The following is a 54,512-nucleotide window of genomic DNA, read 5'->3' as shown; positions in this document are numbered from 1 at the left end:
GGCGGGCGCGGGCCACGACCAGGGCGATACCGGCGGCGGCCAGCAGTACGAGCACGGCGAGGGCGCCCACGATCCAGCGGGCGGCGTCCCAGCCGCGGCCGACGAAGTGGCCGGTGGAACCGCCGGTCAGCAGGATCACCGTGGCCGCGGCGGGGAGCAGGGCCACGGCCAGGGCCCGGCCGCGGATGCGCAGCACGGCGAGGGCCCGGGTACGCGCTGCCTGCGCTCCCGCCTCCGCACCGATACCGGTACTGGTCACGTCCGGACCTCACCCCCTCCCTGCTGTCCTCGGCCTGTCCTGGCTGTTGCTCACTCCCCCACTGTGGCACCCACCACTGACATCGCAATGCCGGTGGGCCAAGTGCCGGAACGCCTGCGCCGCACCCTAGTTGGGGCCTCGGCCCCCGTCAGCCGGATAAGGCATCGGTCACTCGATGGAATGGCTTTGGTCAGAGGTGATCGACAGACAGCAACGATCAGGCCCCGGATTTCGGGTCCGGGGCCTGATCAGGGACGGGTCTGCGGAGACGGAGAGGTCAGGCCTCCGCCGCCGCCTTCGCGGCGATGTCCGTACGGTGCTGGGAACCGTCGAGGCCGATCCGCGCCACCGCCGCGTACGCCCGCTCACGGGCCTGGGTCAGGTCCGCGCCGGTCGCCGTGACGGAGAGGACCCGGCCGCCGGCGCTGACGACGTCGTCGCCGGCCCGCTTCGTCCCCGCGTGCAGGACGTAGGCGTGCGGCGCGTCCTCGGCGGCGATGGCGTCGAGGCCGGTGATGGGGTCGCCGGTGCGCGGGGTGTCCGGGTAGTTGTGCGAGGCGACGACGACGGTGACGGCCGCGTCGTCGCGCCAGCGCAGCGGCGGGAGGTCGGCGAGGGTGCCGTTCGCGGCGGCGAGCAGGACACCGGCCAGCGGGGTCTTCAGGCGGGCGAGGACCACCTGGGTCTCCGGGTCGCCGAAGCGGGCGTTGAACTCGATGACCCGCACGCCGCGCGAGGTGATCGCGAGGCCGGCGTAGAGGAGACCGGAGAACGGGGTGCCGCGGCGCCGCATCTCGTCGACGGTCGGCTGGAGGACGGTCTCCAGGACCTCGTCGACGAGCTTGGGGTCGGCCCAGGGCAGCGGGGAGTAGGCCCCCATGCCGCCCGTGTTCGGCCCCTCGTCGCCGTCCAGGGCGCGCTTGAAGTCCTGCGCGGGCTGCAGCGGGAGGACCGTCTCGCCGTCGGTGATCGCGAAGAGGGAGACCTCGGGGCCGTCCAGGAACTCCTCGATGACGACGCGGTCGCAGGCGGCCGCGTGCGCCTTGGCGGCGTCCAGGTCGTCCGTGACGACGACGCCCTTGCCGGCGGCGAGGCCGTCGTCCTTCACGACGTACGGTGCGCCGAAGGCGTCCAGCGCCTCGGCGACCTCCTCGGCGTTTGTGCAAACGTATGAACGGGCGGTGGGGACTCCGGCCCCCGCCATCACGTCCTTGGCGAACGCCTTGGACCCCTCGATCTCCGCGGCCTCCCGGGAGGGGCCGAAGACCGGGATGCCGGCCTCGCGCACGGCGTCGGCGACCCCGGCGACCAGGGGGGCCTCCGGGCCGACGACCACGAGGTCGGCGCCGAGTTCCAGGGCGAGCGAGGCCACGGCCCCGCCGTCCAGGGCATCGACCTGGTGCAGCTCGGCCACCTCGGCGATGCCGGCGTTGCCGGGGGCGCAGTGCAGCGCGGTGACGTCGGAATCGAGGGACAGAGAGCGGCACAGGGCGTGTTCGCGGGCGCCGCTGCCGATGACGAGGACCTTCACGGGGGCCAGCGTAGCTGGGTGGGCCGACTGGAGGTTCGTCCAAGGGGGCTGGGCCGAGAGATGGCCGCCCTGCTGAGGTGGCCGCACCCTTGGGGGCTGCCGCCCCCAAACCCCCACTTCGGCCCGAACGGCCTTGTCCTCAAACGCCGGACGGGCTGGGGGTGGTTGCTGCCTCACACGCCGGACGGGCTGAGGGTGACTGCTGCCTGACAAGCCGGACGGGCTGAGGGAGTGATTGCTGCCTCACACGCCGGACGGGCTGAGGCAGTGGTTGCTGCCTGACAAGCCGGACGGGCTGAGGCAGTGGTTGCTGCCTGACAAGCCGCACGGGCTGAGGGAGTGGTTGCTGGCTCACACGCCTAACGGGCTAAGCGGCAGCGCCCCGTAAGGGGCGCGGGGAACTGCGCGACCAGCCACGACGGCGCCGCAGTCGACCACCGGCGCAGCACGGCGCTACCAGCGGAGCGCCCCGGAGTGGTGCTCTCCCGCGCCGGATGCGCTGAGAAACCCAGGGGCGCGGGGAACTGCGCGGGCAACCCCCGCCGAGCCGTCGGCGGCCGCCGCGCGTCACTCGTTCTGGATCTCCTCCACCACCGTCGCCCCCAGTTCCCTCACGATCAGTTCGTGGCCGGAGAGGGCCGACTCGTCGAGGTCGGGGTCGTCCTCCTCGGGGATGTCGTCCTCGGGGGACACCGGTGGCGGTTCCGGGGCGGTGGGCGCAGAGGCCGGTGCCGCTGCCCTCGGGGTGGGTGGCGGCGCGCTCTGGGCCGGGGTGGCCGCCGGGGCCTGCTGGGCGGGCGCAGGGCGGGCCGGGGCCGCGCTGCCGTAGCCGGACGCCGCAGGCGCGCCGTAGCCGCCGGGCGGCCCGCCGCCGTACCCGGTGCTGGGCGGAGCCGCGCCGCCGCCCGTCGGGTCCACGACCGCCTCGATCCGCCACTGCACACCGAACTGCTCGGTCAGCGCCTGCCGCAGCACGTCCTCACTGCCGCTGCTCGCGAAGTTGTCGCGGGCGCCGGCGTTGACGAAGCCGACCTGGAGGGTGGTGCCGTCGAAACCGGCGACCTGGGCGTTCTGGCTGAGCAGGATCCAGGTGAAGCGGCGGCGGTTCTTCACCGCTTCCAGGATGTTCGGCCAGAGCACACGGGGGTCGAGGCCACCGGCAGGGGCAGCGGCGGATGCCGGGGCGGGAGCGGCGGCCGGGGCCGGGGCCGGCGAGGCTGCCGGGGGCGCCGAGGGCGGCGGGCTCTGCTGGGCCGCCGGAGCGCCGCCCGTGGCCGTCGGCCAGCCGCCGGGGCGACGCGTACCACCGCCGCCTGCGGGGGCCGCCGTCGGCCAGGCGCCGGGCGCGGGAGCAGCCGCGGCGGCCGGAGGCGGGGTGGGGGCGGCGGCCGGAACCGGAGTCGGAGCCGGAGCTGGAGCTGGAGGCTCTGGAGTCTGCGCAGGTGCTGCCGGGGCCGGGGCGGGGGCGGGGGCCGCTCCGCCTCGTACGGCCGCCCGGGCCGCCGCCGGACCGCCCCCCTGCTGCACAGGAGCCGGAGGCTGCACATGTGCCTCGGGTCCGGGGACGTACCCCATGGCGGGCGCGCCGCCTCCGCCCGAGAAGTTGACGCCGCGCTCCAGGCGGTCGAGGCGGGCCATCACGGACCGCTCGTCGCCGTACGCGGCCGGCAGCAGCACGCGGGCGCAGATCAGCTCCAGCTGGAGGCGTGGCGAGGTGGCGCCGCGCATCTCCGTCAGGCCCTCGTTGACGAGGTCGGCGGCGCGGCTGAGCTCGGCGGCGCCGAAGGTGCCGGCCTGGGCCTGCATCCGTTCGAGAACGTCGGCGGGGGCGTCGAACAGCCCCTTCTCCACGGCGTCCGGCACGGCGGCGAGGATCACCAGGTCCCGCAGCCGCTCCAGCAGGTCGGCGACGAAGCGGCGCGGGTCGTTGCCCCCCTCGATGATCCGGTCGACGACCTCGAAGGCGGCGGCGCCGTCCCCGGTCGCGAAGGCCTCGACCACGGAGTCGAGCAGTGAGCCGTCCGTGTAGCCGAGCAGGGAGGTGGCCATGGCATACGTCACACCCTCCTCGGTGGCCCCGGCGAGCAGCTGGTCCATGACGGACATGGAGTCACGCACGGACCCGGCGCCGGCGCGGACGACGAGCGGGAGCACTCCGTCCTCGACGGGGATCTGCTCCTTGCCGCACACCTCGCCGAGGTAGTCCCGCAGCGTGCCCGGCGGCACCAGCCGGAACGGATAGTGGTGGGTCCGCGACCGGATGGTCCCGATGACCTTCTCGGGCTCGGTGGTGGCGAAGATGAACTTGAGATGCTCCGGCGGCTCCTCGACGACCTTGAGCAGCGCGTTGAAGCCGGCCGACGTGACCATGTGGGCCTCGTCGATGATGTAGATCTTGTAACGGCTGGAGGCGGGCCCGAAGAAGGCCTTCTCGCGCAGCTCACGGGCGTCGTCCACACCACCGTGAGAGGCCGCGTCGATCTCGATGACGTCGATGGAACCCGGCCCGTTGCGCGCCAGGTCCTGGCACGACTGGCACTTCCCGCAGGGGGTCGGCGTCGGCCCCTGCTCGCAGTTCAGGCACCGCGCCAGAATCCGCGCGCTGGTCGTCTTCCCGCACCCGCGCGGCCCGCTGAACAGGTACGCGTGATTGACCCGATTGTTCCGCAGCGCCTGCTGCAACGGGTCGGTGACATGCTCCTGCCCGATGACCTCGGCGAACGACTCCGGGCGATAGCGGCGGTACAGCGCGAGAGACGACACGCATACGAGGTTATAGGCGCCCACTGACAACCAGCTCCGCCCGCAAACGCAAGCGCCCCCCACGCACCCGCCAGAGCCAACCTACCCTTGCTGCCTTCCGGCCCTGGGGGAGTTCAGTCAGATAGCGCCGCGTGAGGGGCTCTGCACAGAGTACCCGACGTCAGCAGGTGGGAACGAGTTCGCGAGCACTCCTCTCGGTCATGTAATGTTTCCGGCGGAGGATTCGCCTAGAGGCCTAGGGCGCACGCTTGGAAAGCGTGTTGGGGGCAACCCCTCACGAGTTCGAATCTCGTATCCTCCGCCAGCCCAGAGGGCCGGACCACAATAAGTGGCCCGGCCCTCTGGCGTTCGTCCGTCTCAATCGGTTTTCCGTCCGGTGCCGGACAGCTCCCAGAGCGCTTCCCGACGTGCTGAGCGACCTTGCGGAGCATGGCCCTGGTCACATGCATGTAGCGAGCGCGCATGCGGGCCGCTCTTTCGGGCTCCCAACCCCTGATGGCGTCGATCACGACGTCCGGAACGCCGAGAATCAGGGCACGGTCGCGGCGGTGTGGCGAGCGTCATGGAGACGGCGGTCCCGGTGGAGACCGAGCCCCTCCCCCTGCCGGAGGCCGAGAGCCAGGGCGACGACCCAGCGAGCGCTGCTGCGAAGCTTGGCCGCCTCGACGAGCAGGCCCACGTCGGACGGCCTCGCCGAGGGCGACCCGGATCGTCCGGTCCGCGTGGTGGGCCGTGCCGGCAGCTTGTGGGGCCGAGCCCGGTCACGAGGTGGCGACGGTCGGGCCTTCCGTCGTCGCGGACACCGATCGTCCCTGGTCCGTGCCACTTGCTGTCCTTGCCCAGGAGATGAAGGAGGCCCCATTGGAGTGGCGGGTGCACTTCTTGTCTGCCACGTCAGCTTCCTCAGGCCGCCTCAGCGGGTCGATGAAGGAGCTTCGCCGCATAGGCGGGAACGGCATCGGAGGGGACCCGCCGCAGCCGCCTGGCCGTGACAGATCCGGGACATGAGTCGATCACCGTAGGGAAGCTGCCACGCCCAGAACCAGTCTCCGGCGAGGCGCACAGGCTCCGAGATGGCGGGGGCGCCGTTCGCGAAGGGCAAGGACGTACCGGGGGTGGACATGGCCCGGATTCGAACCGGGGTTTCCGCATCGGGGCGAACCCGAGTGCGACGTCTTGGGCCGCTAAACGACTCATGGCCGAGCGGATCCTACTGACTCTGAGATCGGCGAGCCCACCTCTTTTATGGGGTGAGGCCCAAGCCACTGGCGCACAGGGCCGAGCCCATCGTGCGCCAGGATGGCCACCCTCCACCAGCTGTGGTCGCTACGGTCGGACTTGTGAGTGAAGAAGCCCGACTCATGGCGAATCACCGAGTTCACGTCGTCCCCGTTGTCTTGGCTCTGGCCAATCCACCGTGGCAGAGGGAGGTGTGGCTTGACCCGTCGGCGTTCGAGGACCTGGACCATGTCTTCCACACACTCTTCGACGACTTCTGCGACGCCGACGAGCCGGAGCGGTACCTGGGCGTCAGCCTGCGAACTGACGAAGAGGTCGTCCTCATGAGAGAACTCGGTGTCGCGCTCAACGCCGCGGCGGTCGAGACGCTCGACGACACCGACGCGGAGTATCTCCAGACACCCGTCTGGCCGGAGGTCGTGGCCATCGCCGGGCGCCTCGCTCAGGTCATGGTCGCGAACGACCTGCGGGAGCTTGCCGTGCTGCTCGACGAAGAGGCCGTGCCGGATCCGTGCCAGGTCGTACGGGGAACCACGGGGAACTCGGGGGATCGAGGCGACGGACGCGCAAGCTCCGACACCGCTTCGTCGCAGTTCAGCCCGGCCGCCTTCCCCGAACACCGTTAGCATCCCAAGCTCAGTGTGCGGATGGTGCGGACGCAGGCGATGCCCTCCGATACGGTCCCGAACCATGGCGGATGGCAACCGTGTGCCGGAGAAGGTGGCGTGGATCCTGGTTCGGGACGACCGGGTATTGGTGACGCGTAGCCACGGCAGAGATCGCTTCTACTTCCCGGGCGGTCATCGTGAGCCGGGCGAGTCCGACGGCGAGACCCTGGTGCGGGAGATCGACGAGGAACTGCAGGCGGCGATCGACCCCGGTTCCATGGTGCACTTCGGCACCTTCGAGATCGGCGAGGGCCATCCGGATCACGACCCCTTCAGGATGATCTGTTACACCGCCGAGCACCGCGGTGAACTGACCCCGTCGAGGGAGATCGCCGAGAAGGCGTGGTTCCGCTACGCCGATCGGGACCGCGTCTCGGCCGTCGACGGGATGGCCTTCGACGCGCTTCACGAGGCCGGGCGGCTTCCTTGATTGGGTGAGCCGGATCCGGAGGTATCCCGCCGCCTACGGTGCACCGTCGAAGAAGCCGGACTTCAGGTCCCGGATGATGACGTCGAGTGGGTGCCCGCTGACGATGAACGGTCCGCTCCAGGGCGCGCTGAGTGCGAAGAGCAACGCCAGGCTCAGCCCGACCACGCTCGCCACCCCGACGATCAGCAGCGACGTTCGCAGACTGCTGCGGAAGACCAGTGCGCCGGAGTTCACGATCAAGGCCACTCCGCTGACCACGAGCGTGACGACGTAGAGCGCGGGAACCTCGCGCGAGGCGGCCGCGACGCGGGCGCGACGGCTACTGGTGACGCCGTCCAGGGAGACCACCAGCTCCGTACCCGTCGCCGTTCCCACATCGGACCGGCCCGCCTCGGCGCGCACACTCCGCTCCAGCCGTGCGATCGTACGAGCGGTGGCCGGGTCGTCGCCGGACGCCGCTGCTGTGCCCTCCCACTCCCTGGCACGCGTGGTCCGCAAGTAGTCCAGCAGTGCCGCGTGGATCGGCTCCGACCGGACTCCCGGGCTGGTCGCCGCCCATGCCAGGCGGGAGGCCGCGGCCGCCTCGTCGCTCACCAACCCCTCGGCCGCGCGCAGGTAGCCGGCCTCGCTGGCCAGTGAGAGTGCCGCAAAGATCGCGAAGGCAGCACCGAGTGTCGGCATCAGGGGCGTGGCGATCTGCGGCACCCGGTCCCGTTCCCCGACCGGTACGAGCGCCCGGACGCCGACCCGCGCCAGCGCCGCGACCAGCAGGGCGAGTAAGAGTCCGCCCACGACCAGCACCACCGCCGGCAGCGAGGTCAACCAGTCCACCACATCACCTCCAGCGCGTTCCCGTGAGCGCTCCACGGCGACGCGACATCGGGCCTCGCGACCTGGAGCTCCTGGCCGATCACTTTCCATCACTTTCACTGAGCGATCACATGATCACAGGTCGAGGACCCCAGAAGCTCGCGACGCCCGGCAGGGCATCTCTTTCGGCCCAAGGCACCCCTCACACCGTGGGAACCGGATACTGCTCCTGCGCCCGGATGCCGGAGCGGACGAGCGGAACGGATGAGGAGTACGACCAGTGACCAGCGACGACCGCACAGGACCGCCCAACTTCGGCAGTGAACGCGACATGCTGCGCGCTTTTCTCGACTACCACCGCGCCACCCTCGCCATGAAGTGCGAAGGGCTCACCGACGACCAGTTGCGGCGGCGGTCGATGCCGCCGTCCACGTTGTCGCTGCTCGGTCTGGTGCGGCACATGGCGGAAGTGGAACGCGCCTGGTTCCGCCGGGTGTTCGAGGACAAGGACGCACCCATGGTGTGGTCCGACGAGATCGACTTCCAGGCGGCGTACGACGCGAGCGGGTCGACCAGGGCGGAGGCGTTCGCGGCCTGGGAGGCCGAGGTGGAGACCTCGCGCCGTATCGAGCGCGCGGCCGGCTCCCTGGACCAGGCCGGATACCAGCCGAGGTGGGAGGAGGAGGTGTCGCTGCGGATGGTGATGCTGCACGTGCTGCTGGAGTACGGCCGCCACAACGGCCACGCCGACTTCCTGCGCGAGGGCGTCGACGGCACCGTGGGCGCCTGAGCAGCCGTACGGCCTGGGCCATGGTGGGAGTCGCCGGAGTTCCCGAGCCGCACACCGGCTGGACGTTCAGGTGCTCCGCCACCCGGCCGAGGCCGGAGCCGGCCTGACCGTGGCCTCCCTGCTGACGATGCTGCTCAGGGACGAGGCGGACCGGCAGGGCGGGCGCGGGCGGGCGCGGCTAGGCGGCGATCCGTACCTTCTTCGTCACCGTCACCTGGTCCAGGTCGGACACCCGTACCGTCACCGTCATCGTCCACTCGCCCGCGATGGGGAGGTTGACGGAGTCGGCGGCCCAATAGCCGCCGCGGTCGGTCACGTCGGCGGGGAGCGGGCCGATCTTCTGGGCGGCGAGGGTGAAGGACAGGCGGAGTTCGGGGACGGTGGAGATGCCGTCGTCGGGGCCGAAGACGACCGCCAGCACGGAGTTCGCGCCGACCCGGCCCGGGTCCAGGGTGATCTGCACCTTGCCGTGGCCGTTCGGGGTGCCGACGTCGAAGGGCACCATGGAGACGGAGGTCGCGGGGATGCCGACCGTGTCCGACGCCGTTTCCGACCCGGCCGCCTCGGCCGCGGCCCGGCCGGGCAGGGTGCCGGTGAGGATCGTGGTGATGCCCAGGACGGCGACGCCGATGGCCACTTCGGCGAGGACCGAACGGCGCAGGGCGGCCCGGTGGCTGCCGGTGGAGGTGCCGGGCGGTGCGGCGTCGAGGGTCCGCGGGTCCTCCGCGGCCGACGAGTTCTCCGCGGTCGACGACTCCTCAGCGGTCGGTGGGGCCGCCGCGGTCGATGGGGCCGCCGCACTCGTTCGATCCGCCGCGGTCGTCGGGTCCGCCGGGGCCGACAGGTCCGCCGGGGCGCCGACCGGCAGCGGGACGCGGTCGACGGCCGTCACGGCCGGGGCCGGCGCCAGTTTCGCCGTCCAGCGGCGGGACTGCGAGGCGGCCGCCAGCAGCAGGGTCACCGCGGCGAGTTTGACGAGGAGGAGCCTGCCGTACGACGTGTCGGTGAGGGCCTGCCAGGAGCCGAGGCCGCGCCAGGACTGGTAGACGCCGGTGACGACGAGGACCGTCACCGCGGCGAAGGCGACGCGGGAGAAGCGGGTGACGACGGCGGCGGGCAGGGGCGTGGCGGAGCGCTGGAGGGTGATGAGGAGGGCCGTGAGGCCGCCCAGCCAGAGCGCCATCGACAGGAGGTGCAGGACCGACGACGTCATCGCCAGCGGTACCTGGATGCCGGCCGAGGCGTGTTCCGCCGCCGCCCAGGTCAGGGCCAGGGCGGCGGAGAGAGCGGCGGCTGTGGCGAGCAGGGGGCTGGACGGGCGGTCGCGGTTCACCCGCTTGCGGAGGAGGAGGTAGAGGGCGGCGGTGAGCGCCAGCAGGGCCATCCTGGCGAGCAGGGCCAGGCCGGGGCGGGCGGTCGCGGACTTGGCGAGGGCGGAGAGGTCGAAGGCCGTCGCCGGGGAGGTGCCCTCCTCGTAGGGGGCGCGCAGGACGAAGAGGAAGAGGGTGGCGGCGAGGAGGGCCCACCACGCCGTGCGGATCGGTGTGCGGAGGGGGGCGGGGTCCGGCGGGCGGCAGACGGCCAGGAAGGCGACGGTGCCTATGAGCAGGGCCACGGCGAGGTACGCGACGTAGCGGCCGATGTTGTAGAGGCTGCCGGTGACCGGGTTCTCGACAGGGCCGGTGGAGACGGTCGCCGTGGTCGCCGACGGCTTGCCCACGGAGAAGGTGAGGGCGCCGGAGACGGGGTGGCTGTCCGCCGAGACGATCCGCCAGGCCACGGTGAACGTGCCGGTGCCCAGCTTCTTCGGGAAGGTGATCCGGGCGGTGTCCGAGCCGGCCGGGCCGTGTTCGGCCTCGCTGGTGCCCACCCGGTGGTTGGTGGGGTCGTACACCCGGAACGAGTCGTCGAGCAGGCCGACGGACTCGGTGAAGGTGAGGGTGACGGAGCGCGGTGACGACTTGAGCACGGCGCCGTCGGCGGGGTCGCTGCCGCGCAGGGCCGCGTGCGCGGAGGCGGGGCCGGCCGAGGCGAGGAGGAGGGCGGCGAGGAGGGTGCCCAGGAGCGCGAGGGCGCGCAGGGCCCTGTGGTTCCTCCGGTTCCTGTGGTTGCCGGCCGGCGCCTGCCGCTTGTCGTGTCCTTCGCTCACGTCACCCGCTCCGAGGTCGGAAACACGCGTTCTCGGGTCATACGGCTGGGAAGCCTGTAGCGCTCACTTTGTCTGCGGGTGAGTCGGGGGCTGATCGCGTCCGCGCGGGTGAGCCGCACACCGACACGGCTCCGCGCCCCTTACGGGGCGCTTGAGTTCGGCCGCTGAAGGAGTCACCACGTCGGGCGCGCCGACACCCCGCCGTCCACCACCAGGTCGTGGCCGGTGATCCAGGACGCGAGCGGCGAGGCCAGGAGGACCACCGCGTTCGCCACGTCCTCCGCGCTCCCCAACCGGCCCGTGGGCACCGCCTCCTGCCATCGCCGCACCCCCTCCGGCCAGTCCTCCGCCAGCCCCTCCCGGTCGATCAGGCCCGGGGAGACGGTGTTGACGCGGATGCCGAGGCGGCCGTACTCCAGGGCCGCCGCCCGCGCGTGCATGACCACCGCCGCCTTCGCCGAGCTGTAGTGGGCGTGGCCGGGGGCCGGCTGGGTCGCCTCGATGGACGCGATGTGGGTGATCGTGCCGCCGCCGGGCAGCGCGCGCATGATCTCGGCGGCGGCCTGGGTGCAGGCGAAGACGCTGGTGAGGTCGGTGTCGACGACCGCGCGCCAGTCGGCCGCGGTCATGCCGGGCAGGGGCTGTACGGGCTGTACGGCCGCGTTGTTGACCAGGGCCGTCAGCCGTCCGCCGCCCCACTCCGCGGCCTCCCGGACCACGCGGTGGCAGGTCTCCTCGTCGCTCAGGTCTCCCCGTACGACCGTCGCCCTGCCGCCGAGGGCCACGATGGCCGAGGCCGCCTCCTGCGCCGCCCGGACCGCCGTGAGGCAGTGCACGGCCACCGCCGCGCCCTCCTCCGCCAGGCGCCGGGCGATGACCCGGCCGATACCGCCGCTCGCGCCCGTGACCAGGGCGGTCTGTCCTTCCAGGAGATGGTTCGTCATGGACGGCAGAGTTCCGTGATACGGGCCGCCTCGGACGGGTAACGCGCCGTGAGGTGGGCCACGTCCCCGTGTTCGTACCCCTCGAAGGTGAATCCGGGGGCCATGGTGCAGCCGAAGAGGGTCCAGGCGCCCGGAGTAGCCACGCGGGCGCCCATCCAGGTGCCGGCCGGGACAGTCAGCTGGATGTGCTGGCCGCCCAGGAGATCGGGGCCGAGGACCGGGGCGCGGGTGGTGCCGTCCGGGGCGAGGAGCAGGAGCTCCAGCGGGTCGCCCAGGTAGAAGTGCCAGATCTCGTCGGTGGGGAGGCGGTGCAGGGCCGAGTAGTCGTCCGCGGTGAGGAGGACCACGATCGCGGTGCCCTCGGGGCGGCCGTCGGCGCGTGCGGGACCGGCCCAGGTCTCCCGGAACAGGCCGCCTTCGCGGGGGATCGGCTGCAGGCCGAAGTGGGCGATGAGGTCATCGGGGGTCGGCATCGGGCTCGGGGTCGAGGAGGACATTGGGGAAGGCTACCGGCCGGGTGAGAAAAGCCAGTTGAGCGCGCTTTTCGGGCAGGTGGACGTCGGGGAGGTCGACCTCGGGGAGGACGACGGCCGGGCCGAGCTCGAAACCCTGGCGCCGGAAGCGGGCGATCGCCTTCGCGTTGCGGACGTCCGGGTCCACGACGATGCGGTGGCGATCGGGAGCGCGCAGGATGTACGCCGTGAAGGCGGTCAGCAGGGCCTGCGTCCAACCGGGGCGGGGGCCTTCGGGCCCGGCCGGGGCGAGCAGGACGTGGACGCCGATGTCGCCGGGGCGGACGTCGTAGCACTCGCTCACCCGGTCGGCCGCCGGCTCGTACGTCTGGAGGAGCCCGACCGGGTCGCCGTCCTTCTCGGCGAGGTAGGCGTGGTGGGTGTCGAGGGTCGCCATATGGGCGTAGATCTCGGTGACCTGGGGGCGGGTGAGGCCGGTCATGCCCCAGAAGGCGGCGCGTTCCGCGCTGACCCAGGTGTGGACGACGGCCGCGTCGCGCTCGGCGTCGAGGGGACGGAGCCGGACGGTGCCGAAGCGGGGGACGGGGTGTTCGAAGACAGGGGCGTGCTCGTGGCGCTCAGGCATAGGTGTTCTCCGTGAGGTCTGTGGGATCTGTGGGATCTGTGGGATCTGTGGGATCTGTGAGATCTGCGAGGTCCACGCGTTCCAGACGGGCCCAGTCGGTGACGACCGGGGCCAGTTCTCCCTCGAGCCACAGGGTGAGTTGGTCGGTGTGGTGGGGTGCGCCGGGGACGCCGTCCGCGCCAAGCGGGACCACCCAGAGGCTGTCGTCGCGGCGGGCCAGGTCCCAGACGTAGCGGGCGGCCGGGCCGCGCGCGGAGCGGTCGGTGAGGCCGGGGACGGCGGAGGTGCACAGCACGCAGTCGTGGTCGCCGGACAGGCCCGGTCCGTCGTACGACGGCTCGGGCAGCGCCCGCCAGGGGGCGAGGCGGTGGGTGTCGCCCCAGGTCCCGGTGGGCGGATCGGCCGCGACCTCCTCCACGGCCGCGCGGACGACGGCGGGGCGGTCGACGCCGTACAACTCCTCCGCCCTCAGGAGGTGTTCGAGGGCGAAGCCGATACGGGGGGTGAGGGCCAGCCAGGGGAGCAGGACCTCGGGGAGGGCCGGGGGCTCGGCGAGCGCGGCGAAGGCGGGGTGGGCGGCGAGGCGCCGTACGACGGCGGAGCGTACGGCCGCGTAGGCGGCGGCGCCGGTGCTGTCGGCGTCCATCCGGCGGTCCCAGGCGAGGAGACGGTCGCGAAGCTCGCCGGCCTCGGGGGTGAGGTCGTCGAGGGCGGCCAGGTGGTCGAGGAGAGGGGCGGCGGAGGCGAGGTGGGTGTCGGTGTGGATCGCGGGCATACCGGCGACGGACCAGGTGCGGCGCTCGTCGAGGCGGGCGCGGATGCGGTCGGCGCGGTGGGGTGGGGCGAACTCGACGCCGAGGGGGGCGGCCGGGCCGCGCTGGTTCGCCATCACGGCCACGCCGTCGGTGAGGTCGGCGTACGGCATCTCGTGCCAGCCTTGCCAGTCGTGGCCGGGGAGCCAGGCGGGGGCGAGCCGGGTGCGGTTGGTGTGGGAACGGACGGGGACGCGGCCGGCGACGCGGTGGAGGAGGCCGCCGGCGGTGTCGGCGGCGTGCACGACGTTGACGGGCTCGGCCCAGGCGTCGAAGGCCCGGTCGACGTCGGCGACGTCGCGGGCGCGGAGGAGGGGGAGGAGCGCGCTGAAGCCGAGGTCTCCGGTGACGCGGGGCGGATACCGAAGCGCCAACGCCTCGGCTTCGCCATCGGCGTACGTCTTCCCACCCGCACCACCCGTGCAGCTTTCGTGGTCAGCCGCGGGTGGGCCCTGCGGGGGCGGGCCGCCGTCGGCGACCGACGGAGCGGGCGCGGGGGCGGGTCGCGCGGCGGGGGCGGGCGGAGACGTGCGGCCTTCGCGGTCGGCTGCAGGTGGCCCCTGCGGGCGCGGGCCGCCGTCGGCGGCCGACGGAGCGGGCGCGGGGGCGGGGCGGGCGGCGGGGGCGGGCGGAGACGTGCAGCCTTCGTGGTCGGCTGCGGGTGGGCCCTGCGGGGGCGGGCCGCCGTCGGTGGCTGGTGGAGCGGGCGCGGTGGTGGGTTGGGCGGCGGGGGCGGGCGGGGACGTGCAGCCTTCGCGGTCGGCTGCGGGTGGGCCCTGCGGGGGCGGGCCGCCGTCGGTGGCTGGTGGAGCGGGCGCGGTGGTGGGTTGGGCGGCGGGGGCGGGCGGAGACGTGCGGCTTTGCTTGGTGGGAGCCGGTGGGGGCTGTGGCAGGCGGATGTCGGCGGCGGCCGTCGGGGGGTGCGGCGTTGGCTCGGGCTTCGGGTACTCGGTGATGACCGGGCCCCGGGGTGTTTCGAGCAGGTCGATCTGTAGTGGGGGGTTGCCGGAGACCTCGATCGTCTCCGTGTGGTGGTCGGCCGGGGTCCAGGTGCCGTCCGGGGCGAGGGCCTCCACGCCGGTCTCCGTGCGCCGCAGGCGCTCCCGGTAGAGGTCCTGGTAGTCGGCCATCGCGTTGGTGATGGACCAGGCGACCGTGCCCGTGTGGGCGAAGTGGGCGATGCCGGGGACGCCCGGGACCGCCAGGCCGATGACGTCGAACTCCGGGCAGGAGAGGTGGATCTGCTGGTAGACCCCGGGCGCCTCGATGAAGCGGTGGGGGTCGCCGGCGAGGAGGGCGTGGCCGGTGGTGGTGCGGGACCCGGCGAGGAGCCAGCCGTTGCTGCCGGAGGTGCCCGGGCCGTCCGTGGCGAACAGGGGGACCGCCTCCTCGCCCAGGTGCCGTACCGCCTCCTCGCGCCACAGCTTGGCCGGGAAGCCGGCGAACAGGATGTGGGTGGCCAGCCAGACGCCCAGCGGATGCCAGGGCTCCCAGGTGCCGGAGGCCAGACCGGTGCGGGCGAACTCGGGCGTGCGGGCCGCGCCGGCCGGCAGGCCCTCGTTGACGCCGGCCACGTACGCCCGTACCCACCGCGCCGTCTCCGGGTCCCGTCTCTCCAGCGCCTCGAAACAGCGTCTCGCCGTGTCCGCCAGGCGGGCCCGGCGGGCGAAGACGTCCCAGGCGACGGCGGGGGCGCCGAGGAAGGACGCCGACGTGCCCTGCGCACGGTGCCGTTCCACCTCCAGCTGCCAGGCCCGGTCATGGGCGGTGACCCGGCCCTGCGCGCGGGCGAGTTCGAGGGCGTCGCCCGCCCGCAGATGCGGGATGCCCCAGGCGTCGCGGTACGTCTCGATGGTCACCCGGTGACCCCCTTTTTTTGTGAGGTTAGCCTTACCTAATAGGAATCGCGGGGGAATCGTACGCGAAAGGTGCGGGAGTCGACGGGACCGGGGGAGGGCGGGCGGTCGCGGGCGCGCGGTGCCGGTCCGGGCGCGGGATCATCGAGCCATGGACGCCAACGCCGACTCCCCCGCCCTGCATCTCGCCCAGGACCCCGAGGCCGACGAACTCCTCAGCCGCAGCAGGCTCGCCGCGCTCACCGGCATGCTGCTCGACCAGCAGGTGCCGATGGAATGGGCGTTCAAGGGCCCGGCGACCATCGCGCAGCGCATGGGCACGGACGACCTGGACGCCCATGAGATCGCCGCCCAGGACCCGGAGGCGTTCGCCGCGCTGCTCTCCGAGAAGCCGGCCGTGCACCGGTACCCCGGCTCCATGGCCAAGAGAATCCAGCAGCTGTGCCAGTACCTCGTCGCGCACTACGACGGTGACGCCGAGGGCATCTGGCGTGACGTCGACAGCGGGGCGGAGCTGCTCCGGCGGCTCCAGGAACTGCCCGGCTTCGGGAAGCAGAAGGCGCAGATCTTCCTGGCCCTGCTGGGCAAGCAGCTGGGGGTGACGCCGACGGGGTGGCGGGAGGCGGCCGGGGCGTACGGGGAGGCGGCGGCGTACCGGTCGGTGGCCGACATCACCGGGCCCGAGTCGTTGGCGAAGGTGCGGGCCCACAAGCAGGAGATGAAGGCGGCGGCGAAGGCCGCGAAGGGCGGGGCGAAGTAGTGCGGGGGTAGCCGTAGGGCGCGCGTGGCGGGCAGGGCGGCCGTGGTCCTCGGGGCGTCATCCGATCAGCCCCTCCCTGCTGGCACGGCCGCCTCCTCCGGTCTCAGCTGGAACCATGACCGAGCCCCCCAGCACCGGCCCCGCCGACGACGACCGGAAGGCGCACGCCACCGGCACCGCTCGGCATGAGCCCGAACCGCCCCTCGAGGGACCGCTGCACGCCCTCTCCCGGGCCGCCTGGCAGATCGTCCTGCTCACCGGGATCGCCTCCCTGATCCTCGGCATCCTGGTGCTCATCTGGCCCGGCGCCTCGCTGCTCGCCGCCGGCGTGCTCTTCGGCATCTACCTGCTGATCGCCGGCGTCTTCCAGCTGGTCGCCGCGTTCGGCACGCACCGGGCGACCTCGCTGCGCGTGCTGGCCTTCATCAGCGGCGCGCTCTCGATCGTGCTCGGCCTCTTCTGCTTCCGCGGCCCCATGGAGTCGATCCTGCTGCTCGCCCTGTGGATCGGCATCGGCTGGCTGATCCGTGGGATCACCCAGACCATGGCCGCCGTGTCCGACTCCCGGATGCCCGCGCGGGGCTGGCAGGTCTTCCTCGGGATCGTCACGTTCATCGCGGGCATCGTGCTGATCGTCTCGCCGTTCAAGTCGGTCGCGGTGCTCACCCTCGTCGCCGGTATCTGGCTGGTCGTCGTCGGCATCGTCGAGATCGTCACGGCGTTCGGCATCCGCGGCCGCGCCAAGCAGATCCCGCAGGCCCTGTGAACGCCGGCCTCGTGAGCGCGCGCCTCGTGAGCGCGGGCCTCGCGTGCGCGGGCCTCATGGGCGCGGGCCTCATGGGCGCGGGGTTCGTGAGCGCGGGCCTCATGGGCGCGGGGTTCGTGAGCGGCGCAGGGTTCACGAGCGGCGCGGGCCTCATGAGCCGCGCGGGCTTCACGAGCCGCACGGGCTTCACGAGCCGCGCGGGCTTCACGAGCCGCGCGGGCCTCACGAGCCGCACGGGCCTCACGAGCCGCACGGGCTTCACGAGCGCGGCCCCCGTCGGCGTCGCCCCGTCCACTTCGTCAACCTCGCGCCCCGCAGGTACGCCGAGCGAGCGGTTCTCGCGTCCCGCGCGATGAACACCGCCCACTCCGTGGGGAGATGACCGGCATGAGCAGCGGTCCCTCGACCGGACGTCGCCCGCGGTCAGGCCCCGCCTGGCCGCGGGCGCTCGTGCTGCTGCTCGTCCTGCTGCTGGCCGGCGTCCCGACGGTGGCCGAGGCGCTCGCCGTGGCCGCCCCGGCCGTCTCGGCGGAGACCGTCGAGCACGACGTCCTCGACATCCCGCTACGGCCACCCGCCCGCGCCGTCCACCGCGCCGACGTACCCCAGCGTCCCGCACCGCTCCCCGGCCCGGCGCCCGCCGGCCCGGCGGACCGCCACCGGCCCTGCCCGGCGGCACCGCGTCCGCCGTACGCGACCCCCCTCCTGCGCACCGTGGTCCTGCGCTGCTGACCGACCGGCCTGTCCCGCACTCCCCCCAGGTCAGTCAGCTCTACGCAAGGAACCCAGTCATGTCCTCAGACCCGTACGCGGTCCTGCGCGCCCTGCTGCGCGCGGAAGCCGTTCGCAGCACACCGAAGCCGGAGACGAAGACGGCGGAACCACCGCGGCCGCGGCCGCGGGAGCAGAAGCGCGGTTGATCCCGCGGAGCTGAGCCGGGTGGCCCGTGCGGGCGCCCGGCTCACCTGCGTCGGCGGGCCGTACCGAACAGCGACCGGGTGATCTCCCGGCCGAGCTGCGTACCCACCGACCGGGCGAGGGACTTGAACATCCCGCTGCTGACCACCTGTTCGACCAGCGACGGTTCTTCCCTGCGGGCTTCGGGGGCCCGCGGCTCGGCCGGCGCCCGCTGCAGCTTCTCGTACGCCGACTCCCGGTCCACAGCCTGTGCATAACGTCCGTGGAGCGCGGACCCGCGCACCGCCGCGTCCAGCTCCGCCGCGTCCACCGGCCCCATCAGGGACTCGGGAGCCCGCAGCCGGGTCGCCGCGACCGGTGTCGGGGCACCCTGCTCGCCGAGCACGGTCACCACGGCCTCGCCGGTGCCGAGCCCGGTGAGCAGTTCCTCGAGGTCGTACGACGACTTCGGGAAGGTCTGCACGGTGGCCCGCAGCGCCTTCTGGTCCTCCGGAGTGAAGGCCCTGAGCGCGTGCTGGACACGGTTGCCGAGCTGGCCGAGGACCTCGGACGGTACGTCCTTCGGGGTCTGCGTGACGAAGAAGACGCCGACCCCTTTCGAGCGAATCAGGCGCACGGTCTGCGTGATCGAGTCCAGGAACGCCTTCGAGGCGTCGTCGAACAGCAGGTGCGCCTCGTCGAAGAAGAAGACCAGCCTGGGCCGGTCGGCGTCGCCGATCTCGGGGAGGTCGTGGAAGAGGTCGGCGAGCAGCCACATCAGGAAGGTGGAGAAGAGGAGGGGCTTGTCCTGGACTGCGGGGAGTTCGAGGACCGAGACGATGCCGCGGCCGTCCGGGGCCGTACGCAGGAAGTCGGCCGTGTCGAACTCCGGCTCGCCGAAGAAGTCCGCCATGCCCTGGGCCTCGAACGCGGTGAGCGAGCGCAGGATCACCCCGGCCGTGGCCGTCGACAGCCCTCCGATGTCCTTCAGTTCCGCCCTGCCCTCGGCGGAGGTGAGGAAGGCGACCACCGCCCTGAGGTCCTTGAGGTCGACCAGCTCCAGGCCCTTGGTGTCGGCGTAGTGGAAGATCAGGCCGAGGGACTGTTCCTGGGTCCGGTTGAGCTGGAGCACCTTCGCGAGCAGCAGCGGGCCGAAGCTGGTGATCGTCGCGCGGACGGGGATGCCGTGGCCGAGGCCGCCGAGCGCGAGGAACTCGGTGGGGAAGCCCGTCGCCGTCCACTGCTGGCCGACCTCGCCCGCCCGGGCCCTGACCCGGTCGTTCGCCTGCCCGGGCCGCGCGACGCCGGACAGGTCGCCCTTGACGTCCGCCAGGAACACCGGGACACCGTGCGCCGAGAGCTGTTCGGCGATCAACTGGAGCGTCTTGGTCTTGCCGGTGCCGGTGGCGCCGGCGACCAGTCCGTGGCGGTTGAGCATGGGGAGGGGGATGCGGACCTGTGCGCCGGGAAAGCACCGGCCGTCCCGCAGAACGGCGCCGAGATCCAGCGCCTGACCGGCGAAGGCGTACCCGGCGGCGATCTCGTCGGCCACGGGATCGTCGGCGCCCGCGGGGTCCTGCTCGGCGGCCGTGGCGGCCGTGGCCGGGGTCGTGGCACCGGCTTCGTCGGCGTCACCGGCACTCATCATCGGACCCCCTGTTCCCCTTTAGCCCACTTGATGACCTTTACGGTGTCTTTTCCAGCGTCGCACTCGGTCGCCATGGCTGCGCCCGGAACGTCTGGACCGGTAGGCTTTCCGTGTGATCTTCAAGCGCATCGGAAACGGCCGGCCGTACCCCGACCACGGCCGGGAGAGCACCCGGCAGTGGGCGGACGTCGCACCGCGCCCGGTCCGCCTCGATCAGCTCGTGACGACCAAGGGGCAGCTCGACCTGGAAACCCTCCTGGCCGAGGACTCGACGTTCTACGGCGACCTCTTCGCGCACGTCGTGAAGTGGCAGGGCGACCTGTACCTGGAGGACGGGCTGCACCGCGCGGTCCGCGCCGCCCTCCAGCAGCGTCAGGTGCTGCACGCGCGCGTGCTCGAACTCGACTGATCACCCGCCAGCCACCGGGCATTTGCCGCCGGTTGGCCCTTTCGGGTTGGACCGCGCGACGTCGGATGATCATCTATTAGTCAACGAACCCGTGGCGCACTACGCTGCGCTCATGAGCATGCTGACTCCCCCCGGCATGGGCGGCCAGTACCGGATCACAGGGGACAAATACCCTCGCATGCGCCCGCGCCGGCGGCGTGCCCGGCTCGTCCTCTCCGTGGTCGCCTCCGTCACCGCGCTCGGCCTGGTCGGCTGGGGCACCCTGCAGCTCATCGACGTCTTCACGGGCGGCGGCGGGACGGCGTCTGCGGCCGGTTCGTCGGGCGACTGCGTCAAGCAGGCCGCCGCGAGCGCGAGCCCCGCGGCCGGTGCGTCGGCCCGTACCTCGGCCGCGGTGTTCCCGAAGCCGGCCCAGATCACGGTGAACGTCTACAACGCCACCACCCGCACGGGCCTGGCCAAGGACACCGCGGACGAACTGAAGAAGCGCGGCTTCAAGATCGGCGACGTCGGCAACGCGCCGGCGAAGTTCGACCAGAAGGTCAAGGGCACGGCGATACTGCTCGGCCCCGCCACCGCGCTGAAGACCTCGCTCCCCGTCCTGGCCACCCAGGTGACGGCAGCCGACCAGCGCACGGAGGCGGGCCGCAAGGGATCCGCCGTGGACCTGATCATCGGCAACGCCTTCAAGACCCTGACCCCCCAGGCAACAGCCGCCAAGGCCATCACAGCCCTGTCGAACCCCACCCCGACAGCGTCGACTTCGAAGAAAACCTGCTGACAGGAGCCCTGAAGGGGCGCTGGGGGTACCCCCGGCCGAGGCCGGGGGAGGAACTGCGCGACAAGCCACGACGCACCCGCGGCCGCCGACGCGCCCGCGCCCCTGCGGCGTCGAAGCGAGCGGTTCGCTACTCGGCCGCCCCGTACAGCCGGTCCCCCGCGTCACCCAGCCCCGGCACGATGTACCCGTGCTCGTTGAGGTGGTCGTCCACCGCCGCCGTCACGACCGTGACCGGCGTGCCCGCCAGCTCCCGCTCCATCAGCTCGACGCCCTCGGGCGCGGCCAGCAGGACGACCGCCGTCACGTCGTCCGCGCCGCGCCTGATGAGCTCGCGGATCGCCGCGACCAGCGTGCCGCCCGTGGCCAGCATCGGGTCCAGGACGTACACCTGGCGCCCGGAGAGGTCCTCCGGCATCCGCGAGGCGTACGTGGACGCCTGCAGCGTCTCCTCGTTGCGGATCATGCCCAGGAAGCCCACCTCGGCGGTCGGCAGCAGCCGGACCATGCCGTCCAGCATGCCGAGCCCGGCCCGCAGGATCGGCACCACCAGCGGGCGCGGGCGGGCGAGCTTGACGCCGGTCGTGGCGGCCACCGGGGTCTGGATGTCGACGGCCTCGGTCCGCACGTCCCGCGTCGCCTCGTAGGCGAGCAGGGTGACCAGTTCGTCGGCGAGCCGCCGGAACGTCGCGGAGTCGGTGCGCTGGTCGCGCAGCGTGGTGAGCTTGTGGGCGACCAGGGGGTGGTCGACGACGTGGAGACGCATGTCCACAACAGTAACCGCGCCCCCGCACACCTCGCGCAGGCCCGCGCGACCCCACCCTGGCATCAAACCCCCCATCCGGGGGAAAGTGGAGGTGTCGGACTGGGGGTGATGTGACCGTGCCCGAGCTTCCTGAGCCGCCTGAGCGGCCGGACCGTGCGTACGGCGCGCCCGAGGGCGAGACGGAGGCCGAGCGGCGGCGCCGCCGGGCCTGGTTCCTGCGCGAGCTCGCCGAGGCGCGGGCGCTGCGCGAGCGGGTCCAGCCCCGCCGCGCCAAGGTGGCCCGCCTGCGGCACGCGATGCGCATGCGGACGTTCCGCTGGTAGGAATCGGCAGGAGTCCGCAGGACTCGCCAAGAGTCGGCAAGAGTCGTAAAGCCGATCCTTCGGCAAAGATCCACTCCTTGTGGCGCGTTGCGGTCCGTCACGGGGAAGGCCGTGCGTGGGCCGCGGGAAAACCCGCGTACGATCCGCAGGTGGCGGCAACGAGTGCGCTGGTGACTGCGTTGACGGGCGCATGGATGGCTCTTTGCATACGTGCGATCAAAACTGCCAGACACAGGGAGCCGAAGACGTCCCCTGAACGCCTTGTTTCTGCCACGATTCCGAGTGGGCGGGGCTCGGAGCACAGCTCTCCCCGCCCAGAACCTCCGCCGGGGGGACCCCCAACCGGCACGCCTAAGACCAGTGGGAGAGTCACGGTGTACTTCGCCGCACTGCTCGCGCGCACCGAAGACGGGTGGGAAGCGAGCGACACAGAGCTCGACGATGTGGAGACCCTGTCGGACCTGGCCGACCTGGCCCGGGAATCGGCGCCGGACGCCGACGACACGGTGCTCGTCTTCATCGAGCAGGAAGACGCGTGGTTCGGCGTCGTGCGCGTCGACGGCGAGGAGGACCCCCGGGTCTTCGTCTCCAACGCAGCCGCCGCCGCCCGCAGCTCGTACGGCGAGCTCCTGCTCACGGACGAACTGCTCGGAAGGGAGCCCAAGGACGAAGACGACGACCTGGACGCCCTCGACCTCGACGGCACCGAGGACGGTGAGCCGGATGCCGAGGAGGACGACGACGCGGACGGTTCCGCCGTGCCGGCCGGCCCGGTCGGCGACGCCGCGATCCTGGACGACCTGGGCGTGAGCGCGAAGGAACTGCTCTCCCTGGACGAGGACGCGCTCGGCGAGATCGCCGAGGCCCTGGGCGCCTCCGACGTCCTGGAGACCGTCCGCTGACCCTCCACGAGGCCTGCGGGTCCCCCGACCCGGTACGCGACCGCTGGCGGGCTGCGATGCGGCTCGCTCTGGACGAGGCCGGCCGGGCCGTCCAGGGCGGGGACGTCCCCGTCGGCGCCGTCGTGCTGTCCCCGGACGGTACGACGGTCCTCGCGGCCGGGCACAACGAACGCGAGGCCACCGGCGACCCCACCGCGCACGCCGAGGTCCTCGCCCTGCGCCGGGCCGCCGCGGCGCTCGGGGAGTGGCGGCTCACCGGCTGCACCCTGGTCGTCACGCTGGAGCCCTGCACGATGTGCGCCGGCGCCCTGGTCCAGTCCCGGGTGGACCGGGTGGTCTACGGCGCCCGCGACGAGAAGGCCGGAGCCGCCGGGTCCCTCTGGGACGTCGTCCGCGACCGGCGCCTGAACCACCGCCCCGAGGTCGTCGAGGGCGTCCTGGCGGACGAATCCGCCCGCCTCCTCACGGACTTCTTCCGCACCCGCTGAGGCGCCTTCCCGGGCCTCCGAATACCGATTTCAGAGCAGGGCCCGGCGTGCTGTAAGGTCTCCCTCGGTAGCGTGTCCGAGCGGCCGAAGGAGCTCGCCTCGAAAGCGAGTGTGGCGCAAGTCACCGAGGGTTCAAATCCCTCCGCTACCGCTGTCGCCTGAGGGGTGGCTCCGACTCGGAGCCACCCCTCAGGCGTTACGCCGACGGCTCGGGGCGCTTGCCCGCGTAGTTCCAGACGAGGGCACCGAAGACCGGGGCGTGGAGCAGGAACAGCACCCAGAGCCACTTCGGGACGTACCTGACCCGCTCCGACGGCGTGCGGACGCAGTCGAGCAGTGCCGCCACGACCAGCACGATCAGCAGGGTGATGAGCCCGAAGGCCGTCGCCGTCATCAGCATGTGCACTCTCCCTCTCGACTCCGGGTGACCCGGGTTCGCTTCCGATGCCTCGGCCCTTCATCGGAGCGACCCCCGCGATCGGTTCACGCGCCCGGCTCATGCGATCGGTTCACGCGATCGGTTCACGCGATCGGTTCACGCTCCGAAGATTCGGAGATTCGGAGAAAAAAACCCGGCACCCATCGCGCCGTTGGTCATACAAAACGATCGGAGGGTTACACTCGCGCCCGGCAACCGGGGGAACCCGGGGGAAGTGACAGGGGAGAGGCCAGGTGGCGGTGAACGCCAAGAAGATCGCCGTCTACGTACTCGTGATCTTCGCGCTCTACGTGATCATCACTGACCCGCCCAAGGCGGCGGACTGGGTCCAGATAGTCTTTCAGGGCATATCGGACGCCGCGAAGGCCGTGGGTGACTTCTTCACCTGGCTGGCCGACGGGGCGAAGTAGCCGCACCGGGAGTACCCATGATCCGCCACCTGGTCCTCTTCAAGCTCAACGAGGGCGTCGAGCGCGACGATCCGCGGGCCGTCGCGGGCGCCGAGGCCTTCTCCGCCCTCCGCGGCCAGATCGAGGAGCTGCGCTTCTGGGAGTGCGGCTGGAACATCACCGACCGCCCCATCGCCTACGACTTCGCGATCAACTCGGCGGTCGAGGACCGGGACGCGCTCAAGCGGTACCTGGAGCACCCGGCCCACCAGGCCGCCGCGGCGCAGTGGCGGGAGTTCGGCACATGGGTGATCGCCGACTACGAGTTCTGAGCCATACGGCGGCATCCGGACCCTCAAGCCCCTCGCCTGCGACGGCGGGGGGCTTTACTGCGCCTTATGCCTCAACTTGCCAGTATTAATACCCAACACGACGTTACCAGGTGCTTGCACACAGTGCACATGTCTTGTGATGCTATGACCGCTTTTGACGGATGATTGACCGATGAAGAGGTGGCGTTGACCGTGTCGGCCAGTTCTGCGCCGCCCCAGGAAGAGGCGCCCGCCCCCACTCAGAATCCCGCCCAGCCCCCCGCCCAGACCGCAGCCCAGACCGCAGCCCAGGCCCTCACCGAGACCCCCGCCACCCCCGCCCAAGCCGCCGCCCCCGCCCCGGAGAAGCGACGGGGAGCCGACACCCGCGCGCTGACCCAGGTGCTCTTCGGACAGCTCAAGGAGCTCAAGCCGGGCACGCCGGAGCACAACCGCGTGCGCGCGGCGCTCATCGAGGCGAACCTCCCGCTCGTGCGCTACGCGGCCGCCCGCTTCCGCTCCCGCAACGAGCCGATGGAGGACGTCGTCCAGGTCGGCACCATCGGACTCATCAACGCCATCGACCGCTTCGACCCGGACCGGGGTGTGCAGTTCCCGACCTTCGCGATGCCGACCGTCGTCGGGGAGATCAAGCGCTACTTCCGGGACAACGTCCGCACCGTGCACGTACCGCGCCGGCTGCACGAGCTGTGGGTCCAGGTCAACAGCGCGACCGAGGACCTGACCACCGCCTTCGGCCGCTCCCCCTCGACCGCCGAGATCGCCGAACGGCTGCGGATCAGCGAGGAGGAGGTGCTCTCCTGCATCGAGGCCGGCCGGTCGTACCACGCGACCTCCCTGGAGGCCGCGCAGGAGGGCGACGGACTGCCGGGCCTCCTCGACCGCATCGGCTACGAGGACCCGGCCCTGGACGGCGTGGAACACCGCGACCTGGTCCGCCACCTGCTCGTCCAACTCCCCGAGCGGGAGCAGCGGATCCTCCTGCTGCGCTACTACAGCAACCTCACCCAGTCCCAGATCAGCGCGGAGCTCGGCGTCTCCCAGATGCACGTCTCCCGCCTCCTGGCCCGCAGCTTCCAGCGCCTGCGCTCGGCCAACCGCATCGAGGCCTAGGGGCTGCCCCGGGGGGCCCGTTACCGGTCCGAGACCCGCCCCGGGCGACTTGGTGAGACCGTAACCGCAAACAGGATCGAGCCATCACCGGCGCGAGCGAATCGCTCACCAGCGCACTTCCCGACAGTTGAGGGTCGAAAAAGCGTCAGACCCCCTTCTTCCAGGGCGGATTCGCCTCTCACATGTCGACATGTCACTACAGCGTGTTGCCGACATGTGACATTCTGCGGGAAGCGCGTTTGCCGGGGCCCCGGCTCCGGTATTCAGGTGAAGGCATCGTTCCTCGAAGGGAACGCCGCCGCGACCGTCCCGCGACCCAAAGGGGGTGGCATGTCCGCAGACCAGGGCAGCTCGAAGGTGCTCACGCCCACGAACAGCGAGGCAGCGCCCAAGGAGCTCGACGCCATCGACGTGCTCGACAGCATCGATGGCGCGATCGACGGCGCCCCAGCGCTGGAGGCCCCTCCGACCCCGGAAGTCCCGGTGGTCTCGGAGAACCTCGACACCCGCACCCTGTCCCGCTCCCTGTTCCTGCGGCTCGCCGCACTCGACGAGGACAGCCCCGAGCGTGCCTACGTCCGGGACACCCTGATCGAGCTCAACCTCCCCCTCGTGCGCTACGCGGCGGCCCGCTTCCGCAGCCGCAACGAGCCCATGGAGGACATCGTCCAGGTCGGCACCATCGGCCTGATCAAGGCGATCGACCGCTTCGACTGCGAACGGGGCGTGGAGTTCCCGACGTTCGCGATGCCGACCGTGGTCGGCGAGATCAAGCGGTTCTTCCGCGACACCTCCTGGTCGGTCCGCGTCCCGCGCCGCCTCCAGGAGCTGCGCCTGGCCCTCACCAAGGCCAGCGACGAGCTCTCCCAGAAGCTGGACCGCTCGCCGACGGTGACGGAGCTGGCGGCCGTCCTGGGCGTCTCCGAGGAGGACGTGGTCGACGGCCTCGCCGTGGGCAACGCGTACACCGCCTCCTCCCTCGACTCCCCGGCCCCCGAGGACGACGGCGGCGAGGGCTCCCTGGCCGACCGCCTCGGCTACGAGGACACGGCCCTGGAGGGCGTCGAGTACCGCGAGTCGCTCAAGCCGCTCCTCGCCAAGCTCCCGCCCCGCGAGCGCCGGATCATCATGCTGCGCTTCTTCGCGAACATGACCCAGTCCCAGATCGGCGAGGAGGTCGGCATCTCCCAGATGCACGTCTCCCGCCTGCTGACCCGCACCCTGGCCCAGCTCCGCGAGGGCCTGATCTCGGACTGAAGTCGCACCTACGGCTTCCTTACTGACGGAGCGTCAGCCACACTGGCGCGATGCCGCTCCGCAGGACGCAGATCCGTAGGACCCAGATCCGCCGGACACCGATCCACCGGACACCGATCCGCAGGACACCGGGTGGCCGCGGGGCCGACACCCCCGCGGCGCCGGCGGTCGGCCCGGCGCGTCCCCGCAGGGCGCCGGGCGGCCGGTGGGGCACCGTCACGGCGGCCTCGGCGGTCGCCGCCTGCCTGGCCTCGGCACTCACGGCGTGCGGAGGCGGCGGCAACGGCGGCTACACGGCGGTGGGCGCGGCAGGCGGCGCGGCGAGCACGTCGGCACGGCCGACGGGGTCGGTGACGCTGGTCCCGCTGGACGGGGCGAAGGGGGCGGGCGGACGGACGGCTCCGACGGACGGGCCGACACCGACCGCCACCACAGCCACCACAGCCATCTCGCCGTCCCTCACGACGAGTTCCCCCGGCTCCTCTTCCGGCCGCGACGGCGCCCAGCCCCCACGAAGCGATCCGGCGGTGCCCAACTCACCTCGGCCCGGCACCTCTTCGGCCTCCACCTCGCCCTCACCCGCCGCCCTCACCTGGAGCACCCCGACCCGCGAGGCCACGGACAAGCGGTGGTGCGAGAAGGTGACCGTCGTCTTCACCAACTCCGGCGGCACGGCGGTCCGTTCCGGCACCGTCACCCTCGGCACGCACATCATCGACCTGCTGGGCATCGACTGGGCGACGGTCACATCGACGGAGCCCGTGCCGGCCCCGGTCGCGCCCGACTCCCGTAAGGCCAAGACCTGGACGGTCTGCGTGGACGACTGGCGGGTGCCGCTCGGCATGCACGTCGAGACCCGGGTCGTGACGGTCGACTGGAGCTGAGCACGACGAAAGCCCGGGGCGCGCGACCCCGGGTCTCTTCGTCGTACGCCGGTGCGACCGCCGTACCGGCCGCCGCGGCGGCTGTCCTACATGAACGCGAGCCAGGCCACCGCCGCCACCACGACCACCACGGCGACGACGCCGAGGATCAGGCCGAGGCGGGGGCCGGAGGAGGAGTAGGTGGTCGCCGTCTGCTGAGGAGTCTGCGGGGCCTCGTCGACGAACGCGCGGAACATCTGGGTGCTGCCGGCGGGGTCGTAGTTGCCCTGGGGGCCCTGGGTGTTAGCCATGGCCCGAGACACTAGCGAATCCGGGGTTCCGGCCCAAGTGGGGGGCCTCCCGTACGTCCAGCCTGCCCCACCTGCGTGTTTACGTGCACAATACTTGCCTTTGCCAAGTTTTTATGCCCGCCCCGCCTGATTTATTTGCCTGTAGCAACCAAGCGGTTCTATGGTTGCCCCAAGCAACGAATACGGTCGTGAGGAGGTGTGCGGGATGGCGAAGCAGGCGCAGTTCGAGGAGCTGGCGCGTCAGCTCAGCGCGGTCGGAGCCGTGAAGCGGGATCTGGGCCGCATTCTGCCGCCGGAGTGCCCGACCGGCTCGGCGGCGGTACTGACGCTGCTCGGCCGCCACGGCTCCATGCGCATGAGCAAGCTCGCCGAGCTGCTCGCCGTGGACATGTCCGTGACCAGCCGGCACGTGGCGCACGTCGCCGAGCGCGGCTGGATCGAGCGGTCCCCCGACCCGGCGGACAAGCGCTCCCGCATCCTGCACCTCACCCCCGCGGGCGAGGCGACCCTCGTGGACCTGTCCCGGCGCAGCACCGCACTGCTCGCCGAGCGCCTCGGTGACTGGAGCGACGAGGAGGTCGACCAGCTGATCCAGCTGATGACCCGGCTCCGGGACAGCTTCGGGGACTGCCGGGCCACGGCCCCGCACCTGCGGCCCGCCGCCGTCACGGCGCCGGCCCCGGGCGCCGCGAAGCCCCCGGCCGAGGCCAGGGTCACGGTCACCTCCGCCGCCCGCGCCCCCACGCCCGTACTCGAACCGACGACCACCCGTACACCCGTATAAGACGTAAGAAAAGGAAGCTCATGGCAACGACCACACCGGCCGGTGTGCGGGCTCACGCCAAGCACGGGGGAGGCGGCGCCGGCAGCTCCGCCGAGCAGGCCCCGATGACCCACCGGCAGATCATGGAAGCCCTCACCGGGCTGCTGCTCGGCATGTTCGTGGCGATCCTGTCGTCGACGATCGTCACCAACGCCCTGCCGCACATCATCGGCGACCTCGGCGGCGGCCAGTCCGCCTACACCTGGGTCGTCACCGCCTCGCTGCTCGCCATGACGGCCACCACCCCGCTGTGGGGCAAGCTCTCCGACCTGTACAGCAAGAAGGCGCTCGTCCAGATAGCCCTGGTCATCTACGTCGCGGGCTCCATGGTCGCCGGTCTGTCGCAGAACCCCGGCATGCTGATCGCCTGCCGTGTCGTCCAGGGCATCGGCGTCGGCGGTCTGTCGGCGCTCGCCCAGATCGTCATGGCCGCGATGATCTCGCCGCGCGAGCGCGGCCGTTACTCCGGCTACCTGGGCGCGACCTTCGCCGTCGCCACCGTCGGCGGCCCGCTGCTCGGCGGTGTCATCACCGACACCTCGTGGCTGGGCTGGCGCTGGTGCTTCTACGTCGGCGTCCCCTTCGCCGTCATCGCGCTGATCGTGCTGCAGAAGACCCTGCACCTGCCCGTCGTGAAGCGGGACGTCAAGGTCGACTGGGCCGGCGCGTTCTTCGTCGCCGCCGCCGTCTCCCTGCTGCTGCTCTGGGTCACCTTCGCCGGTGACAAGTACGACTGGATCTCCTGGCAGACGTACGCGATGGTCGGCGGTTCGATCGTCCTCGGTCTGATCTTCATCCTGGTCGAGTCGAAGGCCAAGGAGCCGATCATCCCGCTGCGGCTGTTCCGCAACCGCACCATCACCCTGGCCTCGCTGGCCTCGCTGTTCGTCGGTGTCGCGATGTTCACCGGCACGGTGTTCTTCAGCCAGTACTTCCAGCTGGCCCGCGACAAGTCCCCGACGATGTCCGGTGTGCTGACGATCCCGATGATCGGCGGTCTGTTCATCTCCTCCACCGTCTCGGGGCAGTTCATCACCCGCACAGGACGCTGGAAGGCATGGCTGGTCAGCGGTGGCGTGCTGGTGACGGCGGGCCTGGGCCTGCTCGGGACCATCCGCTACGACACGGCGTACTGGAAGATGTCGATCTTCATGGCGCTGATGGGTCTCGGCATCGGCATGATGATGCAGAACCTGGTGCTCTGCACGCAGAACCAGGTCGCCCCGTCCGACCTCGGCTCGGCCAGCTCCACGGTCACCTTCTTCCGGTCCCTGGGCGGTGCGGTCGGCGTCTCGGCCCTGGGCGCGGTGATGGCCAACCGGATCACGCACTACATCACGGACGGCATCGCCTCCCTCTCCCCCAAGTACCAGGCCGCCCTGGCCGGTTCCAGCTCGTCCACGGACAGCATCCCGGACCTGAGCAAGTACCCGAAGCCGCTGCGCACCCTCGTGGAGAGCGCCTACGGCCACGCCATCGCCGACGTCTTCCTGATCGCCGGTGGCCTCGCGGCCCTCGCGTTCCTGATCAGCCTGTTCATCAAGGAGGTCCCGCTGCGGACCAAGGGCGGGCTGGCCCAGGCCGCCGAGGGCGAGAACGCGGGAAGCCCGGAGACCGTGCCCGCCGCCGCGCCGGTCGCGGCTCCCGTCGAGGAGCAGCAGGTCCCCAGCTGGGCCGCCCCGGTCGTGAGCGGCACCACGGAGGCCGCGGCCGCCGCCGAGGCCACCCGGCAGTTCGCCGCCGTGGCCACCATCGCCGGTCCCGAGCAGTCGGCGGGCTCCGGCTCCACCCCGGTGCACGGCTACGTGCGCGGTGCCGAGAGCGCGCCGGTCGCGCAGGCCGCGGTCACCCTGATCTCGCTGTCCGGCCGCCAGCTGGGCCGCTCGGTCGCGGGCTTCGACGGTTCCTACCGGCTGGACGCGCCCGGTGCGGGCTCGTACGTGCTGATCGCCTCCGCCGACGGCTACCAGCCGCAGGCCTCCACGGTCGTGGTGGGCGAGGAGCCGGTGCCCTACGACATCCTGCTGAGCGGTACCAGCGGCCTGAGCGGCGTCGTCCGCGGCGCCGGGAGCGCGCTCCCCGTCAAGGACGCGATGGTCATCGTCACCGACGTGCGCGGCGACCTGCTGGCCACCGCGGCCACCGGTGAGCAGGGCGACTTCCGCTTCGGCGAGCTGGTGCCGGGTGTCGTCACGGTCGCGGTGAACGCGGCCGGGTACCGGCCCCGCGCCCTGCCGGTCGAGATCGCCGGCACCGGGGTCACCCGGATCGAGGTCGACCTGGACGCCGGCGCCCGGCTCCAGGGTGTCGTACGGGCCCCGCACGGCCCGCTGGCCGACGCCCGCGTGACCCTCGTGGACGCGGCGGGCAACGTGGTCGGCACGTCCACCACCGGCCTGGACGGTGCGTACGCCTTCGCCGACCTGGACGGCGGTGACTACACCGTGATCGCGACGGGCTACCCGCCGGTCGCCACGGCCCTGAACGTCACCGGTGCCGGCGTCGACGGCCACGACATCGAACTCTCCCACCCTGGCGAGTAGTTCCCACTCCGGCCCGTGGCGGGCGCGCCCACAAGGAGGCGTCCGCCACGGGCCGGTTCCATAAGGCCAATTTGTAATCGTTTGACTGTCGGACTGTATGAACGTCCGAGTGTTCGCAGGGAGAGACGGGATGGGACTGACCGCGAGGATCCGCACCCGGGACGGATGGGCCGTGTCGCACGCGGTCGTCACGGTGACCGACATGACCGGCAGCCAGGTGCTGCGCGCCGAGGCCGACGACGAGGGCACGGTGCGCGACCCGAACCCGCTCGCGCCGGGGGCGTACACCGTCATCGTCACGGCGCTGGGCTACGCGCCCGCCGCCTCCAGCGCCATCGTCACCGCGAGCGGCCGCGCCGAGATCGGCGCGGTGACGCTGGCGCGGCAGGGCGGCACCGAGCTGCCCCCGCCGGGCCCGTGGACGGTGGACCCCGCGCACTCCACCGTGGGCGCGGTCGCCCAGCACCTGGGCATCTCCAGCGTCCGCGGCCGCTTCACGGACTTCAGCGCCGGGATCGAGATCGCCCCCGACGACGTCACCAAGTCCCGCGTCCAGGCGGTCATCCGGGCCGCCTCCATCGACACCGGCAACGGCATGCGCGACACCCACCTGCGCTCCGCCGACTTCCTGGACGTCGAACGCCACCCCGAGATCACCTACTTCTCGACGGGCCTGACGCCGGCCGGCTCGGACCGCTGGACGGTGCACGGCGAGCTCGCGCTGCACGGTGTCGTACGACCGGTCGACCTCGCCCTCGCCTACCTCGGCACCGGCGCCGACCCGTGGGGCGGCACGCGCGCCGCGTTCCGCGCGACGACCGAGCTCCACCGCGAGGACTTCGCCATGAACTACAACCAGGTGGTGCAGGCGGGCATCGCCGCCATCGGTACGACCCTCAAGATCGAGCTGGAGGTCCAGGCGGTCCAGGGCGAGTCGCTGCCGCAGGGGTGAACGTGAGCCCGGCAGGGACATGCTGAGCGGGCTCCGCGGCCCTAGGCTGGCGCCATGGCACCGAACATCGCGACGAACACCGCCGTCTCCCTCGACGAACTGCTGGACTTCGTACGACCCCGCCACCGCGCGATCCTGCTCACCCGACGCGCCGACGGCAGCCCGCAGGGGTCGCCGCTGACCTGCGGGGTCGACGACTCCGGGCGCATCGTCGTCTCCACGTACCCCGAACGGGCCAAGACGCGGAACGCGAAGCGGGACGAGCGGGTGAGCCTGCTCGTCCTGAGCGACGACTGGGACGGGCCGTGGGTGCAGGTGGACGGACGCGCCGAGGTGATCGACTCCCCCGAGTCGGTGGAGCCGCTGGTGGAGTACTACCGGAACATCGCCGGGGAGCATCCGGACTGGGACGAGTACCGGGCGGCGATGGTGAAGCAGGGGAAGTCGATCATCCGGGTGACGCCGGAGCGGTGGGGGCCGGTGGCCACGGGGGGTTTTCCGGCACGGTTGGCTTCGCCGGACGCGTAAGGGGGAGGGCCGGGCGCCTGCGAGCTCGGGGGTGCGTCGCCGTTCGCGGGTGCGGGTTCGCTGTGGCCGGTCGCGCCCACGCGGCGGAGCCGCATGTCGGACACAGCCCCGCGCCCCTAGGGGGGACTAGGCGCCCTTTGCCACCATCGCTTCGATTCCCGCGATCAGCAGGTCCAGCGCGAACGCGAAGTCCCTGTCCAGCATCTCGGCGACCGTGTCGCCGCCCCTTGCCGCCATGAGATCCCTGGACTCCTCGACGATCCGGGCTGTCGCCGGGGTCTCGGTCACCGCGGTCATCGCGGTGTCGAAGTACTCGTCCGGGGTCATGCCGGCCGCTGCCACGCGTTCGGCGAAGTGGCCCTCGATCGTGCCGTAGCCGTAGACGAACTGGAAGACGGCCGAGATCGCGCCGGTCACGCCGTGCGCGGGCAGACCGGCGCGGCGCACCACCTGCTGGACCACTCGGGAGAAGGCGAGCGAGTGGGGGCCGATGTTGAGGTAGCGGCCGGCCAGCGGGGAGAGCCAGGGGTGGCGCACCAGCAGGGCGCGGTACTCCGTGGCCAGCGCCCGCAGTTGCTCCCGCCAGTCGCCGGCGGCGGCGTCGGGCAGGCGCAGCTCGCCGAAGGCCGCGTCGAGGGCGAGTTCGAGCAGGTCGTCCTTGGTGTCGACGTACCAGTACACGGACATGGCGGTCACCTTGAGCTCGGCCGCCAGCCGCCGCATGGAGAACTTGTCGAGCCCGTCGGCATCGAGGAGCCGGACGGTGGCGGAGGTGATCCGGGCCCGGTCCAGACCGGACGGCTGACCGCTGCGACCGCCCTTGCCGCCCTCCTCCTCAAGCCACACACTGGCCCGCGCCATAGACACACCTTCCTCCACGCCCACTTCTGAAGATGCTAGAACTCCAACGCCCCTTCAGGGGCGCGGGGAACTGCGCGACCAGCCACAACGAGCCCGCACCCTGGACAGGTACCCCCACCCCCTCAGGCGACCTTCTTCTCCGCCTTCCTGAGAGGCCCCGCGGCCACGAACCCCCCGGCGACGACGGCAGCGGCCCCCACCCCGGCCTTCTCCCGGCACCCGTCGTACGTACGGCAAAGGGCGGTGACCGAGGAGGTCACCGCCCTTGCGCCGCTGTTCAGGAGTCCGTCAGCCGGTGCTCGCCTTCTGCGTGAGGTCGTAGAAGGTGGACGAACCCACCGTCACCTTCTTGAAGTTCTTCCCGACCCAGGAGGAGATCTGCGAGGACGTGCCGCTGCTGCTGCCGCCCATCATGCCGCCGCCGGTGCCGGAGGAGATGAAGTAGTGGATCTTGCCGTCCGCCACGTACTTCTTGAACTGGGCGAGCGTCGGGGACGGGTCGGTGCCGTTGAAGCCGCCGATCGCCATCACCGCGTCGCCGGTGGACAGCTGGTAGCTCGCCGCGTTCTGGGCGCCGATGGCCGCCGCGACCCAGGTGTACTGGGAGGAGTTCTTCTGCAGCAGCGCCTTGGCCTCGGAGCTGACGGTCGCGCCGTTCAGCAGACCGCCGGCGCCACCTCCGCCGCCCATGCCGCCGGCCTCGCCCGTCCGGCCGCCGCCGGGGAACCCGCCGGTGCCGTTCTGCGTGCTGCCGTTGCCGTTCTGCTGGTTCTGGCCGAAGCCGCCACCCGTGCCACCGCCGGGGAAGCCCCCGGTACCGCCGCCCGGGACGCCGCCGGTGCCGTTCTGGCCCTGCCCCTGACCCTGCGTGGTGCCGTTGCCGCCCTGCTGGTTCTGGCCGAAGCCGCCACCGCCGCCGAAGCCGCCGCGGCCGCCGCCCGGACCGCCGCCGAAGCCCATCATGCCGGCGCCGGCCGGACCGGCCGTCGGGATGGAGCCGGTGTGCGCGGAGTTCACCGTGGAGAGGGTGTACGCCGTCGGGCCCGCCAGCGCGGCCAATAGACCGACCGCGGCCGCGCCGAGGGCGAGCTGACGCGAGATCCGGCCCGCGAAGACCAGGCCGAGCGCGGCGGCCAGACCGCCGATCAGGACCAGGTACTTCAGCCAGGGCAGGTAGGAGGAGGTGCGGTCGAGGAGGACGTAGCCCCAGACCGCGGCCGAGACCACGGCGGCGGCGAGGGTGATCGACGCCCACAGCTCGGCGCGCTTCTCCCACAGCAGTCCCGCACCCATGCCGACGACCGCGGCGATGTAGGGGGCGAGGGCGACCGTGTAGTACTGGTGGAAGATGCCCGCCATGTAGCTGAACACGATCATGGTCATCAGCAGCGAGCCGCCCCAGACCAGGAACGAGGCCCGGGTCACCGATGTCCGCCTCAGCCTCTTGGTCGCCACCAGACCGGCGGCCAGGAGGATCAGCGCGGCCGGGATCAGCCAGGAGATCTGGCTGCCGATCTCGTCGTTGAACATCCGGTCCCAGCCGGTCGCGCCCCAGCGGCCGGAGCCGGTGCCGCCGCCACCGCCGCCGACGCTGCCGGTCTCGTCGCCGCTGATGCGGCCGAGACCGTTGTAGCCGAAGGTCAGGGACAGGAAGCTGTTGTCCTGCGAACCGCCGATGTAGGGGCGGGAGGAGGCCGGCCACAGCTCGACGATCGCCACCCACCAGCCGCCGGAGACCACCAGCGCGCCGGTGGCCAGGGCCAGCTGCCCGATCCGCTTCTTCCACGTGTGCGGGCCGACGGCCGCGTACACGAACGCCAGCGCCGGCAGGATCAGGAACGCCTGGAGCGTCTTGGCGAGGAAGGCGAAGCCGATCGCCACGCCCGCCCACACCAGCCACCTGGTACGGCCGTCCTCGACCGCGCGGACCACGAAGTAGCAGGCCAGCGCCATCAGCAGGGCCAGCATGGCGTCCGGGTTGTTGAACCGGAACATCAGCGCCGCGACGGGGGTGAGCGCGAGCACGGCGCCCGCGATCAGGCCGGCCGCGGGGCTGAACCGGCGGCGCACGGAGGCGTAGACGACCGCGACCGTGCCGACGCCCATGAGGACCTCGGGGCCGAGGATCGTCCAGGAGTTCAGGCCGAAGATCCGGGCCGCGATCTCCATCGGCCACATGAACGCCGAGGGCTTGTCGACGGTGATCGCGTTGCCCGCGTCCAGCGAGCCGAAGAACATCGCCTTCCAGCTCTTGGTGCCCGCCTGGACGGCGGCCGAGTAGAAGGAGTTGGAGTAGCCGTTGACGCTCAGGTTGTAGAAGTACAGCACCGCGGTGGCGAGCAGCAGGCCGAAGAAGGCCGGGCGTACCCAGCGGGGGTCCTCGGGGCGGCCGCGCCACAGTCTCCGTACGAAGGGCTGCTGGGGCTCACCCGCCCCGGGCGCCGGTGGCGGTGCGACGGCCTCGGCGTCCGGCGCGTGCTGCGGCCGCCGGGGAGCCGTGGGGGGCGCGGTCGGGGGCGGGCCCCACTGGGTCGTGTGGTCGGTGTCGGTACTCATCGGGGGTCCCCCGGCTCGGTGTCGTGGGGGCGCACCGGCTGCAACCGCATGGTGCTGTCCCTCCAGGTGCCGTCCGCGGCTTCACCGGCGCGGAACTGGGTGGTCGTGGTGCCGCTCTGGGCGTACGGCGGGTGCGCCGGGCGCTGCGGAAGCGGGCCGTGCGGCTGGTGCGGCTGGTATCCGCCGGTCGGGTACGTCGGGGACGACGGGTGGTGCTGGGCCACCACCGTCGACTCCGGCTCGCCGGTGCCGTCGCGGTCCGGGAAGACCCAGGCGCGGAAGAGCAGGAAGCGCAGCACGGTCGCCGCGAGGTTGGCGGCGATCAGCACCGCCAGCTCGGTGGAGTGCGAGGGGTCGCTGCTCGCCGCGTTCAGGGCGGCGAGGGAGCCACTGGTCAGCGCGAGGCCGATGCCGAAGACGACCAGGCCCTGCGCCTGGTGCCGGACCGCCCCGCCCCGGCCGCGCACCCCGAAGGTGAGGCGCCGGTTGGCGGCCGTGTTCGCCACCGCCGACACCAGCAGCGCGAGCGCGTTGGCGATCTGCGAGCCGGAGAACTCGCGGAAGAGGCTGTAGAGGACCAGGTAGAAAAGGGTCGACAGGCCGCCGACCACGCAGAATCCGACGAGCTGGCGGGCCAGGCCCTTCGGCACGTCCTGGATGTCGCGGTCGCGCGGGTCGTCGCCGAACGGGCGGGCGACCCGGTCCAGTGGCAGCGAACCGGTGGCCAGGGCCTTGCCGACCCGCCACACGCCCTTGAGGTCCTCGGTCGCCGTCTTCACGATGTGCACGGTCGAGTTCGGGTCGTCGACCCAGTCGACCGGCACCTCGTGGATGCGCAGGCCCGCACGCTCGGCGAGCACCAGCATCTCGGTGTCGAAGAACCAGCCGGTGTCCTCGACCATCGGCAGCAGCACCTGCGCGACATCGCGGCGGATCGCCTTGAAGCCGCACTGCGCGTCCGAGAAGCGGGCCTGCAGCGAGCCGCGCAGGATCAGGTTGTACGAGCGGCTGATGAACTCCCGCTTGGCGCCGCGCACCACGCGCGACGAGCGGGCCAGCCGGGAACCGATCGCCAGGTCGGAGTGGCCGGAGATGAGCGGCGCCACCAGCGGCAGCAGCGCGTTCAGATCGGTCGACAGGTCCACGTCCATGTACGCGAGGATCGGCGCGTCCGAAGCCGACCAGACGGTCCGCAGCGCACGGCCGCGGCCCTTCTGCTCCAGCCGGAACGACTTCACCTCGGCGATCTCCGCCTCGAGCCGCTTCGCCACCTGGGGAGTGGTGTCCGTGGACGCGTTGTCCGCGATGGTGATGCGGTATGCGTACGGAAACGTGCGCTTGAGGTGGTCATGCAGTCTGAGGACGCATGGGCCGAGGTCCTTCTCCTCGTTGTAAACGGGGATCACTACGTCCAGGACAGGCGTACCGGCGTTACCGGCCGGGAGGTGCTCCCGCGCCGGCAGGGTGCCGGGAGAAGAGTCGGTTCGCATGGCACCGACTCTCGTCAAGCGCCCTGTTGCACCCATGTGGTGGCACTGTGCTGTGCCTGTGAGTGCGATTGCCAGTTGGTTTCGGGGGCGGGCTGCGGGGCGGGCTGCGGGGCGGCCGGCGCAAGCGCGGGCAGATAGAGGGTGAACACCGTACGGCCGGGAACGCTGTCCACGGTGACGGCACCGCCGTGTGCGGTCGCGACGGCCTGCACGATGGCGAGCCCGAGACCGGTGGAACCCGTGGACCGCGACCGCGCGGAGTCGCCGCGCGCGAACCGCTCGAAGACGTGCGGCAGCAGATCCGGCGGGATGCCCTGCCCGTTGTCCTCGACGTCGACGCACATCCAGGGCCCGCGCCGCTGGATGCGGGCGGTGACCGTGGTGCCCGGCGGGGTGTGCTTGCGCGCGTTGCCGAGCAGGTTGATCAGCACCTGCTGGATGCGGGCCGCGTCGGCGGCGACCAGCGCCGGCTCGTCGGGCAGGTCGAGGCGCCAGTTGTGGTCCATGCCGGCGGCGCGCGTGTCGCTGATCGTGTCGACGACGAGCGGGATGAGATCGGTGTGCTCGAACTGCAGCGGGCGGCCCGCATCCAGCCGGGCCAGCAGCAGCAGGTCCTCCACGAGCAGGGTCATCCGTCCCGCCTCCGACTCGATACGGCCGAGGGCGTGCCGGGTGTCGGGCCCGACCTGCTCCCGCCCGCGCCGGGTCAGCTCGGCGTACCCGCGGATGGAGGCGAGCGGGGTCCTGAGCTCGTGACTGGCGTCGGCGACGAACTGCCGTACCCGCATCTCGCTCTGCTGGCGGGCGTGCAGGGCGCCGTGCACGTGGTTGAGCATCCGGTTGAGCGCCGAGCCGACCTGGCCGACCTCGGTGTGCGGATCACACTCGGTGTCCGGCACCCGCTCGCTGAGGTTCACCTCGCCGGTGTGGAGGGGGAGTTCGGAGACGCGGGTGGCGGTGGCGGCGACGCGGCGGAGGGGGCGGGTGGCCACGTTGACCATCACGGTGCCGGCCAGGGTGGCGGCGATGAGACCGGAGGCGGTGAGGCTGATCTCGACGATGATCAGGGTGTTGATGGTGCCGTCGACGTCGGCGGTCGGGATACCGACGTAGTAGCCGCTGGTGCCGTTGTCCGCGTACTTGACGAGGTACGTGCCCAGGCCCGGCATCTCCACGCTGTGGATCCCCTGGTCCTGGGAGACGGAGTTGAGCACCTTGAGCTGGGCGTCCGTGAGCGCCCTGGCACTCATCGAGAAGTCGTCGCTGGACTTCACGCCTCGCTTGGAGTCGGTGATGGTGCCGTTCTGGACCGTGGCCGCGATGGTGCCGTCCGGCTGGGGACCCGTCACGAACTTGGAGAGGTCGGTCGTGCCGTCGGCGCTCTGATCCTGGCTGGGCCCGGCGCTGCCGGTGGCCGAGCCGGTCCCGGTGCCGTTGTTCTTGAGCCGGTTGCCGAGGGGCCCGCCGAAGTCGCGAGGCGCCACGCGCGCCGCGACCTCGCCCAGTTTGCCTTCCAGCTGCCCGTAGAGGTGATCGCGCAGCACCAGGGTCGTGACGGTCCCGATCACCGCGCAGACGACCGCGATCAGCGTCACGGACACGACGACGAGCCGAGTCCGCAGGGTGCGCGGCTTACCCGCTCGTCGCTTCTGCGCACGCGGCCGTCGTCGCCCGCTCATGACGCGGCTGGCTTGATCAGGTAGCCGGCGCCGCGCCGGGTGTGGATCATCGGCTCCCGGCCGGCGTCGATCTTCCGGCGCAGGTACGAGATGTAGAGCTCGACCACGTTGGCCTGGCCGCCGAAGTCGTACGACCACACGCGGTCGAGTATCTGGGCCTTGCTCAGCACCCGCCGCGGGTTGCGCATCAGGAAGCGGAGCAGCTCGAACTCGGTGGCGGTGAGGTGGATCGACTCCCCGGCCCGCGAGACCTCGTGGCTGTCCTCGTCCAGGGTGAGGTCACCGACGACGAGCACGGAGTCGGACCGCCGGTCGGCGGCACCGGAGCGGCGGATCAGCCCGCGCAGCCGGGCCACGACCTCTTCGAGGCTGAAGGGTTTGGTGACGTAGTCGTCGCCGCCGGCGGTGAGACCCGCGATCCGGTCCTCGACCGCGTCCTTCGCGGTCAGGAACAGCACCGGCACGTCCGGCAGTTCGCGCCGCAGGCGCCCCAGCACGGTGAGGCCGTCCATGTCGGGCAGCATCATGTCCAGGACGACGGCGTCGGGGCGGAACTCCCGGGCGGTCTGGATGGCGCCCTGGCCGTCGCCCGCACTCCGGATCTGCCAGCCCTCGTAACGGAGGGCCATGGAAAGGAGTTCGGTGATCGACAACTCGTCGTCCACCACAAGCACTCGGACGGGGCTCCCGTCCGGCCTCAGCAGTTCGGTGCGCCCCTGGGGCGAGGTCGTGGTCATGGTGGACACCTTGTCGGGGTCCTCTGAGAACACGCTTTCACTAATCTGTGATTTCCCTAAGAAACACACAGGCGCCTCTCAGGCAACGCCTGGGAATCCCCTCACGTGTGCATGAACTCGTGACCGCGCTCGCGCCGAGCTGTGCGGATCATGTCCTTCCGGGGCGTGCCCCGGACCGTCGATGAAGTGCCGATGAACCGCTGATGAGAGCGTACCGACCCGGAACGGTTCCTGCGCGGCGAGGGCTCCGCCGGCTCCTCCCGGACTGCCGACGCTCAGAAGAGCCCGTCCTGGGGAGTCTCGAACCCCCGCACCGGAACCAGCAGTTGGCCATCGTCTCCGGCCCCGGCGGCGGTCAGTTCCCACCCGGGCAGCAAGCGCGTGTCCAGGACGACGACACCGCGCCGGGTGGCGAGGTGCAGGTCCGGCCCTGCCACCGCGACCAGCTCGCCGCTCACCACGCCGCCCGGCACCAGCTCGGCCACCTCTCCGACGGCGGCGGGCACCCCGTCCAGCCCGAACAGCCGTACGTGATCGACGACTTGGCAGGGCTCGGGGACGAGGGACTCGGGCCAGCCGCCCAGCGCGACGGAAAGCGCGTGCAGTTCCTCGACCTCGGCCGCCCGTTCGGCCGGGGTCACCGGCAGCCGGGCGCGTACGACGCGCTTGTCGCCGTACGGGATCCGGTCCGGCACCCGGAGCGCGGCCCGCAACAGTTCCTCGGCCCGCCGGGCGGCCATCAGGGGCCCGGCGCCCAGCCAGCTGAAGCACACCGCCCCCTGCTCCAGCAGCCGGGCCGACCCCCTCTCGACCGCCGTGATCCCGACCTTGACCATGCCGGGCCCGAACCACGCCAGATACACGTGGTACGGCCGGGGATCGTCGGCGACGGTGTCGGCGGCCACGGAGTGCGCCCGGTCCAGCCGCGCGCACTCCTCGCACCGGGCTCCGGTGCTCCTGCCGGACACGGATGTCCGGGTCGGGCAGGCATGCCCCCGCGCTCCCACGCACTCCCGCACACCCCCGTCCGCGACCCCGAAGGCCACGCGCCTCCCCCGGGCGAGCGGACTGCGCCGTCCGCCGGACCACCGCAGCACGGGTCCGTCGTCCGACCACCGCAGCCCCGAGCATTTCCACACCTGTGCCATCACTCGCGAGGGTAGAGGGCGGCACTGACAACGGCCCGGGGCAGCCGACAACGGCCGGGGGAAGTCGACAACGGCCGGGAGGATTCCCCGGTTCGGCCGGACGGGGGCCCTCAGGCCCTCCCGGTCAGCCGCCGGCCTCCGCGGTCGCCGGCTCCGCCTCGCCGACGCCGGACACCGGCTGGAGCGCCGACGCGGTACGCCGCCCCCGGCCCGCCAGCCGGCACGAGACGCATCCGGGGTGACCGTCGCGGGCGCCGGCGTCCCGCACCCGCAGGGGCCACTGCGCCCGCGGCCGCGGCCCCGGCGGCTTGCCCCACCCCGCGAGATGCAGATACCAGGTGACCAGGACACTCACGGCACACACCGCGAGCCCCGCGACCAGGGCGGCGGCCGAGACCGTACACACGCCCAGTCCCAGCAGACCGCTTCCGACGGTCGCGATCGCGGTACCGGTCCACCCTGCCACCGTGTGGCCTTCGTCGTGCTGACTCACGTACCCGCCTCCCCTTCATAGGCAGCGGAAACACACAGTCCGGCGCGAGGGCGACTAGAATCCCTCAGCGAGTGAGAAATTTACTCCCCATACCTCTCACGCGCTAAGGGAATCTCCAAGGAAACGGGACACGGTCATGCACGGCACGTCGCGACCGCCCGGGGACCCGGCCCGGGCACTGTCCGCCATGGACCACCTCATCGCGGCCCATGTGATCGGCCAGCAGGAACTGGCCCGGCGGCTCGGGGTGAACGTCACGGACCTCACCTGTTTCGCCTTCGTCCTGGAGGCGGGCGACGACCTGCTCACGGCGGGCGACCTCGCCGCGCGCGCCCATGTGACGACCGGCGCGGTGACGGGCATCCTCAACCGCCTGGAACGCGCGGGCTACGTCACCCGCCGCCCCGACCCCGACGACCGCCGCCGGGTCCGCGTCGCCGCGGTCCCGGAAGCCGTCACCCGAGTCGAGGCCGTCTACGCCGGCCACTACGCCCGCCTCACCGACCTGTTCGCCGACTACACCCCCGACGAACTCGCCGTCCTCACCGACTGGTTCACCCGCGCCACCACCCTCGCCCACGCATACCTGGAGAAACTCAACAGGAACGACTCGACGGAGCCCTGCTGAGCCCCGGAGACCCCGAACCGGCGACTGGGCGCACCCCACACCGGTCCGGAATTCCCCACCTCATCCCCGTCTTCCCACGCGTCTCGACCGGTCCGGATCTTTTGCGCGGCTCCGGCCATGGAGGGAAAATGGCTGGTGAAGGACCTGCTGGAGTGCCGCCGCGGCCACCCGGGGCCGGACCCCACGCAATTCAGAACGCTGACAAGTCTCCCCGAAAGGGGCGTACGAGAATGCGGAGAGCAGCCCTTCCGAGCGTCGGCCTCGTGGTCGCGGTCTTCTGCTGTACCGCGCTTCTCCCGTCACAGGAATCGCAGGCCGAGCGCTGTTATGCGGCACACCGCAGTCCGAACGTGATCGTGTGTTACCGGAATTCATGGAAGGCCGAGTACCGGCACGGCAACGTGGTCTACGTCCCCATCCTCATCCAGGTACCCACGCCCGCACATCCGTCCTCGGTGACGATCGTCGACAGCCTGGACGACATCCGCCCATCGGCAGGCTGACCCCGGACGTCGAGCGAACGGGGCACACCGCCAGGCCGTCCTGGCTCACGCGCCGGGCGGACGGAAGGCGACCTGGCGGCGGGCGGCCTCGTCGATCTCGTCGAGAGTGAGGAGGGGGGTGGCCCGGGTGTGGAGCGCGCCGCTGGCCTTGACGCTCAGGCTGACGGCGGCCATGGAGACCGCGTCGGGGAAGTCGAGGATGCACACGAAATCGTCCGCTCCGAAGGCGAAGTACATGGTCTCGACCGTCCCCCCGAGGCCGGCGACGACGCTTTCGACGGCCGCCCGGCGGCCACTCGCGCCCTCCTTGAGCAAGCCCCTCGTCCCTTCGGGCGTGTAGGTGGCCTGGATGAGGAACTTCGGCATAGGGGGCTCCCTGCCCGTGATGTGTCCGGTGTGCAGAGTGGCCTTCCCGCCGTCACGTCGTAGGCCGATCGACAAGCGACCGGATTCACCCGGAAGCCACACCGGCATGTACATACGAAGCCCGCCCCGACCCGGCGCCCCACAACGCAAAAGGCCCCGGATCTCTCCGGGGCCTTTCACCTGTGTGCACTCGGCAGGATTCGAACCTGCAACCTTCTGATCCGTAGGCGTGTTCCCCCTGGATGAGCGACCCGTCAACCAGCCCTTGAGCGCGCACAATTCACGGGGCCCAACCCACGCCGGTCCACCGTTGTACGCCGGTGTCCGTGGCTGTTGATGTCAGCGGTTGATGTCAGTGCGCCGCACCGTTTCCCCTGGTCACGTCGCAGTTCGGCCCACTTGAGTCGGCACTTCGACGCGTGCGCTATCGGCGCCCACCGGCAAGAGGTCTTCCGGCATGGCCAACTCTCCTGCCGGGCGTTGGGCAAGCCACCCTGAGAGCCTGTGCGCCGGCGCCTCGGTACGCACGTGCTTGAACCCCAACCGCTCGTAGTAGGCGTGCAGCCCGGTATTCGTCCGCCAGGTGTCGATGCGCACCCAAGAACGTCCCTCAAGCGCTGCCAGCCGGGACATCCAGTCGATGACGCGCGTGCCAAGGTGCTGGCCAGACGCTTCACGGGCAACGATCAGCTTGTACAGATAGAGCGCTGATTCGGGGTGATCCGCGTCTGTCCAGAAGTCCCGGTCAACTGGGCCGCGACTGACTGTCGCGAGCACCCGTTCACCCTGGTCGACCACGACCCACGCGCGCCCCTCATCTATGCTGGCGCGCCATTTGCCGATGGCCCGTTCGCCCGTTTCCGGGTCGCTCCACTGATCCGTGCCTTTGGTGCGCAACCACCCCTCAGCCTCTGTTCGCAGAGTCAAGAGGGCGGGGACATCCTTCGCCGCTGCGGGGCGGAGGTACTCAGTCTGTGCCGACTTCATAGAGGATCTTGTGCCTGTCTCCGGGGAGGATTGTGACCATGCAGCGGAGGGGCCGACCATCCGCGTCATAGCCCGTTCGGGTGTGCTCTGCGATCGGTGTTGCCGCAGGTAGAGCAAGTAGTTCAGCCTCCTGGCGAGTCGGCATGCGCACTGAGATCTCGTCCACGTACTTGGTCTGGACGAGCCCAACGGAGGCCAGGATGCCGCCAGGTGCGGAGACGTCTCGGGGCTCCATGAGGGGTGTACCGCTGACGAGTTCCTGAGGGAAGTACGAGTCAGCAAGGGCGTAAGGCCGGTTGTCTATGAACCGGACGCGCTTGCGTGCCACGGCCAGCCCGTCGGCAGGTAGTTCAAGGCGCTCGCGGACGTGGGGCGGAGGTACAACGATCGAAACACTGATGTCCTGCCGGGGGGCGTTCCCGTTCTCCGAAATGGCGCTCGCCCACTGGTCACCGGCGGTCCGTCCTTCAACCGCGTTCGCGTGCCGACTCCGACTCTCCAGCGTCGTCCAGTTCCACACGACAGGGGGGTAGTCCTCACGGACGTACTTCCCCTGACCCTGGCCCGTGACGACCAGCCCTTCCTCAACGAGTTGGCGCACGCCGGCGCGAACGGTCTCGCGGCTGTAGCCGTACTGGCTCATCATCTGCGTTTCGCTCGGGAGCGCATCACCCCCCGCCAACGCCCCCGACAGGATCTTTTCACGCAGGTCATAGGCGATTTCCTGTGACTTGGTCATACCGCGTCGCACCGGCAACGGATCTCCTCCTCCGACTCCTCCGTACAAGTTAGACCAGGGGGCTTGACTCTCCAAGCTCATCCGGTGCAATCTTTTGCCCAGGCACTCCTCCAGACAAGTCGGACGGGGTGTCACGTACGGTTCTGCCGTACAGGTAATGCCCGGAGGAAAGCCCCTGGTCACGGGGGTGAGTACGAAGGAAGCGCTCGTTCCTTGACAACTGAATGGGGATCACGCCGCCTCTCCTCGGCCAAGTAGGCGGCCACGCGGGATCTCTCGCGTGAGGTACAGCGCAACCCGACCTTTCCGCAGCTCACCGCTGCGCCGGTTGCCTCCGCTGCACGTCTCGCACGTGCGGCGCTGAGGGGAGCCGGATCCACCGACTTCAACGGCGCGCGGCCCCGGTGCTCGAACACCGGGGCCGCTGTTCGGGCCGTTCCTCTCTGGAAGGAACCAGACCCTATGAACCCCATCGTGACTGTTCAGGACGCTGTTACCGCGTTCGCCGACTGGATCGAACCGACGGACGCGGAACTGGACGCGATCGAGAACGAGATGCCCGTCATCCTGGCGGACGTCGACCTGCTGGACGCGCAGATCATCACCCTGGACCGCACCCCGACCGAGCTGGACGCCCGCCGGATCCGCCGGGCCCGGCGCAGGGCGCTCGCCGCCCGGGTCGCCCTGCTCAACCGCACGGCCGGCGAGACCGTGCCCGGCGGTGCCGCATGAGCACCCCGACCGGACAGAGCCTCACCGACGCACACGCGGAGGTGCGGGCCGAGATCGCCCGGACCGACAGCAAGACCGCGCTCCTGCTCGCGTTCGTGGGCGCGGTCCTGGCCGGCGCCTGGACCATCGGTACCTCCCTCCCCCTCAACCCGCCGGCCGTGGTCGTCGGCGTGCTGGGGATGGCTTTGCTGGTCGGTGCGGCAAGCCTGCTGCTGACTTCGGTCCGCCCGAACCTGAACGGCGGTCACGGATTCCCGCTGTGGGCGACCCTGACCCCGGAGCAGGTCACCGAGAGCCTGTCGCGGGATCTCGCCGCGGACATCGCGGGCTTGTCCCGCCTCGCGGTCGTCAAGTTCACGTGCCTGCGTCGTGCGGTCGACCTGACCCGCGCCGGGGGCGCCCTGCTCGTGCTCGCCGTGGCGCTGACGCTGGGGGGTGCGGCATGAGGCACCTCAACGCCAAGCGCTTGTTGACCGTGCTGCCGGCGGTCGCGATGACGGCCGTGTCCATGGTGCTCACCCTGGCCGTGGTCATGATGTGGCTCGGTACGGCCGTGCCCTGGTACGTCGCCCTGGTCGTCGGGCTGGGCATCGACGGCGGATGGCTCGCCACCCTCGCCTACGAGCGGCGCCTTGCCGCGCAGGGCGACCACAGCAACGCCGTTACCGCCGTGGGCTGGTCGTTCGGGGCGGTCGCCTCCGGTGTCCTGATCACCCACGCGGTGACTGCCGAGGCGTCGATGGGGGCGTGGCTGGCGGTGGCGTGGCTGCCGCTCGCCGCGAAGGCTCTGTGGCTGGTCCACGGGCTGTGGGAGCGGACCGCGCTCACCCCGGCCGCGCTGGACATGATCCGAGGCATTCAGCAGGAAGCCCGTGACGACGCGGCGGTGGCCCGCGCCCGCCTGCGGGCGGAAGCGTCGACCGAGGAGACGCGGCTGACGGCCGTGACCGAGGCGGGCGCCCGCGTCGCACGCGTCCAGGCCAAGACCGCCGAAACCCTTGCCGGGGCGTGGTCGACGCTGGAGACGGCGCGTAAGGGCGAGAGCACCGGACGGGCCCTGACCAGCGTGACGGCCCGCGTCACGCCCGACGTCACACCCTCGTGGGAACTCCCGGTGTGGGGCCCCTCGGAGCCGGTTGCGGCGCTGGAGCCGGCGCCCGCGCTCAGTGACGCGGCGCTGGACACGCTGGTCGATGAGATCCGGACCAGCGAGCAACCGCCGTTGTCGTACCGGGAGATGGCCACCCGCTTCCGCACCGCCGGCCACTCCGCCTCCGAGGTCCGCCTGAGGGCCGCCTGGAAGCGCGTCATCTGATGGCGGCGCTGCCGGTATTCCGGTGGCACCTGGCGCCGGACGGCTACGCCACCCGCCGCCAACTCCGGGCCCGCAACCTGCGTCCCGGTGGTCAGGGGGTGGCGGCGCAGCTCGAACGCCCCCGCCGCCGGCGGCCCCCGCTGGTCGCCTACCTGTACCGGGTCGACCTGGCCAAGCCGGTCCGGCCCATGACCCCGGCCAGGTGGGCGGCGCTCGCCAAGGCCAATGCCGCCCGCCGCGTCTGCCCCGCCTGCCGGCGTGACGCCGGATACGTCATCCCTCCTTCGCTCGGCACCTGCGCGCCGTGCGCCTACCCCGACCCGACCAGGACGGAAGGGACTGCCTGACATGGGCAACAACTCGGAGATCCGCCGTATCGACCGAGAGATCCGCAAGACCACGAACAAGCTGGAAGCGGTCCGCCGGGGCGAGTGGTGGCCGCTCACCGGCCGCGAGCGCCGGGACATGCTCCGTGCGATGGCCGGTGGCGCCCGCAGCGTCTACAAGGGCCGCAGCACGGGCAGCGCGGACGACCGGATGGACTCCATCGGCACGGCCGCAGAGACCCGGCTGAACGCGGAACTGAACGCCCTTTACTTCGAGCGGCGCCGCCTGCTCACCGAGGCCAAGCGCGACAAGGCCGCCAAGAAGTCGTCCGGGTGGTGGTGAGCATGGACCGCCGTTGCCCCGCCGCTCACCCCGACGACCCCACCCCGTGTGTCGGTCAGGTCGTGGTGACCGTGCTGGACGCGCACAACGCCGGCGCGGACGGGTGCGAGCACCACGGCGCCCGCCTCCTGGCCAGCCTGGACCGGGCCCGCGTCTACCCGTTGCCCGACGCCCCGGCCGGCAGCGCCATCCGCGTCTTCACCGCCGCCGACACGCTCCGCCCCTTCTGCTGGGTCGACGGCCCCCGCACCCGCCCGGACCAGCTCAGCCGTGCCGAGAACCGCGCGCGCTCCCGCGACCTTCCCTCTCTCGCCTCCCGTTCTGGAGACCTGCCGTGACCGAGAACGTCATCAACCTGCACAAGCCCACCGACCCGCCGACCGGCGCCAACGCCCCGACCGTGCTCACGGTCGTCCCCGACCCGGCGCCGGCCCCGCGGTTGCCGCTGTGGGTGCGCTCCGGGCGCGCCGTCAAGGCAGCCGCGACCGACGAGAACACCAAGACCGTGGTGCGGGCGGTCGCCCGGCACGGCCTGTACACGTTCAACGGGGGCCGGATCGTGGCCCGTCGCACCTGGGACGGCCGTACCGGCGCCCGCTACGAGCGCATGATCCGCGCGGCTGAAGCCGCGGGGAACCTGGAAGTGGCCGAGGAGTGGGAGGAGCGTCTCCAGCGCTTCCGCCAGGCTCGCCACCACCGCCGCATGGACCTCCTTCACTCGCCCGTGGAAGCGGCCAAGGGCGTAGCCGTCGGCACCGGTATGGGAGTCGGGGTCCTGGTCGTGCTCGGGGTCGTCATGGCCATCAACACGAAGCGGCCGGCGGACGTCATCACCCCGCTCGCCGCGACCATCGACTTCATCGCCACTCTGATCCGGATCGTGCAGATCGTGTGGGGGCCCGCGCTCACGATCGCCCCGTTCCTGGCCCTGCTCGCCTTGTGGTCGGTCGGTGCGCACCAGAAGGCGGCCCCGTCGTGGTCGATGCCGGAGCACCAGCGATCGAGCGAGGGTGAGCCGATCACTCCGTCCATCGTGGTCAAGGCCTTGCGCGACCTCGGAGTGCCCGCGCTGCGCAACGCCATCAAGGACATGGGCGACGCCGGCGCGTCGATGCTCGGGCCGATCCGGATCGCCGGATGCGGTGTCGAGGTGGACGTCACGCTCCCGTCGGGGGTGGCGACGAACGAGGTGCAGCAGCGCCGCCGGAAGCTCGCGGAGAACCTGACCCGGCACGAGCACGAGGTGTTCATCACGATCCCCGAGGCGGCCCGCACGGTCCGCCTGTGGATCGCCGACTCCGGCGCCCTGGACGAGCCAATCGGCCCCTCTCCGCTGGTCACCGACGAGACCATGACCGCGAACTACAAGACCGGCAAGGCCCCGTGGGGTCAGGACCTGCGCGGCGACGCGGCAGAGCTGAGTGTGTACCAGCGCCACATGCTGGTCACCGGCCGCTCGAACCAGGGCAAGACCGCATCCCTGCGTGCGATCGCCCTGTGGCTGGCCCTGGACCGCTCCGTGCAGTTCTGGATCGCCGACCTCAAGGGCGTAGGCGACTGGAGCATGTTCCGGGGAGTGGCGGACGTGCTGATCGAGGGCCCGTCGGATGACCACGTGATCCAGGCGACCGAGATGGTCGAGGACGCGGTGGAAGAGATGAACCGCCGGATCCAGGTGCGGCTCACCGACCCGAAGGCCGTGTTCCCGCCGCTGATCGTGCTGGTCGACGAAGCGCAGAAGGCGTTCATGTGCCCGGCCATCGACGACCAGAAGCGCCCCTACGGCGGCGCGAAGGCCACCAGCCGGTACTTCATGGCCGTCCGCACGATCCACAACCAGGGCCGCGCGGTGGACGTGCTGATGTGGCAGGGCACCCAGGACCCCACCGACCAGAACCTTCCCAAGCTGGTCCGGGAAGGCGCCCACACCCGTGCCTCCCTCGTGCTGGGCAGCGAGTCGCAGGCGAAGATGGCGCTCGGGGACAAGGCCGTCGAGGACGGCGCGGCCCCGCACATGCTGCGTCAGGGGCTGGATAAGGGCACGCTGGTGGTCGCCTCGGACGGCATCACCATGCCGACGGGCCAGTCGTCCATCACGGTCCGCACCCACTTCATCGACGACGAGCCGGCCGAAGCCATCGCCTCGCGGGCCCGCGCGCTCCGGGACGGCATCACCACCCTGCGCGCCGTCGACCGCACCGAGGAACGCGACCGGCTCGCAGACATCGCCGCGGTGGTCGGTACGGACGCGCGGGTGCTCACTCAGGAAGTCCTCAAGCGGCTCGCCGTGCTGGCTCCGGACGCCTACGGCAACTGGTCGTTCATCGACCTCAAGCGCGTGCTGGACGGCACCGGGGCGGAGCCGTACAAGTCCGACGGGCGCATGGTCATCGGCCGCGACCGGCTCGCCCGCGCGCTCGCCGACCGCGACGAGACGGATTCCGCTTCTGCCTCCGAGTGACAGGGAGCCGACCCGTGCCGGGTCAGGGAGGCAGGGAGAACTCCCTGAACTCCTCCCTGACCCGCCTCCCTCCCCCTGACCTGTGCGAATGATCAGTCAGGGAGGCAGGGAGGCACCCCAGGTCAGGCCCCCGAAACCCCCGTTTCAGCGCCCCCGGCAGGGGGTGTCTTCTCCTCCCTGAACCGTGACCGGAAGGGATTCCGCATGTTCCCCGAGACCACCCCCGAGACGTCCCTGTCGGGCGTTCGGATGAGCGATGACGTGGCCGCCGCCGAAGCAGCCCGGATCATCGCCGACGCCTACAAGCCCGCCCCCGACACCCCGACCTCCTACCGCGACGACAGCCCGCTTCCCGCCTACGGCGACACGCCCCCGGTCATGCAGCCGGACCGGCGGATCGTGCCCGCGTGGGCCGCCGGGACCGCCGTCGCCGGCATCGGCGTCGGAGCCGCGTTCGTCGGCGTCGGGTGCGGCGTCTGGCTCGCCTGCCAGGGCTTCGCCGCCGTCTCCCTCACGTCCGTTCTGTTCGTGACCCTGCCCATCGCCGCCGTCGCCGGCGTCTTCGCCGCCATCGGAACCGCCCTGCGCTCCCTCAAGGCCGTCCACACCGAGCACCACCACCACTACCGGGGCCCGGTCCGGCAGGAGAACAACACCACCCACACGCGCGGCCTGATCGCCCGCACCCGCAACGAGCACCACGGCTGACAGGAGACCCAACGACCATGCCCCGCCTGCGACTCAAGGTCATCGACGGCTGCCGCTTCCGCGCCCTGGTCCTGACCGACACCCCCCGCCCCGACTGCCCGGACTGCAACGGGCGCGGGGGCACCGTGGAGCACTACGGCTACCCGGACACCGGGGAGTACTGGGGCAGTGGATGGGAGTTCTGCGCGTGCTGGACCGCGCGCCGTCTGACCCTGCTGCCCCTGCCGCGCTGGATGCGCCGCACCCCGCCCGGCGGCTACAGCGCCAAGGCCCCGTTCTAGCTGCGCCAAGGGCGGCCCCCGTCTCGCCAAAGTCCGGGGCCGCCCTTGTCATCCAGCACGCTCACAACGACTGGAGACATCCAGAATGACGCAACCGACCGACATTCGGCGAGTGCCCGGCTCGCCACCGACGATCGTCGCCCTGTGCGCCGGCTACGGCGGCCTGGAAGCCGCGATCCGTGCCCGCATCGGCGGCCGTATCGCCGCCTACGCTGAGAACGACCCGCACGCCGCGACGGTGTTCGCCGCACGCCACCCCGGCGTGCCCAACCTCGGGGACATCACGGCCGTGGACTGGGACCAGGTCCGCGACATGTACCGACCGGACGTGATCGGGGCCGGTTTCCCCTGCCGCAACACCTCCAACGCCGGACGAAGGGACGGGATCAATGGCCAGTGGTCGCGCATCTGGAAAAACGTCGCTCAGGCTGTGGGCCACGTTCGACCGCGCCTCGTCTTCCTGGAAAACGTGGCGGCGCTCCGCTCGCGGGGGCTGGACGTCGTCGCCGCGGACCTGGCCGCGATCGGGTATGACGCGCGGTGGACATGCGTACGCGCTGGTGACGGAGAAGTCGGGGCGCCGCACGAGCGGGACCGCTGGTTCGCAGTTGCCCATCCCGCTGATGCCGACCCCGACCAGCTCGGACGGCACTGGCGGCCCCGGCACCAGCCCGAACCGCAAGGGCGGACTGAACCTGCGCACGGCCGTCACCCGGCTGCCGGCGCCCCCGCCGGGAACGTGATCCTGCTGCCCACACCGGCCGCGCGGGACTGGAAGTCCGGCGCCTCCAACCTGCTGGAGCGCAACTCCCCCCCGCTGAACGAGTTCGTGGTCAATCGCCTTCCCGGCCAAGCCGACTGGGTCTCCACGGACGGCATCGACTACGGGCCGGCCATCCGTCGTTGGGAGCGCGTCACCGGGCGTGCGGCGCCGTGTCCGACGGAACCGGGCACCCGAGGAAACCGGCGCCTGTCGCCGGCGTTCGCGGAATGGATGATGGGCCTGCCCGCCGGCTGGGTCACAGCCGTCCCCGGCGTCCCCCGCAAGAACCAGCTAATGATCATCGGCAACGGCGTGGTCCCCCGGCAGGCCCACCACGCCTACGGCCTCCTGCTGGGCACCTCCCAGGCCACACCGACTCTGGGGGTGGCCGCGTGAACGAGCACCTGCGCACCGCGCTGCGTCTGGCGGCCGACGGCGTGCCGCCACTTCCCCTGCGCCGGGGGAAGCTGCCGTTCGGGAACTGCCCGGCCTGCGCACACAACGGGTGCGGTGGCCGGCCGAACATGAAGACCCCCGGCCCCTGCATGTGCCCCCTGCCGTGCCACGGCTGGGCCGCCGCCACCACCGACCCGCACGTCCTCAACTCCCCGCCGTGGGCGTCGGCATGGCGGCACGCGGCCACGGTCGCCTACCACCCCGGCGGTGCCGGGATGACCGTGGTCGACCTGGACGACCCCGCCGCCGTCCAGTGGGCCCGCCAGACCCTGCCCGCCACCCGGACCGTGCCCACGACGCGGGGCGAGCACTGGATCTACCAGGGCACCATGCCGTCCTCGAACGGCGTCCGACCGGGAGTCGACATCAAGTCCCTTGCGGCGTACGCCCGTTGGCTCGGAAACGGCACGGGCGCCACGACGCCCCTCCCGGCCGTTGTGTGCGCGCTGGCAGTAAAGGACCCGTCGCCCGCGCACAGGGCGCCACAGACGCTCTCAGTGCCTCTGAGGGGTCATGGGGGCGAGTGCCCGCACCGCACGCCCACCTATCTGGAGCGTGGGATCACCATGGCCGTGCAGCGGATCACCGAGGCCCGCAGCGCCGTCCATGCGACCGTGTACCGCACGTTCCTCGCGGTGCTGTCGACGCACGGCCGGTGCGGCTGCCTCACCGACGCCCATGTCGCGCGGCTGTTCACCGCCGCGCAGTCCAAGGGCGAATCCTCTCGCCACTGCACCGACGCGTGGGTCAACGCCCTGACCACGTTGGGACTGTGACCATGTCCGACGACGACAAGAACCCTGCCAGGGAAGTCATCACCGACTACGCGCAAGCGCACTTCCGGTACTTCCGCACCGCCGACGGGACCGTGTACGCGCAGCGCAACGGCCACCCCGTCGCCCGCCCAATCCGCTCCCAGGGCACCACCGGCAGCCACCGCCAGGAACTCATGGTCGGCCTGTTCCGAGACGGGTTCGGCGTGTTCAACGGAACCGCGCTCAAGGAGGCACTCGACTTGATCGAAGCACTCGCCCTGACCGAGGACGTGCAGCCTGTACACATCCGCGTCGCGCCCGGATTCGACGGCGCGACGTGGCTGGACCTGGGGCGCGCCGATGGACAGTCCGTCCGCATTCACCCCACGGGGTGGGACATCGCCGTCCCCGACCCGCGTGAGGTGTGCTGGCGGCGCACCCAGCTCACCGGCGAACTCCCGATGCCGGTCAAGAACACCGAGGGCAAGGGCATTGACCTGCTGCTGAGGTTGTGCAACTTCGCCACGGCTGAGACGGAGTGCCTGGCCATCGCGTGGCTGGTCGGGTGCCTCGGTCCGTCCGTGCCCGTCCCGGCGCCGTTCCTCACCGGCCCGCAGGGCGCCGGCAAGTCCACCGGGGGCCGGATGCTCGTGCGGATCATCGAGGGCATGACCGGCGACCTGCGACGCGCCCCGAAAGATGAGGAGAACCTCCTTGCGGCCGTGGCGGCGGGATGGGTGACCGCGCTGGACAACCTCTCCCACATGAGCCCGGACCTGTCCGACGCGATGTGCTGCATCGTGACCGGGGCCGAGAACGTCAAGCGCGCGCTGTTCACAGACGGGGACGTCTTCCGCGTCGGCTACCGCCGCCCCCTGCTCCTGACCGGCATCGATGTCGGCGTGATCCGTCCCGACCTGGCCGAACGGCTCCTGCCGTTGCGGCTGGAGCGGCCCCGGGTGCGGCGCACCGAGGATGAGCTGTGGACGGAGTACGCGCAGGTGCTGCCCATCGTCCTCGGCTCCCTCCTGGACCTGACCGTCAAGGTACGCGCGGCTGAGGCAGAGACCCCGACCGACCTGCGCATGGCGGACTTCGCCCACCTGTGCGCGCAGTTGGACGCGGCAACCGGCCTCGGTGCGCTCGCCGCCTACCGGGCCAGCCTGGACGACCTCAACGACGACGTCATCGAGGGCGACCTGTTGGCACAGACCGTGTTGCAGCACGCCGCGGGCATCGAGCCGGGGGCGGAGCAGCGGATGACGTCCACGGAGTGGCTGCACTGCCTCAGCCGCGTCTACACCGGAGAGGACTTCCGCCCCCTGCCCAAGGGATGGCCGACCACCGGCAAGGTGCTCTCCGACCGGCTCAAGCGGCTACAGCCGACCCTCGCGGCGCGAGGCGTGCTCATCGACTCCGGCCGCAACCGCGACGGCCGCTACATCCTGATGACCCGCACGCTCGCCGCGCCCCCGCACGAGCAGCAGGCGTTCTGACCGGCGTCCGGCCGTTCAAGCAAGAGGAGCACCACCGCCCCAGCGTGCTCCTC

At 71.5% G+C, this 54,512-nt stretch carries 58 protein-coding genes, 3 tRNA genes, 1 other RNA gene and 1 pseudogene (1 of these 63 running past the window's edge); 37 read left to right on the top strand and 26 right to left on the bottom strand.

What is annotated here, in order from left to right; genetic code table 11:
• From ACFY0P_RS11355 to ffs, 4 genes are all read right to left on the bottom strand, one after another.
• Nucleotides 1–259: the 5' end (the start) of a hypothetical protein gene (locus tag ACFY0P_RS11355; protein WP_388909923.1), read on the bottom strand. Its footprint begins 1,562 nt before the window's first position; the window shows 259 of its 1,821 coding nt (coding positions 1–259); its start codon is at nt 257–259; its stop codon lies off the left edge, out of view.
• Between the two features lie 277 nt (nt 260–536).
• On the bottom strand, nt 537–1,790 hold the full coding sequence (gene purD / locus ACFY0P_RS11350) for a phosphoribosylamine--glycine ligase (RefSeq protein ID WP_388909920.1): 1,254 nt from the start codon (nt 1,788–1,790) through the stop codon (nt 537–539).
• Nucleotides 1,791–2,357: 567 nt separating this feature from the next.
• Entirely contained in the window at nt 2,358–4,553 is a 2,196-nt protein-coding gene (locus tag ACFY0P_RS11345) for a DNA polymerase III subunit gamma and tau (RefSeq protein WP_388909917.1), read from the bottom strand.
• A gap of 45 nt (nt 4,554–4,598) precedes the next feature.
• An RNA gene (gene ffs / locus ACFY0P_RS11340) (signal recognition particle sRNA small type) lies at nt 4,599–4,697 on the bottom strand.
• Between the two features lie 72 nt (nt 4,698–4,769).
• On the opposite strand from ffs, the gene ACFY0P_RS11335 reads away from it, so the two are divergent.
• Nucleotides 4,770–4,857: transfer RNA gene (locus ACFY0P_RS11335), tRNA-Ser, on the top strand.
• Nucleotides 4,858–4,910: 53 nt separating this feature from the next.
• Here ACFY0P_RS11335 and ACFY0P_RS11330 read toward each other — a convergent pair.
• Both ACFY0P_RS11330 and ACFY0P_RS11325 read right to left on the bottom strand, forming a co-directional pair.
• Nucleotides 4,911–5,133 (bottom strand): annotated as a pseudogene (locus tag ACFY0P_RS11330) (site-specific integrase); the annotation flags it as partial.
• 536 nt (nt 5,134–5,669) lie between these two features.
• Nucleotides 5,670–5,754, bottom strand: a tRNA-OTHER gene (locus ACFY0P_RS11325).
• Between the two features lie 229 nt (nt 5,755–5,983).
• Between ACFY0P_RS11325 and ACFY0P_RS11320 the strand changes: the two genes are divergently transcribed.
• Together ACFY0P_RS11320 and ACFY0P_RS11315 are read left to right on the top strand one after the other, a co-directional pair.
• Complete coding sequence (locus ACFY0P_RS11320) at nt 5,984–6,418, top strand: hypothetical protein (RefSeq protein WP_388909914.1); 435 nt, start codon at nt 5,984–5,986, stop codon at nt 6,416–6,418.
• A 64-nt stretch (nt 6,419–6,482) separates the two neighbouring features.
• Nucleotides 6,483–6,890 (top strand): NUDIX domain-containing protein, encoded by a 408-nt coding sequence (locus ACFY0P_RS11315; RefSeq protein ID WP_388909911.1) that lies wholly within the window; start codon nt 6,483–6,485, stop codon nt 6,888–6,890.
• 33 nt (nt 6,891–6,923) lie between these two features.
• Here the strand turns inward: ACFY0P_RS11315 and ACFY0P_RS11310 are convergent, their stop codons facing one another.
• The gene (locus tag ACFY0P_RS11310) at nt 6,924–7,721 is read right to left on the bottom strand and encodes a hypothetical protein (protein WP_388909908.1); all 798 of its coding nucleotides are present in this window, start codon (nt 7,719–7,721) and stop codon (nt 6,924–6,926) included.
• A 259-nt stretch (nt 7,722–7,980) separates the two neighbouring features.
• Between ACFY0P_RS11310 and ACFY0P_RS11305 the strand changes: the two genes are divergently transcribed.
• The gene (locus ACFY0P_RS11305) at nt 7,981–8,490 is read left to right on the top strand and encodes a DinB family protein (RefSeq protein ID WP_388909905.1); all 510 of its coding nucleotides are present in this window, start codon (nt 7,981–7,983) and stop codon (nt 8,488–8,490) included.
• Between the two features lie 178 nt (nt 8,491–8,668).
• Here the strand turns inward: ACFY0P_RS11305 and ACFY0P_RS11300 are convergent, their stop codons facing one another.
• From ACFY0P_RS11300 to ACFY0P_RS11280, 5 genes are all read right to left on the bottom strand, one after another.
• Nucleotides 8,669–10,570 (bottom strand): copper resistance protein CopC, encoded by a 1,902-nt coding sequence (locus ACFY0P_RS11300; protein WP_388910118.1) that lies wholly within the window; start codon nt 10,568–10,570, stop codon nt 8,669–8,671.
• A 242-nt stretch (nt 10,571–10,812) separates the two neighbouring features.
• On the bottom strand, nt 10,813–11,583 hold the full coding sequence (locus tag ACFY0P_RS11295; RefSeq protein ID WP_388909902.1) for an SDR family NAD(P)-dependent oxidoreductase: 771 nt from the start codon (nt 11,581–11,583) through the stop codon (nt 10,813–10,815).
• Nucleotides 11,580–12,056 (bottom strand): cupin domain-containing protein, encoded by a 477-nt coding sequence (locus ACFY0P_RS11290; RefSeq protein ID WP_388909899.1) that lies wholly within the window; start codon nt 12,054–12,056, stop codon nt 11,580–11,582. The genes ACFY0P_RS11295 and ACFY0P_RS11290 overlap by 4 nt, the downstream gene beginning before the upstream one ends.
• On the bottom strand, nt 12,040–12,681 hold the full coding sequence (locus ACFY0P_RS11285) for a GNAT family N-acetyltransferase (RefSeq protein ID WP_388909896.1): 642 nt from the start codon (nt 12,679–12,681) through the stop codon (nt 12,040–12,042). Before ACFY0P_RS11285 ends, ACFY0P_RS11290 begins: the two co-directional genes overlap by 17 nt.
• The gene (locus ACFY0P_RS11280; RefSeq protein WP_388909893.1) at nt 12,674–15,352 is read right to left on the bottom strand and encodes a penicillin acylase family protein; all 2,679 of its coding nucleotides are present in this window, start codon (nt 15,350–15,352) and stop codon (nt 12,674–12,676) included. Before ACFY0P_RS11280 ends, ACFY0P_RS11285 begins: the two co-directional genes overlap by 8 nt.
• A 148-nt stretch (nt 15,353–15,500) precedes the next feature.
• Between ACFY0P_RS11280 and ACFY0P_RS11275 the strand changes: the two genes are divergently transcribed.
• The 4 genes from ACFY0P_RS11275 to ACFY0P_RS11260 all read left to right on the top strand — a co-directional run bounded on the left by ACFY0P_RS11275 (nt 15,501) and on the right by ACFY0P_RS11260 (nt 17,795).
• The gene (locus ACFY0P_RS11275; protein WP_388909890.1) at nt 15,501–16,109 is read left to right on the top strand and encodes an HhH-GPD-type base excision DNA repair protein; all 609 of its coding nucleotides are present in this window, start codon (nt 15,501–15,503) and stop codon (nt 16,107–16,109) included.
• A gap of 115 nt (nt 16,110–16,224) precedes the next feature.
• Complete coding sequence (locus tag ACFY0P_RS11270; protein WP_388909887.1) at nt 16,225–16,875, top strand: HdeD family acid-resistance protein; 651 nt, start codon at nt 16,225–16,227, stop codon at nt 16,873–16,875.
• A gap of 387 nt (nt 16,876–17,262) precedes the next feature.
• Entirely contained in the window at nt 17,263–17,607 is a 345-nt protein-coding gene (locus ACFY0P_RS11265) for a hypothetical protein (RefSeq protein WP_388909884.1), read from the top strand.
• Between the two features lie 59 nt (nt 17,608–17,666).
• Nucleotides 17,667–17,795, top strand: coding sequence for a hypothetical protein (locus tag ACFY0P_RS11260; protein ID WP_388909881.1), 129 nt, complete (start codon nt 17,667–17,669; stop codon nt 17,793–17,795).
• Between the two features lie 41 nt (nt 17,796–17,836).
• Here ACFY0P_RS11260 and ACFY0P_RS11255 read toward each other — a convergent pair whose 3' ends face one another.
• Nucleotides 17,837–19,420, bottom strand: a complete 1,584-nt coding sequence (locus tag ACFY0P_RS11255) for a helicase HerA-like domain-containing protein (protein WP_388909877.1) — start codon at nt 19,418–19,420, stop codon at nt 17,837–17,839.
• Between the two features lie 112 nt (nt 19,421–19,532).
• Between ACFY0P_RS11255 and ACFY0P_RS11250 the strand changes: the two genes are divergently transcribed.
• Nucleotides 19,533–19,829: a type II toxin-antitoxin system VapB family antitoxin gene (locus ACFY0P_RS11250; RefSeq protein ID WP_003999914.1), complete on the top strand. Its 297-nt coding sequence runs from the start codon at nt 19,533–19,535 to the stop codon at nt 19,827–19,829.
• A 112-nt stretch (nt 19,830–19,941) separates the two neighbouring features.
• Entirely contained in the window at nt 19,942–20,610 is a 669-nt protein-coding gene (locus ACFY0P_RS11245; RefSeq protein ID WP_388909874.1) for a LytR C-terminal domain-containing protein, read from the top strand.
• A gap of 127 nt (nt 20,611–20,737) precedes the next feature.
• Here the strand turns inward: ACFY0P_RS11245 and upp are convergent, their stop codons facing one another.
• Nucleotides 20,738–21,373 (bottom strand): uracil phosphoribosyltransferase, encoded by a 636-nt coding sequence (upp, locus tag ACFY0P_RS11240; protein WP_189262743.1) that lies wholly within the window; start codon nt 21,371–21,373, stop codon nt 20,738–20,740.
• Nucleotides 21,374–21,489: 116 nt separating this feature from the next.
• On the opposite strand from upp, the gene ACFY0P_RS11235 reads away from it, so the two are divergent.
• From ACFY0P_RS11235 to ACFY0P_RS11220, 4 genes are all read left to right on the top strand, one after another.
• Nucleotides 21,490–21,696, top strand: a complete 207-nt coding sequence (locus ACFY0P_RS11235) for a hypothetical protein (RefSeq protein ID WP_388909871.1) — start codon at nt 21,490–21,492, stop codon at nt 21,694–21,696.
• 374 nt (nt 21,697–22,070) lie between these two features.
• Nucleotides 22,071–22,598, top strand: a complete 528-nt coding sequence (locus ACFY0P_RS11230; RefSeq protein ID WP_388909868.1) for a hypothetical protein — start codon at nt 22,071–22,073, stop codon at nt 22,596–22,598.
• Between the two features lie 56 nt (nt 22,599–22,654).
• Nucleotides 22,655–23,086, top strand: a complete 432-nt coding sequence (gene tadA, locus ACFY0P_RS11225) for a tRNA adenosine(34) deaminase TadA (RefSeq protein WP_382724691.1) — start codon at nt 22,655–22,657, stop codon at nt 23,084–23,086.
• 66 nt (nt 23,087–23,152) lie between these two features.
• Nucleotides 23,153–23,237, top strand: a tRNA-Ser gene (locus tag ACFY0P_RS11220).
• A gap of 45 nt (nt 23,238–23,282) precedes the next feature.
• Here ACFY0P_RS11220 and ACFY0P_RS11215 read toward each other — a convergent pair.
• Nucleotides 23,283–23,486 carry a PLDc N-terminal domain-containing protein gene (locus ACFY0P_RS11215; protein WP_388909865.1) on the bottom strand — a complete coding sequence of 68 codons (204 nt, stop codon included), beginning with the start codon at nt 23,484–23,486 and terminating at the stop codon, nt 23,283–23,285.
• A gap of 278 nt (nt 23,487–23,764) precedes the next feature.
• Here ACFY0P_RS11215 and ACFY0P_RS11210 point away from each other — a divergent pair, with 278 nt between their 5' ends.
• The 5 genes from ACFY0P_RS11210 (at nt 23,765) to ACFY0P_RS11190 (ending at nt 27,500) form a co-directional block, all read left to right on the top strand.
• Nucleotides 23,765–23,935, top strand: coding sequence for a hypothetical protein (locus tag ACFY0P_RS11210; protein WP_388910124.1), 171 nt, complete (start codon nt 23,765–23,767; stop codon nt 23,933–23,935).
• Nucleotides 23,936–23,952: 17 nt separating this feature from the next.
• On the top strand, nt 23,953–24,246 hold the full coding sequence (locus tag ACFY0P_RS11205) for a Dabb family protein (RefSeq protein ID WP_388909862.1): 294 nt from the start codon (nt 23,953–23,955) through the stop codon (nt 24,244–24,246).
• Nucleotides 24,247–24,432: 186 nt separating this feature from the next.
• Nucleotides 24,433–25,359, top strand: a complete 927-nt coding sequence (locus tag ACFY0P_RS11200) for an RNA polymerase sigma factor SigF (RefSeq protein ID WP_388910115.1) — start codon at nt 24,433–24,435, stop codon at nt 25,357–25,359.
• Nucleotides 25,360–25,689: 330 nt separating this feature from the next.
• Nucleotides 25,690–26,616, top strand: a complete 927-nt coding sequence (locus ACFY0P_RS11195) for an RNA polymerase sigma factor SigF (protein ID WP_388909859.1) — start codon at nt 25,690–25,692, stop codon at nt 26,614–26,616.
• 50 nt (nt 26,617–26,666) lie between these two features.
• The gene (locus ACFY0P_RS11190) at nt 26,667–27,500 is read left to right on the top strand and encodes a hypothetical protein (RefSeq protein WP_388909856.1); all 834 of its coding nucleotides are present in this window, start codon (nt 26,667–26,669) and stop codon (nt 27,498–27,500) included.
• Between the two features lie 86 nt (nt 27,501–27,586).
• On the opposite strand, the gene ACFY0P_RS11185 is transcribed toward ACFY0P_RS11190, so the two are convergent.
• Complete coding sequence (locus ACFY0P_RS11185) at nt 27,587–27,790, bottom strand: hypothetical protein (RefSeq protein WP_388909853.1); 204 nt, start codon at nt 27,788–27,790, stop codon at nt 27,587–27,589.
• Nucleotides 27,791–27,995: 205 nt separating this feature from the next.
• Between ACFY0P_RS11185 and ACFY0P_RS11180 the strand changes: the two genes are divergently transcribed.
• The 4 genes from ACFY0P_RS11180 to ACFY0P_RS11165 all read left to right on the top strand — a co-directional run bounded on the left by ACFY0P_RS11180 (nt 27,996) and on the right by ACFY0P_RS11165 (nt 32,636).
• Nucleotides 27,996–28,574 carry a MarR family winged helix-turn-helix transcriptional regulator gene (locus ACFY0P_RS11180; protein ID WP_388909850.1) on the top strand — a complete coding sequence of 193 codons (579 nt, stop codon included), beginning with the start codon at nt 27,996–27,998 and terminating at the stop codon, nt 28,572–28,574.
• A 20-nt stretch (nt 28,575–28,594) separates the two neighbouring features.
• Nucleotides 28,595–31,156 (top strand): MFS transporter, encoded by a 2,562-nt coding sequence (locus ACFY0P_RS11175; protein ID WP_388909847.1) that lies wholly within the window; start codon nt 28,595–28,597, stop codon nt 31,154–31,156.
• Nucleotides 31,157–31,286: 130 nt separating this feature from the next.
• Nucleotides 31,287–32,108, top strand: a complete 822-nt coding sequence (locus ACFY0P_RS11170) for a YceI family protein (protein WP_388909844.1) — start codon at nt 31,287–31,289, stop codon at nt 32,106–32,108.
• Between the two features lie 54 nt (nt 32,109–32,162).
• Complete coding sequence (locus tag ACFY0P_RS11165; RefSeq protein ID WP_388909841.1) at nt 32,163–32,636, top strand: PPOX class F420-dependent oxidoreductase; 474 nt, start codon at nt 32,163–32,165, stop codon at nt 32,634–32,636.
• 126 nt (nt 32,637–32,762) lie between these two features.
• Here the strand turns inward: ACFY0P_RS11165 and ACFY0P_RS11160 are convergent, their stop codons facing one another.
• The 7 genes from ACFY0P_RS11160 to ACFY0P_RS11130 form a co-directional block, all read right to left on the bottom strand.
• Nucleotides 32,763–33,497 carry a TetR/AcrR family transcriptional regulator gene (locus ACFY0P_RS11160; protein ID WP_388909837.1) on the bottom strand — a complete coding sequence of 245 codons (735 nt, stop codon included), beginning with the start codon at nt 33,495–33,497 and terminating at the stop codon, nt 32,763–32,765.
• Between the two features lie 288 nt (nt 33,498–33,785).
• On the bottom strand, nt 33,786–36,053 hold the full coding sequence (locus ACFY0P_RS11155) for a glycosyltransferase family 39 protein (protein WP_388909835.1): 2,268 nt from the start codon (nt 36,051–36,053) through the stop codon (nt 33,786–33,788).
• Nucleotides 36,050–37,543, bottom strand: a complete 1,494-nt coding sequence (locus ACFY0P_RS11150; protein ID WP_388909832.1) for a glycosyltransferase — start codon at nt 37,541–37,543, stop codon at nt 36,050–36,052. The genes ACFY0P_RS11155 and ACFY0P_RS11150 overlap by 4 nt, the downstream gene beginning before the upstream one ends.
• 14 nt (nt 37,544–37,557) lie before the next feature.
• Entirely contained in the window at nt 37,558–39,222 is a 1,665-nt protein-coding gene (locus ACFY0P_RS11145; RefSeq protein ID WP_388909829.1) for an ATP-binding protein, read from the bottom strand.
• Complete coding sequence (locus ACFY0P_RS11140) at nt 39,219–39,959, bottom strand: response regulator transcription factor (protein WP_150134013.1); 741 nt, start codon at nt 39,957–39,959, stop codon at nt 39,219–39,221. Before ACFY0P_RS11140 ends, ACFY0P_RS11145 begins: the two co-directional genes overlap by 4 nt.
• 275 nt (nt 39,960–40,234) lie before the next feature.
• Nucleotides 40,235–41,107: a DUF2797 domain-containing protein gene (locus ACFY0P_RS11135; protein WP_388909826.1), complete on the bottom strand. Its 873-nt coding sequence runs from the start codon at nt 41,105–41,107 to the stop codon at nt 40,235–40,237.
• A gap of 124 nt (nt 41,108–41,231) precedes the next feature.
• Nucleotides 41,232–41,600, bottom strand: a complete 369-nt coding sequence (locus tag ACFY0P_RS11130) for an HGxxPAAW family protein (RefSeq protein WP_388909823.1) — start codon at nt 41,598–41,600, stop codon at nt 41,232–41,234.
• Between the two features lie 136 nt (nt 41,601–41,736).
• Here ACFY0P_RS11130 and ACFY0P_RS11125 point away from each other — a divergent pair, with 136 nt between their 5' ends.
• Both ACFY0P_RS11125 and ACFY0P_RS11120 read left to right on the top strand, forming a co-directional pair.
• Nucleotides 41,737–42,228, top strand: a complete 492-nt coding sequence (locus tag ACFY0P_RS11125) for a MarR family winged helix-turn-helix transcriptional regulator (protein WP_388909820.1) — start codon at nt 41,737–41,739, stop codon at nt 42,226–42,228.
• A gap of 350 nt (nt 42,229–42,578) precedes the next feature.
• Nucleotides 42,579–42,731, top strand: a complete 153-nt coding sequence (locus ACFY0P_RS11120) for a hypothetical protein (RefSeq protein WP_388909817.1) — start codon at nt 42,579–42,581, stop codon at nt 42,729–42,731.
• Between the two features lie 45 nt (nt 42,732–42,776).
• Here ACFY0P_RS11120 and ACFY0P_RS11115 read toward each other — a convergent pair whose 3' ends face one another.
• The 3 genes from ACFY0P_RS11115 to ACFY0P_RS11105 form a co-directional block, all read right to left on the bottom strand.
• The gene (locus tag ACFY0P_RS11115) at nt 42,777–43,097 is read right to left on the bottom strand and encodes a GYD domain-containing protein (protein WP_388909814.1); all 321 of its coding nucleotides are present in this window, start codon (nt 43,095–43,097) and stop codon (nt 42,777–42,779) included.
• Between the two features lie 378 nt (nt 43,098–43,475).
• Complete coding sequence (locus ACFY0P_RS11110; protein ID WP_388909811.1) at nt 43,476–44,084, bottom strand: GNAT family N-acetyltransferase; 609 nt, start codon at nt 44,082–44,084, stop codon at nt 43,476–43,478.
• Nucleotides 44,065–44,823, bottom strand: a complete 759-nt coding sequence (locus tag ACFY0P_RS11105; RefSeq protein ID WP_388909808.1) for a GntR family transcriptional regulator — start codon at nt 44,821–44,823, stop codon at nt 44,065–44,067. Before ACFY0P_RS11105 ends, ACFY0P_RS11110 begins: the two co-directional genes overlap by 20 nt.
• Nucleotides 44,824–45,285: 462 nt before the next feature.
• On the opposite strand from ACFY0P_RS11105, the gene ACFY0P_RS11100 reads away from it, so the two are divergent.
• From ACFY0P_RS11100 to ACFY0P_RS11045, 12 genes are all read left to right on the top strand, one after another.
• Nucleotides 45,286–45,555 carry a DUF6284 family protein gene (locus tag ACFY0P_RS11100; RefSeq protein ID WP_388909805.1) on the top strand — a complete coding sequence of 90 codons (270 nt, stop codon included), beginning with the start codon at nt 45,286–45,288 and terminating at the stop codon, nt 45,553–45,555.
• Nucleotides 45,552–46,001, top strand: coding sequence for a Pycsar system effector family protein (locus ACFY0P_RS11095; RefSeq protein WP_388909802.1), 450 nt, complete (start codon nt 45,552–45,554; stop codon nt 45,999–46,001). The genes ACFY0P_RS11100 and ACFY0P_RS11095 overlap by 4 nt, the downstream gene beginning before the upstream one ends.
• On the top strand, nt 45,998–46,870 hold the full coding sequence (locus ACFY0P_RS11090) for a protein spdB (protein WP_388909799.1): 873 nt from the start codon (nt 45,998–46,000) through the stop codon (nt 46,868–46,870). Before ACFY0P_RS11095 ends, ACFY0P_RS11090 begins: the two co-directional genes overlap by 4 nt.
• A complete protein-coding gene (locus tag ACFY0P_RS11085) occupies nt 46,870–47,217 on the top strand; it encodes an RRQRL motif-containing zinc-binding protein (protein ID WP_388909796.1) in 348 nt (115 codons plus the stop codon). The genes ACFY0P_RS11090 and ACFY0P_RS11085 overlap by 1 nt, the downstream gene beginning before the upstream one ends.
• Nucleotide 47,218: 1 nt before the next feature.
• Nucleotides 47,219–47,539, top strand: a complete 321-nt coding sequence (locus tag ACFY0P_RS11080; RefSeq protein ID WP_388909793.1) for a hypothetical protein — start codon at nt 47,219–47,221, stop codon at nt 47,537–47,539.
• 2 nt (nt 47,540–47,541) lie between these two features.
• Complete coding sequence (locus ACFY0P_RS11075; RefSeq protein WP_388909790.1) at nt 47,542–47,877, top strand: hypothetical protein; 336 nt, start codon at nt 47,542–47,544, stop codon at nt 47,875–47,877.
• Nucleotides 47,874–50,000, top strand: a complete 2,127-nt coding sequence (locus ACFY0P_RS11070) for an FtsK/SpoIIIE domain-containing protein (RefSeq protein ID WP_388909787.1) — start codon at nt 47,874–47,876, stop codon at nt 49,998–50,000. Before ACFY0P_RS11075 ends, ACFY0P_RS11070 begins: the two co-directional genes overlap by 4 nt.
• Before the next feature lie 204 nt (nt 50,001–50,204).
• Nucleotides 50,205–50,708: a hypothetical protein gene (locus ACFY0P_RS11065; protein ID WP_388909784.1), complete on the top strand. Its 504-nt coding sequence runs from the start codon at nt 50,205–50,207 to the stop codon at nt 50,706–50,708.
• Between the two features lie 17 nt (nt 50,709–50,725).
• Nucleotides 50,726–50,989 (top strand): hypothetical protein, encoded by a 264-nt coding sequence (locus ACFY0P_RS11060; protein WP_388909781.1) that lies wholly within the window; start codon nt 50,726–50,728, stop codon nt 50,987–50,989.
• Nucleotides 50,990–51,074: 85 nt separating this feature from the next.
• On the top strand, nt 51,075–52,148 hold the full coding sequence (locus ACFY0P_RS11055; protein WP_388909778.1) for a DNA cytosine methyltransferase: 1,074 nt from the start codon (nt 51,075–51,077) through the stop codon (nt 52,146–52,148).
• On the top strand, nt 52,145–52,984 hold the full coding sequence (locus ACFY0P_RS11050) for a DNA primase (RefSeq protein ID WP_388909776.1): 840 nt from the start codon (nt 52,145–52,147) through the stop codon (nt 52,982–52,984). The genes ACFY0P_RS11055 and ACFY0P_RS11050 overlap by 4 nt, the downstream gene beginning before the upstream one ends.
• Before the next feature lie 2 nt (nt 52,985–52,986).
• Nucleotides 52,987–54,459 (top strand): ATP-binding protein, encoded by a 1,473-nt coding sequence (locus ACFY0P_RS11045; protein WP_388910110.1) that lies wholly within the window; start codon nt 52,987–52,989, stop codon nt 54,457–54,459.
• Nucleotides 54,460–54,512: the final 53 nt, after the last annotated feature.

The organism is Streptomyces sp. NPDC001714 (assembly GCF_042892755.1).
Classification (GTDB): Bacteria; Actinomycetota; Actinomycetes; order Streptomycetales; family Streptomycetaceae; genus Streptomyces.
The sequence above is the reverse complement of the archived record's forward strand: the minus strand, read 5'-3'. Positions and strand labels throughout refer to the sequence as shown.

Bases quoted from the DNA above. Each gene is read 5' to 3' on its own strand.
- ACFY0P_RS11285 (WP_388909896.1), bottom strand. From the start codon at position 12,681: ATGCCTGAGCGCCACGAGCACGCCCCTGTCTTCGAACACCCCGTCCCC.
- ACFY0P_RS11155 (WP_388909835.1), bottom strand. From the start codon at position 36,053: ATGAGTACCGACACCGACCACACGACCCAGTGGGGCCCGCCCCCGACC.
- ACFY0P_RS11260 (WP_388909881.1), top strand. From the start codon at position 17,667: ATGTCCTCAGACCCGTACGCGGTCCTGCGCGCCCTGCTGCGCGCGGAA.
- ACFY0P_RS11160 (WP_388909837.1), bottom strand. From the start codon at position 33,497: ATGGCGCGGGCCAGTGTGTGGCTTGAGGAGGAGGGCGGCAAGGGCGGT.
- ACFY0P_RS11135 (WP_388909826.1), bottom strand. From the start codon at position 41,107: ATGGCACAGGTGTGGAAATGCTCGGGGCTGCGGTGGTCGGACGACGGA.
- ACFY0P_RS11165 (WP_388909841.1), top strand. From the start codon at position 32,163: ATGGCACCGAACATCGCGACGAACACCGCCGTCTCCCTCGACGAACTG.
- upp (WP_189262743.1), bottom strand. From the start codon at position 21,373: ATGCGTCTCCACGTCGTCGACCACCCCCTGGTCGCCCACAAGCTCACC.
- ACFY0P_RS11085 (WP_388909796.1), top strand. From the start codon at position 46,870: ATGGCGGCGCTGCCGGTATTCCGGTGGCACCTGGCGCCGGACGGCTAC.
- ACFY0P_RS11170 (WP_388909844.1), top strand. From the start codon at position 31,287: ATGGGACTGACCGCGAGGATCCGCACCCGGGACGGATGGGCCGTGTCG.
- ACFY0P_RS11275 (WP_388909890.1), top strand. From the start codon at position 15,501: ATGGACGCCAACGCCGACTCCCCCGCCCTGCATCTCGCCCAGGACCCC.
- ACFY0P_RS11185 (WP_388909853.1), bottom strand. From the start codon at position 27,790: ATGGCTAACACCCAGGGCCCCCAGGGCAACTACGACCCCGCCGGCAGC.
- ACFY0P_RS11180 (WP_388909850.1), top strand. From the start codon at position 27,996: ATGGCGAAGCAGGCGCAGTTCGAGGAGCTGGCGCGTCAGCTCAGCGCG.
- ACFY0P_RS11150 (WP_388909832.1), bottom strand. From the start codon at position 37,543: ATGCGAACCGACTCTTCTCCCGGCACCCTGCCGGCGCGGGAGCACCTC.
- ACFY0P_RS11045 (WP_388910110.1), top strand. From the start codon at position 52,987: ATGTCCGACGACGACAAGAACCCTGCCAGGGAAGTCATCACCGACTAC.
- ACFY0P_RS11065 (WP_388909784.1), top strand. From the start codon at position 50,205: ATGTTCCCCGAGACCACCCCCGAGACGTCCCTGTCGGGCGTTCGGATG.
- ACFY0P_RS11080 (WP_388909793.1), top strand. From the start codon at position 47,219: ATGGGCAACAACTCGGAGATCCGCCGTATCGACCGAGAGATCCGCAAG.
- ACFY0P_RS11255 (WP_388909877.1), bottom strand. From the start codon at position 19,420: ATGATGAGTGCCGGTGACGCCGACGAAGCCGGTGCCACGACCCCGGCC.
- ACFY0P_RS11100 (WP_388909805.1), top strand. From the start codon at position 45,286: ATGAACCCCATCGTGACTGTTCAGGACGCTGTTACCGCGTTCGCCGAC.
- ACFY0P_RS11145 (WP_388909829.1), bottom strand. From the start codon at position 39,222: ATGAGCGGGCGACGACGGCCGCGTGCGCAGAAGCGACGAGCGGGTAAG.
- ACFY0P_RS11190 (WP_388909856.1), top strand. From the start codon at position 26,667: ATGCCGCTCCGCAGGACGCAGATCCGTAGGACCCAGATCCGCCGGACA.
- ACFY0P_RS11215 (WP_388909865.1), bottom strand. From the start codon at position 23,486: ATGCTGATGACGGCGACGGCCTTCGGGCTCATCACCCTGCTGATCGTG.
- ACFY0P_RS11125 (WP_388909820.1), top strand. From the start codon at position 41,737: ATGCACGGCACGTCGCGACCGCCCGGGGACCCGGCCCGGGCACTGTCC.
- ACFY0P_RS11055 (WP_388909778.1), top strand. From the start codon at position 51,075: ATGACGCAACCGACCGACATTCGGCGAGTGCCCGGCTCGCCACCGACG.
- ACFY0P_RS11140 (WP_150134013.1), bottom strand. From the start codon at position 39,959: ATGACCACGACCTCGCCCCAGGGGCGCACCGAACTGCTGAGGCCGGAC.
- ACFY0P_RS11090 (WP_388909799.1), top strand. From the start codon at position 45,998: ATGAGGCACCTCAACGCCAAGCGCTTGTTGACCGTGCTGCCGGCGGTC.
- ACFY0P_RS11110 (WP_388909811.1), bottom strand. From the start codon at position 44,084: ATGAAGTCGGCACAGACTGAGTACCTCCGCCCCGCAGCGGCGAAGGAT.
- ACFY0P_RS11105 (WP_388909808.1), bottom strand. From the start codon at position 44,823: ATGACCAAGTCACAGGAAATCGCCTATGACCTGCGTGAAAAGATCCTG.
- ACFY0P_RS11060 (WP_388909781.1), top strand. From the start codon at position 50,726: ATGCCCCGCCTGCGACTCAAGGTCATCGACGGCTGCCGCTTCCGCGCC.
- ACFY0P_RS11295 (WP_388909902.1), bottom strand. From the start codon at position 11,583: ATGACGAACCATCTCCTGGAAGGACAGACCGCCCTGGTCACGGGCGCG.
- ACFY0P_RS11095 (WP_388909802.1), top strand. From the start codon at position 45,552: ATGAGCACCCCGACCGGACAGAGCCTCACCGACGCACACGCGGAGGTG.
- ACFY0P_RS11290 (WP_388909899.1), bottom strand. From the start codon at position 12,056: ATGCCGACCCCCGATGACCTCATCGCCCACTTCGGCCTGCAGCCGATC.
- ACFY0P_RS11205 (WP_388909862.1), top strand. From the start codon at position 23,953: ATGATCCGCCACCTGGTCCTCTTCAAGCTCAACGAGGGCGTCGAGCGC.
- ACFY0P_RS11315 (WP_388909911.1), top strand. From the start codon at position 6,483: ATGGCGGATGGCAACCGTGTGCCGGAGAAGGTGGCGTGGATCCTGGTT.
- ACFY0P_RS11245 (WP_388909874.1), top strand. From the start codon at position 19,942: ATGAGCATGCTGACTCCCCCCGGCATGGGCGGCCAGTACCGGATCACA.
- ACFY0P_RS11175 (WP_388909847.1), top strand. From the start codon at position 28,595: ATGGCAACGACCACACCGGCCGGTGTGCGGGCTCACGCCAAGCACGGG.
- ACFY0P_RS11265 (WP_388909884.1), top strand. From the start codon at position 17,263: ATGAGCAGCGGTCCCTCGACCGGACGTCGCCCGCGGTCAGGCCCCGCC.
- tadA (WP_382724691.1), top strand. From the start codon at position 22,655: ATGCGGCTCGCTCTGGACGAGGCCGGCCGGGCCGTCCAGGGCGGGGAC.
- ACFY0P_RS11195 (WP_388909859.1), top strand. From the start codon at position 25,690: ATGTCCGCAGACCAGGGCAGCTCGAAGGTGCTCACGCCCACGAACAGC.
- ACFY0P_RS11270 (WP_388909887.1), top strand. From the start codon at position 16,225: ATGACCGAGCCCCCCAGCACCGGCCCCGCCGACGACGACCGGAAGGCG.
- ACFY0P_RS11075 (WP_388909790.1), top strand. From the start codon at position 47,542: ATGGACCGCCGTTGCCCCGCCGCTCACCCCGACGACCCCACCCCGTGT.
- ACFY0P_RS11115 (WP_388909814.1), bottom strand. From the start codon at position 43,097: ATGCCGAAGTTCCTCATCCAGGCCACCTACACGCCCGAAGGGACGAGG.